The organism is Vulcaniibacterium thermophilum (assembly GCF_007923255.1).
GTDB classification, from domain to species: Bacteria; Pseudomonadota; Gammaproteobacteria; order Xanthomonadales; family Xanthomonadaceae; genus Lysobacter_F; species Lysobacter_F thermophilum.
The window spans coordinates 1-56,600 of record NZ_VOHJ01000011.1; the positions used below are offsets into that span (position 1 = coordinate 1).

Here is a 56,600-nt window from a genome sequence, read left to right on the forward strand (position 1 = left end):
CCGCGAGGCGCTGCAGGACTGGCTGCATCACTACAACTGTCACCGCCCACACAGCGCACTCGGCGGTCAGCCACCCATCACCCGCTTGGCGCTCCGCCGAAACAACCTATTGAAGCTTCACAGCTAGGCCGCATCGCCGCGCAACGCGCGTACCTTTGCTTCCAGCGCCGCCGCCGTGGCCTGCTCGCCCGAAACCGGCGCATCCGCCACCACTTCCACGTGCGCACGGAAGCGTCGCGGCACGCGCATGCGGCCCAGCCGCGAATCGCGCCGGCTCCACATGCTGGCCCACATCCCGCGCAGCGCCATCGGCACCACCGGCACCGGCCGCCGCTCGAGGATGCGCTCCACGCCGTTCTTGAACGGCGCGATCGCGCCGTCCCGGGTCAGCGCGCCCTCGGGGAAGACGCCGACCACCTGGCCGTCGGCGAGCGCCGCATCGATCTCCTCGAACGCGCGCCGCAGCAGTTCCGGGTCCTCCTTCGCGCCGGCGATCGGGATCGCCTTCGCGGTGCGGAAGATCCAGCGCATCACCGGGATGTTGAAGATCCTGTAGTACATGACGAAGCGCACCGGCCGCGGGATGCTCGCCGCGAGGATCAGCGCGTCCATGTAGCTGACGTGATTGCAGACGATCAGCGCCGGGCCCTCGTCCGGCACGTGCTGCTCGATGCCGCGCACGCGCAGGCGGTACAGCGCGCGCACCAGCACCCAGCTCAGGAACCGCATGAAGAACTCGGGCACGATGGTGAAGATCCACAGCGCCACCAGCGTGTTGGCGATGGCGAGCGCGAGGAACAGTTGCGGAATCGTCCAGCCGAGCAGCGACTGCGCGCCGATCCCCACCCCCGCCGCCAGCACGATGAACAGCGCGTTCTGGATGTTCATGCCGGCGATCACGCGCGCCAGCTCGCCCTTCGGCGTGCGGCTCTGGATCAGCGCGAACAGCGGCACCACGAACACGCCCGCGAACAGGCCGATGCCGGCGAGGTCGATCACCACCCGCGCGCTGCCCGGCTGGGCGAGGAAGCCGCCGACCGTCAGCCCCTGCGCCATCGAGGCCACCGGCTGCGCGAAATGCAGATCGAACACGAAGGCGCTGATGCCGAACGCGCCCAGCGGCACCAGGCCGATCTCCACCGTGCGCGCCGACAGCTTCTCGCACAGCAGCGAGCCGATGCCGACGCCGACCGAGAACACCGCCAGCGCGAACACGTACAGCGTCGGCGAGCCGCCCAGGTAGCTCTCCGCGTACACCGGCAGGTTCGACGTCAGCACCGTGCCGACGAACCAGAACCAGGACACCCCGAGCACGCCGTTGCGCACCGCCAGTTGCTTGCGCGTCAGTCTCCAGATGCGGACCGATTCTGGAATCGGATTCCACTGGATGCGCAGCTCCGGCGCGCCGGCGCCGACGGGCGGGATCGCGCGGCTGGTCAGGTTGCCGGCCACGGCCAGCGCGATCACCGCGATGCCCGCCACCCACGGCCCCTGCGCGCCGGCGAGCGCGAAGATCAGACCGCCCGCGATCATCCCGATCAGGATCGAGATCGAAGTGCCCATCTCGACCAGCCCGTTGCCGCCGGTCAGCTCCTCCGGCTTCAGCACCGACGGCAGGATCGAGTACTTCACCGGGCCGAACAGCGTGGACTGCACGCCGGTCAGGAACAGCGCGACCAGCAGCACGATCATGTTCTGCGTCACGAAGCCGGCCGCCGCGATCGTCATGATCGCGATCTCCATCGCGGTGGTGATGCGGATCAGCCGCGCCTTCTCCAGCTTCTCGGCGATCTGGCCCGCGGTCGCCGAGAACAGGAAATACGGCAGGATGAAGATCGCCGGCGCCAGTTGCGTGTACAGCGCCTTGTCGTCGGCGTCGATCGCCATGTAGCCGAGCAGGCCGATGATGGCCTGGCGGAACACGTTGTCGTTGAACGCGCCCAGCAGCTGGACGACGAAGTACGGCAGGAACCGCCGCTGCTTCAGCAGCTCGAACTGGTTGTGCGCCATGGCTATCTCCCCGCGAACCGCGGCAGCCTAGCAGGCTCTGCGCCCGCTGCGCGCTCGCCGCATCACCGCTGCGCGTTCGTCCCGTTGCCGCCCGCCGCCTGCTCCGGCAACGCCTCGCGCCGCCACAGCCGCGTGGTGCGCTGGAAGAACTGGCTGTTCGGCACGTGCAGCACCGTCTCTGCGCCGTCCTCGCGCGTCTCCTGCAGCGTGGTGTAGACGAAGTTGATGTCGACCACGCGGCCTTTGAAGCCCGGCTTCTCGCCGTTGTCGAGCACCTCGATGTGGTCGTACAAGCGGAACGGGCGCGTGGTCAGGATCAGCAGCGCGCAGAACAGATTCGACAGCACGCTCCACGCCGCGAAGAACGCCACCGCCGCCACCGCCGCGAAGCCGGTCAGCGTGGTCCACACCACCGAGCCGGAAATGCCCATGCGATTGAGGAACAGCATCGCCGCGGCGAGGTAGATCACCGTCCCCAGCAGACGCCGCGTGGCGATCACGAACGCCGGCGCCACCTCGTAGCGCGCGCATAGCCGCACCAGCAGCCGCCGCAGCAGCGCGTTCAGCAGCCACGCCCCCGCCAGGATCAGCAGCGCCTCGCCCAGCCGCAGCGCCGCCTGCGTGCCGTGATCCATCCACCCCGGTGCCATCCACGCCATCACTCTTGCGCGCCTCCACCCACAGCGGACGCCAGACTAGACCCGTGCCCCGTCAGGGCCCCGTGCGCGGCGGGCAGTGGTCACGGGCTGGGAGGTGGGGGCGCAGTGGTTCGCTCAGCCGCCAGCATCCGCAAGGTCGAGAGTGTTCGAAGAATGGCCCCATCGGCTCCTATCGGCGACACTACCGTCCGCATACGGACGCGCCTCGAGGGGAAAGGCCATGACCGTACTGACCGACCGCTTTACCCGCGCCGTCGACTACGCGCGCATCGCCCACGCCGGCCAAGTCCGCAAGGGCTCCAGCATTCCGTACCTCTACCACCTGCTGGCCGTCGCCAGCCTCGTTCTTGAGTTCGGCGGCGACGAGGACCAGGCCATCGCCGGCCTATTGCATGACGTGGTGGAGGACTGTGGCGAGACCCATCTCGCGATCGTCCGCGCGCAGTTCGGCGAGCGCGTGGCCGAAATCGTCGCCGCCTGCACCGATGGCACCGCCGAAGGCAAGCAGGCGCACACAGACCCCGACGCCAAACGCCGCGACTGGCTCGCCCGCAAGCAGGCCTATCTGGCGCACCTCGCCGAAGCGCCCGACCACGTCCTGCTCGTCTCCGCCTGCGACAAGCTCCACAACGCGCGGGCGATCGTGCAGGACCTGGAGAACCCCCACGTCGGCACTCGCGTGTTCGAGCGGTTCACCGGCGGCCGGGAGGGCACGCTGTGGTACTACACAGCCTTGAGTGACGGGCTCGGAGATCGCCAGGTGCGTCCAGCTCCGGTATTGCGGCAGGTCGTCGGGCGAATGCATGCGCTGGCCGGCGTACCCTCCCACCCGACTTCCGGGCGCTGAGCCCTACGCACCTCGATGAGCAACAAGCGAGACGAAGAGATGTCGAAAGCTACGGTGTCGGAGATCCGCCAGGCGATCCTCGAGGAACTGCCCGTCGACGGCACTGCCGTCGGAAACATGGCGCTTCGCGACCGGCTGGCCTCGCGTTTGGGCAGGCCCGTGGACGAGGGCGACTACTTCCATGCGCGCGATCAGCTGGTTGCGGAGGGGATGGTCGCCAAGGGCCAGGGGCGGGGCGGGTCGGTGCGCCGGGTCCTGAGCGGGGCGCCGGCACTGACGCTCCAGGCGCCGGCCGTGCCCGAAGGGGCGAACGCGCCGCGCCCCCGGCAGGCCGGCGTGCCGATGCCGCGCAAGCCGGGCGAGCCGACCCGGGCACCGCGCAAGGGCGCCGACGACCCCAAGGTCATCGCCTATCGCCACGACCAGAAGCGCAAGAACAACCCCGATGTTGGTGTGGTCACGCCCGACAACGACCCCGAGCAGCCCAGGACCCGCTGGGCCTACGACCCGCACATCGACCCGGCGCTGCAGTTCGACATCGGCCGCGCGCAGATCGAGAAGCTGATCGACGATGCGCTCGCCAGCGGCGACGAAGCCACCATGCGTGCGGCGCTGGAGGAGCTCAAGCGGCAGGCCGAGCCGTATCTCAACTGGGCCGGCAAGGCCGAGCGCACCAGCTTCGAGGTGGACACCGTCAGCCTGCACGTCCACGAGCGCATCGACCCGGCCACGATCCTCGCCGCCGTGCAGAAGCGCATGAAGCAGGACAAGGGCGAGTACGCCAGCACCGGCGACATGTTCCGCGCCTGGTTCGAGGAACCGCTGCCGCTGCGCGAGGCAGTGGACTTCTACCGGCACGAGCGCGGCTGGGCCAACCGCCTGATCGCCGGCGACAGCCTGCTGGTGATGAACAGCCTGCTGCAGAAAGAGGGCATGGCCGGGCAGGTGCAGATGATCTACATCGACCCGCCCTACGGCATCAAGTACGGCAGCAACTTCCAGCCCTTCGTCAACAAGCGCGACGTCAAGGACCGCAAGGACGAGGACCTGACGCAAGAGCCGGAGATGATCAAGGCGTTCCGGGATACCTGGGAGCTGGGCATCCATTCCTACCTGACCTACCTGCGCGACCGGCTGCTGCTGGCGCGCGAGCTGCTGCACGAGAGCGGCAGCGTGTTTGTGCAGATTTCGGATGAGAACCTGCATCACGTACGGGAGGTCATGGATGAAATCTTCGGTTCGCAAAATTTTCGAGCAATTATCAGCTACCAGACGACGGCCGGGAAAGCGTCCGCGCAGTTGGACAGCACTTTTGATTTTCTGGTTTGGTACACGCGCAGCGATAGTTTCAAATTCCACTCCTTATACCAAGGCCGAACCTTCGAAGACGATGACAATCTACGGTGGATCAGGTGGCCTGATGGCAGAGCGGAGCGCATTGCCGACATAGTCAAGATGCAGTTCGCTATTGAGCACGGAGGAGCCGTGTTCAGGCCTAATCCGATCACAAGTCAATCAGGCTCGGCCACCACTACATTCACCTACGCCCTTCATGGTCAGTCCCTTCGGCCATCGGCAGGGGGTTGGAAAACTAACGAGCAAGGTATGGAGTGCCTCAGGCGCTCGCGCCGCTTGATGACAGTGGGAAGCACGTTGTGCTTCATCCGCTATCTCGACGACTTTCCGGCGAAACCACTTAATAATCTTTGGGTGGATACTAAACAAAGCGGATTTGGCGACCCTAAATCATATGTCGTGCAAACAGCGGCGAAAGTAATTGAGCGTTGTTTGCTGATGACCACCGACCCCGGCGACCTGGTGCTAGACCCGACCTGCGGCTCCGGCACCACCGCTTACGTCGCCGAGAAGTGGGGCCGCCGCTGGATCACGTGCGACACCTCGCGCGTGGCCATCACGCTGGCCAAGCAGCGGCTGATGACCGCCAGCTACGACTACTACGAACTCAAGTACCCGCACGAAGGGCTCAAGGGCGGTTTCATCTACAAGACGGTGCCGCACGTCACCTTGAAGTCCATCGCCAACAACCCGGAGATCGACGAGATCTACGCCCGGATGCACCCGGCGATCGAGCAGGCGCTGCGCGAGTTGAATGCGGCGCTGCGCGGCGCACCGCCCGCCCAGCCGTTCAAGGTGACCGAGGGCGGCCGCAAGGGTTTCGAGGTGGACTTCGCGGCGCCGGAAAGCAGGACGATGACGCTGCCCTCCGGCGAGGTGGCACCGGTGGGTGCGCTGCTGGAGTGGGAAGTGCCGTTCGATTTTCCGGGCGACTGGCCGGCCTCCGCGCGGCGGGCGTTCGATGCCTTCCACGCGGCGCGCCAGGCGATGCAGCGCAAGATGGACGCCTCCATCGCCGCGCACGCCGACCAGGAAGTGCTGTACGACCAGCCGCAGGTGGCGAAGGACAAGCTGCGCATCACTGGCCCGTTCACGGTGGAGGCCGTGCCGTTCCCCACCGTGCTGGCGCTGGACGAGGCGCAGCAGCCGGCCGAGGCCGACCTCGCGATCGCGCGCAGCGGCGAGTCGCGCCGTCAGCACAGTTGGCGCGACGAACTGCTGAAGACCGGCATCCGCGGCAAGGGTGGCCAGATGCTCAGGTTCGCCGAGCTGGAAACCCTGCCCGACACGCGCTACCTGCACTGCACCGGGCACCTGGACTCCGGCGAGCGCGTGGTCGTCAGCTTCGGCCCCGAGCACGCCGCGCTGGAGCAGCGCCAGGTGGAGCTGGCGATGCGTGAGGCCAGCGACCTCTTCCCCCGGCCCAAGATGATCGTGTTCTGTGCGTTTGCCTTCGACCCCGAAGCAGCCAAGGACATCGACGCCACCAAGGGCATCGTGGCCCTCAAGGTGCAGATGAACACCGATCTGCTGACCGAGGACCTCAAGAAGGCGCGCGCCAGCAACCAGAGCTTCTGGCTGATGGGCCAACCGGATGTGGAAGTGCGCCCGCTCAAGGACGGCCGCTACGTCGTCGAGGTCAACGGTTTCGACTACTTCGACACCGTCACCGGCGAACTGCGCTCCGGCGGCAAGAACAAGATCGCCGCCTGGATGCTCGACACCGACTACGACGAGCGCAGCCTGTTCCCGCGCCAGGTCTTCTTCCCGATGGCCGGCGCCAAGGACGGCTGGCACAAGCTGAAGAAGGACATCAAGGCGGAGCTGGACGAGTCGAAGCTGGACAAGTTGCACGGCACCGTCAGCCTGCCGTTCGAGGCGGGCGAGAACCGCAAGATCGCGGTCAAGATCGTGGATGACCGTGGCATCGAGTCCCTCAAAGTGATTCCGTTGGATCCCTTGGAGCGTTGAGCATGGCCAGGAAACCTAAGAGCGGAAAACCTAACCGCAGGGAACCTTACCGCTTGCATGTCAAGCAGTTCGGTCCGATTACGGATGCCCATATGGAATTCGGGGACCTGACGGTGGTTGTCGGCCCACAGGCTAGCGGCAAGAGCATCCTGCTGGCGACGCTCAAGCTCGTGCTCGATCGGGACCATATTCATCACACCTTTGCCCGTCACAACGTGACCTTCAATGGTGGCGGGAACGACATGGCTGCCTTTCTCGGAGGGTACTTCGGAAAAGGGATGGCGGCACTGCGTAAGGATGGGTCCGCGATTGCCTGGAAGGGCAAGGAGGTGCTCCTTGCCAGCCTTGTCCGGTACCGGAAGAGGCCAAAGGCTCCGGAGGAGAAGGTGTTCTTCATCCCTGCTCAGCGTGTTGTGAGTTTGCCGGGGGGCGTTTCGCAGCACTTCAGCAACTTCAACTACGGTGATCCCTATGTGTTGCGTCACTTCAGCGACACCGTGCACAACCTTCTACAGAACGAGTTTGGGGCAAAGGCTGAACTGTTTCCGCAGTCGGGTCGCCTCAACAACACTCTGCGCCAACCTATCTCGGACCATCTTTTTGGGGGTGCCAATCTTGAAATCGATACGCGGGAATTCACCAAGACGCTGGTTATCAGGGTTCCGGGGCACGAGGCCGGTTTGCCGTTCCTCGCCTGGTCGGCAGGTCAGCGTGAATTCACACCGTTGCTGCTCGGCATTTATTGGCTCTGTCCCGCGGGGGCTGTTTCGAGGCGTGAGGGCCTTGAGTGGGTGGTAATCGAAGAACCGGAGATGGGCCTGCACCCGCAGGCGATCGCCACCTTGCTGTTGCTCGTCCTCGAGTTAATGCGGCGTGGCTATCGCGTAGTCATCTCGACTCACTCCCCGGTTGTGCTGGACATGGTCTGGGCGCTGCGGCAGTTTCAAGAGCTCGGCAGCGATGAGTCGCTGGTGCGCGAGTTGTTCGGGCTAAGGGCGACTGCTAATGCCAAGGCGCTCGCGAAGTCCGCCCTGGCGAAGAGCTATAGAGTCTATTTCTTCGACCGGAACCAGGCCGTGCGCGACATCTCCAGGCTGGACCCCGGTGCTGAGTCTGGCGCTGAAGCCGAATGGGGTGGTCTGGTCGGCTTCGCAAGCCGGGCGGGCGAGATGGTCGCCAAGGCAGTCAATCGTCAACGTGCCGAGCAAAGCAGAAGCGCGCGATCTGGCCGCAAGGAGCCAGTCGCATGAATTCAATGCGCGGGCGTTCAAGAACGAAGGCCACCGTCAGCAAAACCAGTTCGACTTCCATGTTCATGGCGGCCGCCTCGGCTGCGGGCTTGAGTCCTGCCGAAGGAAAACAGGCGATCCAGCACCAGTATCGTTCGGGCATTCAAGCTGCCGATGGCAGTCGTTTCTGCGGCAGCGTGGATCTCGATGCGGCCTTCGCGCAGGCAGAGCCGCATGCGTCCCGATGGGATTACGGGTTGGGTATCCAACGGAACGGAGTAGAGCTGGCGTTCTGGGTCGAGCCGCACCCGGCCTCGAGCACGAGTGAAGTGGCCAGAATGATCGCCAAACTCGACTGGCTAAAGGCCAAGCTAAGCCAGCCAGCTTTTTCCCGACTAAATGAGTTGACGCGGAACGCGATGCAACTGGGGCTTGCCTTCCGTTGGCTTGCTGCAAGTGGCGAGATGCGGTTGGTGCCTGGCTCTCGGCAGGCACGACTGCTCGCCGAGCGCGGGATTGCGTTTCCGACCCGCCATCTGAGACTCCCATGAGCGCGCCAAAGTCGTTAATCGTCAACTCTCCCTTCGAGCCGCCGCGCTGGCATTGGGTGAACAACCAGCGGGTGCTGGAACTGCGGGAGGGTCGACGCCCGGCGGGATATGACATCTACGACACACGCGGCAACACGCACCGCACGGAACGCCTGGAACTGGTCGAGCGGATTCGTCCGCGAGTCGAGGAATGGCGGCAGGCCGGCTATCCCGGCGTCACAACCGTGACGCGGAGCCTGCTGGAGCACTGGCATGACGCTTCGGCGCGTCAGTACCCGTTCTACTACTGCCAGCTCGAGGCCATCGAGACGTTGATCTGGTGGGTGGAGGCTCCGGCCGACTACAAGCAGGGCATTGCCATCCCCGGCGACGGCGGGCCCTGGGAGCGGCTGTGCAACAAGATGGCGACGGGCAGTGGCAAGACCACGGTCATGGCCATGTTGATCACATGGCAGGTGCTCAACGCGCTGACCTACCCGAGACGCAATAAGGACTTCTCACGCGCGATTTTCATCGTCGCGCCTGGGCTGACGGTGCGCGAGCGCCTGCAGGTGCTCTATCCGGGGCACCCCGACAACTACTACGACGCCTTTTCGCTTTGCCCTTCGGAGGCCCTGCGCAGCCGGCTCAACCAGGCCGACATTCTGGTCGAGAACTGGCACGCCCTCATGCCGAAGGAAGATCCCAAAAGGGGTGTCGTGCAGAGGGGACGCGAAAGCGACGCAGCGTTCGTCAAGCGTGTCCTCGGCAAGCTGGCAAACCACAAGGACATCGTCGTCATCAACGACGAGGCCCACCACGCCTATCGTCAGTCCGCCGAGGACAAGCGCAGCCGGGAGGTCAAACGGCTTGCCGAGGAAATGGGGCTCGACCAGGAAGAAGCCACTCGCTGGGTTGAGGGGCTGGATCGCATCCACCGCGTATTGCGCATCCAGCGCTGCTTCGACCTGTCGGCGACCCCCTTCGCGCCGACCGGTCGTGCCAACAACGAGACCGGCCTGTTCGGTTGGATCGTTTCCGATTTCGGGCTCAACGACGCCATTGAGGCGGGGCTGGTCAAGACGCCGCGGGTCGTCGTGCGGGACGGCGTTGTGCCCGATACGCAGACGCTCAAGCCCAAGCTCTATCACCTGTACCGCGACCCTGAGGTACACGAGGACCTCAACCGCCGGGGGGCTCAAACGCACGAACCCTTGCCACTGCTCGTGCAGCAGGCGTACACGCTCCTCGGCGCCGACTGGCGCAGGACCGCGCAAGCGTGGGCACAGGAGGGGCACACCTCGCCGCCCGTGATGCTTACGGTCTGCAACCGCACCGAGACGGCGGCGCGCATCGAGCGGTACTTCACCGGTGGAGATGCCCACTGGCCCGAGCTGCGTGATCCGAACCGGACGCTGCGCGTGGACTCCAAGGTACTGGAGAAGGCGGAAGTCGGCGAAACCGCTGCTGCTGACTCGGCCTATCAGAAGAGGCTGGAGGCGATCGTCGAAGCTGCACGGATTCCCCCGGATGCAAAGGAGAGGCTGGCCTCCGCAACGAAGGAGGAGCTGTTGCGGGCGATCGTGGACAACATCGGCAAGCGCGGCACACCAGGCCAGGATCTGCAGAACGTCATCTCGGTGGCCATGCTGTCCGAGGGATGGGATGCGAAGAATGTCACCCACATCATGGGGCTGCGCGCCTTCACCAGTCAGTTGCTGTGCGAGCAGGTGATCGGGCGCGGGCTGCGTCGCGTGGGATACGACACGGAACCGGTCGTCTGCCCCGATGGCGAGGAAAGGCAGCTCTTCAAGCCTGAGTTCGTGAATGTCTTCGGTGTGCCGCTGTCCGTGTTCCAGGACCTGAGCGGCGAGGGAGATCCCCCACCGCCACCGAAGCCGAGTACCCAGATCCAGTCTCTTGTAGAGCGCAACGCTTTCGAGATCCGTTGGCCCAACGTGCTCCGTGTGGACGCCGTCGTGCGCGCAACACTGGCGTTAGACTGGGCAAGGATAGAACCGCTTCGGCTCGATCCGGCCAAAACGCCGCTTGCTGCCGAGATGGCACCGGCGCTTGGTGGCGCGAGCGCATGGGACCAGATCACCACGATTGATCTGGAAAAGCTGCCCGACGAGTTCAGGTTGCAGCGGCTGGTCTTCCAGGCCGCTCGCAGGGCATACGACCAGATGCGGGAGAGGTTTACCGGGACGCCGGAGTATCTGGCTTTCCAGCTCATTCGATTGATCGAGAGCTTTCTCGCATCGGATCGATTGGACGTCCCCTCCCTGTTTCACCAGGAGCCACTGCGCAAGCGGATCCTCGTCAGCTTGAACATGGACCTGATCGTCCAGCACGTGCTCCGCTATCTGATCGAGCAGAACAGCGAGCGTTTCGAGCCTGTCTTCGACGAGTCCTTCCCGCTCGGCTCCACGCGCTACATGCGAACGTGGTTTACGACAAGGACGTGTCAACCCACGAAAAAGTCGCAGATCAGCCATGTCGTCGCCGATGGAGCATGGGAGGCACATGCGGCGAATGTCATGGAGATAAGCGATCTGGTCAGTGCCTATGCAAAGAACGATCACCTCGGGTTCCACATCTATTACATGTGGAACGGTGCCAAGCGTCGCTATGTGCCTGATTTCTTGGTGCGATTGGTGAACGGCAGAACGTTGGTGCTCGAGATCAAGGGCGAGGACGACGACCAGAACCGAGCGAAGCGTGCAGCCCTAGACACATGGGTCAAGGCAGTCAACTCAAGAGGCGGGTTCGGGTCGTGGTGCTGGGACGTCGCGTTCGAGCCCTCTCAGCTCCACGACATCCTGGTCAGATGGGCGCATAGCCACACTCAACCGCCAGGCTGATGAAAGAGGAAGATAAGACGTGGCTTGCCGGGCTGTTGTGTTTGTGCACGCGCTTGGCCCAGCGTGTGGCGGTGCGTCGCTGAGTCACCGTGGAATGCGGTCGATTGCGTCAGCGATAACGTTAAGGGTGATCAGGTTTGCTGAGCCGGGCTTAAGAAGGCTGAAGCTCCAAAGCGTGCGGGGAAGGGCGGAACGGGTAGGTGGTAGGGGCGCCGCCTTGTTGCCCAAGCGGTGAAACGATCGTTGCTCAACGTGTAACCATTCACCGGATGTCCGGCCTTGGTCGGCGCGGCGCAGCCGTCAGGCGGGCGGTACATCTCCGCTTCGCTGCGGTGGTGGGGCCGCCCGTGTCCCACCCCGCCGAGAGGTCGCCGGCCTTCTCACCGCCGGCACCACGCCGCCTGCGCGATACTCGGCGGCTCCGCAACTGCCGGTTCGCGTCCGTGTCGCTGCCGTTCGACGCCCTGTTCCGCCATTCGCCCAATGCCTACATGGTGGTGGATCGGGAGTTCCGCTATCTGGAGGTCAACCACGCCTACGAGCTGCTGACCGGCAAGCGGCGGCAGGAGCTTCTGGGGCGGCGGGTGTTCGACGTGTTTCCGGGCGGCACCAATCCGGACGGCACGTCGCATGCGGATCGGGTGCGCGATTCGATCGCGCGCGCGTTCGCGCGCGGGGAGCGCGACGTGCTGGCGCTGATCCCCTATGCGATCGAAACCATGACCGCCGAGGGGCCGGTGGTGGATACGCGCTACTGGAGCGCCACGCACACGCCGCTGCGCGATGCGGAAGGGCGCGTGTACGCGGTGATGCAGCACACCACCGACGTCACCGAGCTGCACCGGCTGCGCGAGGAGGTGCGGCGCGCGCGCGAGGCGACCGGGCTGACGCCCGAACAGCTCGACGGCGGCGTGCTGTCGCGCGCGGCGGCGGTGCAGCAGGACAACCTGCGGCTGTCGCAGCAGTTGTCGTTCCTGGTCGGGCTGTTCGAGCAGGCGCCGGGATTCATGGCGGTGGTGCGCGGGCCGGAGCACGTGTTCGAGCTGGCCAATGCGGCGTACATGCGGCTGGTGGGCGGCCGCCCCGTGCTCGGCCGCAGCGTGCGCGAGGCCCTGCCCGAGCTGCGGAACCAGGGCTTCTTCGAGCTGCTCGATCAGGTGCGCGAAACCGGCAACCCGTTCGTCGGTCGTGGCGTGCCGGTGATGTTGCGCGAGCCGGACGGCAGCGAGCGCACGATCTTCGTCGACTTCGTGTACCAGCCGATCGTCGGTCCGGACGGGCGCGCGCAGGGCATCTTCGTGCAGGGCGCCGACGTCACCGACCGCGAGACCGCGCTGACCGCGCTGCGCGAAAGCGAATCGCGCTTCCGCACCATCGCCAACCTGCTGCCGCAGATGATCTGGTCGACCACGCCGGACGGCCGGCCGGACTACTTCAACCAGCGCTGGTACGACTTCACCGGCGTGCCCGAAGGCGCGACCCACGGCGACGCCTGGGCCGAGGTGCTGCATCCGGACGATCGCGAACACGCGCGACGGGTGTGGGCGCAGAGCCTGGCGGACGAGGCGCCGTTCGAGGTCGAGTACCGCCTGCGCGACCGCCACGGGCAATACCGCTGGGTGCTGGGCCGCGCGGTGCCGGTGCGCGATGCGGACGGCCGGATCGTGCGCTGGATGGGCAGCAGCACCGACATCCACGAGCACAAGCGCGCGCTGGAGCTGCTGGAGCAGAGCCGCGAGGCGCTGCGCGCGGCCGACCGCCACAAGGACCAGTTCCTGGCCACGCTGGCGCACGAGCTGCGCAACCCGCTGGCGCCGATCGCCAACGCCGCGCAGGTGCTGGCGATGGCGCCGGACCGGCTGGACAACGTGCGCATGGCGGCCGAGGTGATCACCCGTCAGGCCAACCACATGCGCCATCTGGTGGAAGACCTGATGGACGTCTCGCGGGTGACGCGCGGGCTGGTGCGGTTGCGTCGGCAGCGCGCGCGGCTGGGCGATCTGGTGGCGGCGGCGATCGAGCAGACCGGCGCGCTGGTGGACAGCCGCGGGCACCGGCTGGAGCTGGTGACGGACGCGCCCGAGCTGGAACTGCAGGCCGATCCCACCCGCATCACCCAGATTGTCAGCAACCTGCTCAACAACGCCGCCAAGTACACGCCGCCCGGCGGCACGATCGTGGTGGAGGTGACGCGCGAGCGCGGCGAGGCGGTGGTGCGCGTGCGCGACACCGGCATCGGCATGGAGCCTGCGCTGCTGGCGCGCGTGTTCGACCTGTTCGTGCAGGCGGAAACCGCGCCCGAGCGTGGGATGGGCGGGCTCGGCATCGGCCTGGCGCTGGCGCGCAGCCTGGCGCAACTGCACGGCGGCACGCTCACCGCGGCGAGCCCCGGGCTGGGCCAGGGCTCGACGTTCGAACTGCGTCTGCCGCTGGCGGAGGCGGCGGTCGCTCCGGGATGATTCGACCGGTCGCGCGATTGCGTTGCGAGCGTCGCGGGCGCTGCGGTTCAACCGCGGCGGCGCCGTGCGTCGCGCGCGCGCGTCGCGCCAGCGCGCCGGCCGCTCCAGGCGGTGAGCGCCAGCACCCACGCCAGCGACCCCAGCATCAGCGTCAGCGTCCACAGGATGGCGCCGAGCTCGGCGCCGTGCGCGCGCAGGAAGCCCGCAAGACTGGCCGCCAGCGCGACGATCCCGCCCGCACGCAGCGCGCGCGCGCGGGCCGCAGGCAGCGTCCGGCCGAGCGCGTCCTGCTGATGCCGGGGCATCGCCAGGCTCAGCAGCGGCCAGGCAGCGAGGGCGAGCAGCACGGCGAGCGCGGTCATCTCAACCCTCCTGCGGACGCAACGCGACCGCCACCGCGCGCGCGATGCGGCGAGGCACGGCGCGCGAGCGCGAGGAAGCCGATGCCGAAGCCGAGCGCCAGCAGATCCACCGACGCCAGTGCCCATTCGCCCCGCGGCAGCGTCGCGAGCAGGTGGCTCTCGCGCGTGACGAGCAGATTGGCCAGTGGAATCGCGAGCGCGACGAGCGCCGTTGCGGCGAACAGGTCGCGCCACGCCAGACCGCCGCCCACACGCGCTATGCCCCACGCGGCGGCGAGCGCCCAGGTCGCGCAGAACACCGTCACCTCGGCGGCGGCGCGATCGGCAAGGGTGGGCGGCAACAGCCGGTTCGCCAGCAGCATCGCCGCGCACGCCAGCGGCATGCCGGCGACGACGCCGACGTTCAGCCCCTGCACCAGCGTGTAGCCGGAAAGCGCGCCGGCCTGCGCGATCCGCTGCGCGCGCTTGCGCACCCACACCTGCATGCCGCTGGCCAGCATCACGCAGCCCGACAGCCCCATCGCGAAGTACAGCCAGCGCAGCGCGCTGCCGCCGAACTGCGCCATGTGCAGCCCGCCGAGCCAGGAGTAGGCGAGGTAGCCCGGCGTGGGCGGATGCGTCCGGTGCAGGAAGGCGCCGGTGGCCGCGTCGTAGCTCACCTGCTGCATGTCCCAGGCGACGCGGCGGCTGTGGTCGGTGCCGAACGCGATCACCGCGCTGGAGTCGTCCGGGTGCTGCACCGACGCCCAGTCGATCGGCGCGCCCATGCGGCGTTGCGCATCGGCGAGGAGCGCATCGATCGAATGCAGGCGCGCGAGCGGCTTGCCGGTTTCCTCGCGCTCGTAGAAGCCGCCCGCTTCCGCGAAGAAGCGTTCGACGTCGCCGCCGTAGGCCGCGTTCAGCCCGCCGAACACGTAGCTGGCGATGAAGATCGCCACGCCCGTGTACGCGATCATCAGATGGAACGGCAGTCCGAGCACGCCGGTGACGTTGTGGCCGTCGAGCCACGCGCGTTGCCCGCCGGCTTGCGGCCGGAAGGTGAAGAAGTCCCTGAAGATGCGCTTGTGGGTGATGACGCCGGCCACCAGCGCGACCAGCATCAGCATGCCGGTGAACCCGACCAGGTACATGCCGGGCGTGCCGGCGTGCAGGTTCCAGTGCAGCTCGAAGAAGAACTCGCCGCCGGCGGTGTCCGGCACCGGCCGCGCGCTGTGCGCATCGAGCGCGAGCTTGCCTTCGGTGCCGTCGTCGAGCATCCAGTAGGCTTCCATTGCGCGCTCCCGCGGGCCCGCGACGTGGACCCACCACACGTGCGCATCGGGCGCGCGCTCGCGCAGGTGCGCGAAGGCCGCATCGAAGCGCGGCGTGGCGGGCGCGTCGCGGCCGTGCAGGGCGGGGCGCATCCAGTCGTCCAGCTCGCGATCGAAACAGGCGAGCGTGCCGCCGACGAAGATCACGAACAGCAGCCATCCGGCCAGCAGCCCGGACCAGGTGTGCAGCCACGCCATCGATTGCCGCAGGCTGGTCTTCATCGCGTCCTCTCTACGGCCGCGCGGCGTGTTCGGGGAACAGCGCGGCGATGCCGAGCAGCAGCGTGCCGGCCGCCGCGGGCAGCAGGCAGGCGCGCCCTGCCGAACGCGCCGCGAACGCGTACAGCGCGCCCACGCACGCGACGAGGATCGCCATCAGGTTGGCGGCGATCACGCGGTCGGCGCGCGCGAACGGCAGCGCCAGCGTCATGAACGCGGCAAAGCCGTGCGCGAGGAGATAGCCGCCCAGCACCGCCGACGCCGTGCGCGCGGCGATCGCGAGGGCGTGCAGCGCGCGGCTCCATCCGCGGCCGGGGCGCACCGCGGATGCGGCGTCGGTCGGGGCGCGATCGGCGCGACGCATGCCGGTGCGCTCAGAAGCGATAGGCGACGGTGAGCGAGGCGCTGCGCGGGGCGGCGTAGTAGCCCTGCTCCCAGTACAGGCTCGGCACGTACTTCGCGTCGGTCAGGTTGTCGACGTTGAGCGTCGCCTCCCAGCGCCCGGCGAAGCGGTAACCGGCGACCAGGCCCACGACCGTGTACGCCTCCTGGCGCGTGACCACCGGCGAGCCGTCGGCAAGCAGCAGACTCTGCTCGCGGTGGATGTCGTCCTGCCAGCGCGCGGAGACACCGAGCCGCAGGCCCTCGATCTGGGGCACACGCCACATCGCGGCCATGCGGAGCGTGTTGCGCGGCACGTAGGTGCGCGTGGCCGCGCCGTCGTCGTCCTCGATGGCCAGATGGGTGAAGCCGGCCGACAGCGAGACGTGCTCGCCCAGCTCGCCCGCGAGCTCCAGCTCGTAGCCTTGCGACACCGCATCCGACGGCACGTAGACGGTGCGGCCGAGCGCGGGGTCGAAGCCGGCGCTTTCGGCGAGGTTGTCCTGATGCACGCGGAACACCGCGGCACTGGCATGCAGGCGACCGTCGAACCATCCGGCCTTGATGCCGGCCTCGGCGTTGTCGCCTTCGATCGCCGGCAGGACGCGGCCGTCGGCGCCGGTTTCGGTCTGCTGCGCGAAGATCTCGCCGTAGCTGGCGTACAGCGAGTAGGCCGGCGCGAAATCCCAGACGACGCCGGCGAACGGCGTGGTGCGCGCTTCGTCGCTGTCGTGCGGTTCGCCGTAACTCGCGCCCTCCATGCGCACGTGCGCGCGGTTGGCGCCGGTGATGAGCTTGAAGCGCTCGCCCAGGTTCCAGCGCACCGTGGCATAGACCGTGTCGCGCCGGTAATCGAAGTCGGAGCCGGCCGAGAACGCATCGAACGCGGGCTTGGGATAACGCCCGGCCCATTGCTCCAGCGGCGGCAGCGGCGTGCCGATGTCGTTGCCGTACCACGAGGTTTCCCGCATCGCGCCGTCCGCCCGGCTGAGGCCTGCGACGAGATCGTGCGTGCGCCCGCCGAGCGCGAAGCCGCCGACGAGGCGCAGGTCGGCCTGCAGGGCGTCGAACTCGCCTTCGTAGTCGGACGGGTAGGAGAACAGACCGAGTCCGGTGGCGCGATCGGGCGTGCCGTAGACGTAGAACAACTGGGTGTCCTCGAGCAGCCGTTCGTGGTTGACCGCCGCGCGCAGTTCCCAGCCTCCGGCGAGCGCATGCGCCAGTTCGACGAACGCCCGCGTCTCGCGCGTGTCCCAGAACGACCAGTCGGCCGCGGTGCTGGTGCTGCGGTCGTAGTCGGTGGGCGTGCCGTTGGTGTAGTACAGCGGCAGCGCGCCCCACAGCGGACCGTCGGCGTCGTTGCGCTGGTGCAGGATGCCCGCCAGCAGGCGCGTGTCGGTGCCGAGGTCGGCCTCGATCGCGCCGTAGGCGACGGCCTTCTCCAGACGGTGCCGGTCGAGGTAGCTCGCGCCGTCCTCCCAGGCGGCGACCGCGCGCCCGCGCACGCGCGCCTCGGCGTCGAACGGCCCGGCGACGTCGGCCTCCAGCCGCACGCGCTCCCAACTGCCGACCGTGGCGCGCATCTGCCCCTCGAGATCCGCGGTCGGCCGCTTGCGCACGAAGTTGACCGTCGCCGACGGATTGCCGGTGCCCGACATCAGGCCGTTGGCGCCGCGCAGCACTTCGATCCGCTCGTACGGCGCGGTGTCGATGTCGCCGTTCTGCACGCCGTACGGCAGCGGGATGCCGAGGCCGTCGCGCTGGAAATTGGTGATGTCGAAACCGCGCGCGGTGTAGTACGTGCGCGTGTTCTCCACCCGCTCGACATTGACGCCGGTGGCCAGGTCGAGCGCATCGTTGAGGTTGTCGAGGCCGAAGTCGTCGAGCTGCGTTCGCGTGAGCACGCTGATCGACTGCGGAATCTCGCGCCGCGTGAGCGCAAGGCCGGTGGACGCCGGGGTGGGCTCGGCGCTGTAGCCGTCGCGCTGGCCGCTGACGACGATGCGGTCGAGGTCGGTGGCTGCGGGCGCGGGCTCCGCACCTGCGGCGAGGGGCAGCACGGCCAGCAGGAGCGGGACCGCCCGCGTGCGGGGACGTCCGGCCGGGCGGCCGGCGGGGGTGTGGGGGTGTGGGGGCATGGGACGCTCGTCGTGGCGGAGACCACAATGCGAGCGCATCTTATTTGCGAACGATTATCATCTGCAAGAGAGACAGGCATCCCGGCCCACGCCCGGCAGCGCTTCACTCCAGCCGCGCGTCGGCGAGCGAGATGCGGCGGTTCTTCGCGCGGGTGAGCGCCTCGTCGGCGCGTTCGAACACGGTGCGCGGGCTGTCGCCGCGCGCGCCGCTGCTGGCGGCGGCGCAGACGATGTCCTCGCCCAGCGGCGCGAGCAGGCGCTCGGCCACGCCGCGCAGGGTGTTCAGCCGGTGGGCCTCGACCACGCCGGCCAGCGTCAGCACGAACTCGGCGGTGTCCGGCACGCGCTCGATGCGCTCGCCCGCATGCAGCAGCATTTCCAGGCCGCGCAGGGCACGGTCGAGATGAAGTTCCACCGTCTCGCCGCCACGCCTTTCGACCAGATCGGCGTAGCGCTGGACCTGCACGATGACGATGGAGAACGCAGCCGCGCCGGCGTCGTTCGCGGCCGCGACCGCGGCGCGGGCGTCGCGCTCGAGGATCGCCGCACGCTGCGCGTCGAGCAGCCGGCGGCGCGCTTCCAGCAGCTCGACCGTCAGCCGCGCGAGCGCGCCCAGGGCCTCCTGCTGCGCAGCCTCCAGCCGGCGCGGCGTGCGGTCGAGCACGCACAGCGTGCCGAGCGCGGCGCCTTCCGGCGTCACCAGCGGCATGCCGGCATAGAAACGCACGCCGTGCGGGCCGGCGACCAGCGGGTTGTCGCGGAAACGCGGATCGTTGGCGGCGTCGGCCACTTCCAGCAGCCGCCCGGGCGCGCGGATCGCGTGCTCGCGGAAGGCGATCCGGCGTTCGGTCTCGGTGTGCTCGAAGCCGGCCCGCGCCTTGAACCACTGGCGCTCGCGATCGAGCAGGGAAACCAGCGCCACCGGCGCGCCGCACAGGTGCGCGGCGAGCCGGACGATGTCGTCGTAGGCCGCCTGCGGCATCGTGTCGACGATGCGGTAGGCATCCAGCTCGCGCTGGCGTGTGAACTCATCCTGGACGTGCATTGGCATCCCCCCGGGCGGCACTGTCGCGGGGCGGCGACGGCCGGGGCGAGGGTGGAAACCCTCAGGATGCCGCGGCGTGCGTCACGCCGCGCGATGCCTGCGTGCCAAGTGCGCGACATCGGCGCGCATGCGCTGGCGACCCGCGTCAGGCGCGCTCGCGTTCGATCGCGCGCCAGCCGATGTCGTGGCGGTGGAACTCGCCGGTCCAGGAGATGCCGGCGACCGCCTCGTACGCCTTGCGCTGCGCGGCGGCCACGGTGTCGCCGAGCGCGCACACGGTGAGCACGCGGCCGCCGGCGGTGACGACGTGCCCGCCTTCGAGCCGGGTCCCGGCGTGGAAGACCTTGACGTCCTCCGGCAGCGGCGCGTCCCACTCGTTGATGATGTCGCCCGTGCGCGGCGTGCCGGGGTAGCCGGCGGCGGCCATCACCACCCCGAGCGAGGGGCGCGGGTCCCACTGCGCCTGCACGTCGTTGAGGCGGCCGTCGATCGCGGCCTCGACCAGGTCGAGCAGGTCCGACTGCAGGCGCAGCATCACCGGCTGCGTTTCCGGATCGCCGAAGCGCACGTTGAACTCGATCACCTTGGGCGCGCCGCTGCGGTCGATCATCAGTCCGGCGTAGAGGAAGCCGGTGAACGGCACGCCGTCGGCGGCCATGCCGCGCACGGTGGGCTCGACGATCTCGCGCAGGATGCGCGCGTGCACGTCGGGCGTGACCACCGGCGCGGGTGAATACGCGCCCATGCCGCCGGTGTTGGGGCCGGTGTCGCCGTCGCCGACGCGCTTGTGGTCCTGGCTGGTGGCCATCGGCAGCGCGTGGGTGCCGTCGACCATCGAGATGAAGCTGGCCTCCTCGCCGTCGAGGAACTCCTCGATCACCACCCGCGAGCCGGCGGCGCCGAACGCATTGCCGGCCAGCATGTCGCGCACCGCGGCTTCGGCTTCCTCCAGCGTCATCGCCACGATCACGCCCTTGCCGGCGGCGAGGCCGTCGGCCTTGACCACGATCGGCGCGCCTTTCGCGCGCACGTGGGCGAGCGCGGCCTCGACGTCGGTGTGCACCGCGTAGTGCGCGGTGGGGATGCCGTGGCGGGCGAGGAAGTCCTTGGCGAACGCCTTGCTGCCTTCGAGCTGCGCGGCGGCGGCGGTCGGGCCGAAGATGCGCTGGCCGGCGGCGCGGAAGCGGTCGACCACGCCGGCCACCAGCGGCGCCTCCGGGCCGACCACGGTGACCGCCACGCGCTCGCGCTCGACCAGCGCCAGCAGGCCGTCGATGTCGGTGGCGCCGACGGCGACGTTGCGGCATTTGGCCTCGTGCGCGGTGCCGGCATTGCCGGGTGCCACCAGCACCTCGTCCACCCGCGCGGACTGTGCCAGTTTCCACGCGAGCGCATGCTCGCGACCGCCGGATCCGATCACCAGAACCTTCATTGCCCGCTCCTGGCGTAACGCTGCGTTGCGAAGGCCGGAAATGGTACGCGAGCGGCCCTGCGCGGGCGAATCGGTTGCTAGCATCGCCGCCTCTTCGCGAGGACTTCGCCGGTGGACGTGTTGCTGCAGGGCATCGAAGCGGTGCTGGCGCCGGTGATCGGCGCGGTCAACCGCCTGTTGTGGGACTACTTCCTGACCTACGCGCTGCTCGCGGTGGGGCTGTTCTTCAGCCTGCGCCTGCGCTTCGTGCAGGTGCGCCGCTTCCCGCACATGCTGAAGGTGATCGGCCGCGGCACCGCCGGCGACGCCGCCGGCATCTCGCCGTTCCAGGCGCTGTGCACGACGCTGGCCGCGCGCGTGGGCACCGGCAACATCGCCGGGGTGGCGATCGCGATGGCGCTCGGCGGGCCGGGCGCGATCTTCTGGATGTGGTGCACCGCGGTGCTCGGCATGGCCACGGCCTACGCCGAAAGCGCGCTCGCCCAGCTCTACAAGGTGCGCGACGAGGCCGGCCAGTACCGCGGCGGGCCGGCGCACTACATGGCGCGCGGGCTGCGCCGGCGCTGGATGGGCACGCTGTTCGCGGCCTGCCTGCTGTTCTCCTACGGGCTGATCTTCAGCAGCGTGCAGGCGAACGCGATCGCGGGTTCGCTGCAGCACGCGTTCGGGTTCGGGCAGATGGAAATCGCGATCGGGCTGGTGCTGCTCACCGGCGTGGTGATCTTCGGCGGCCTGCGCTCGGTCGCGCGCTTCGCCGAATGGGTGGTGCCGTTCATGGCGCTGGGCTACCTCGGGCTGGCCGGCTGGGTGGTCCTCACCCACCTTGGGCAGGTGCCCGCCGCGTTCGCGCTGATCCTGCGCAGCGCGTTCGGGCTGGAGCCGGCGGTGGGCGGCGTGCTCGGCGGACTGGCCGCGGCCATGCTCAACGGCGTCAAGCGCGGGCTGTATTCGAACGAGGCCGGGCTCGGCAGCGCGCCGAACGTCGCCGCCGCCGCCTCGCCGGTGCCGCACCATCCGGCCAGCCAGGGCTTCGTGCAGTCGCTTGGCGTGTTCATCGACACCCTGCTGATCTGCACCGCGACCGCACTGATCATCCTGCTGTCGGGCACCTACGAGTTCGGCGCCAACGATGGCGTGGTGGTGACGCAGCGCGCGATGACGGTGTTCTTCGGCGACCACGGCAGCGCGTTCGTCGCGATCGCGCTGTTCTTCTTCGCGTTCACCACCATCCTCGGCAACTACTCGTACGCCGAGAGCGGCCTGGTCTACCTCGGCGGCGGCCACCGCGCGCTGCTCGCGCTGCGGCTGGCGGCGCTCGGCGTGATCGTGTGGGGCGTGTATTCGAAGGTGCAGCTGGTGTGGAACGCGGCGGACGCGGCGTTGGCGATCATGGCGACGATCAACCTGGTCGCGCTGGTCGGCCTGTCAGCCGTGGTGGTGAAGCTGACGCGCGACTACGAGGGTCAGCTCGCGCGCGGGCTTTCGCCGGAGTTCCACATCAGCCGCTATCCCGAACTGGGCGAGGGCGTGGACCACGCGATCTGGCGCGAGCGTGGGGAGTGAGAGAAGGCTCTTCTTGCCGCGGATCGACACGGATGAACACAGATAAAGCTTGATTCTTGCAAAGCCTTATCCGCGTTCATCTGCGCGGATCCGTGGCTCAAAGCGTTTCACGCCCGTCAGTGGCGGAAATGGCGGATGCCGGTGAACACCATCGCGATGCCGTGCTCGTCGGCGGCGGCGATCACTTCGGCGTCGCGCATCGAGCCGCCGGGCTGGATGACGGCGCGGATGCCGGCCGCGGCGGCGGCGTCGATGCCGTCGCGGAACGGGAAGAATGCATCGGAGGCCATCACCGAGCCGGGCACCGCGAGGCCGGCTTCCTCGGCCTTGAGCGCGGCGATCTTCGCGCTCACCACGCGGCTCATCTGGCCGGCGCCGACGCCGACGGTGCGGCCGTCCTTCGCGTAGACGATCGCGTTCGACTTGACGAACTTCGCCACCCGCCAAGCGAACAGCAGGTCGGCGAGCTCGGCCTCGGTGGGCGCGCGCTGCGTGACCACCTTCAGCTCCTCGCGCGCGACCTCGCGGATGTCGGCGGTCTGCACCAGCAGGCCGGAGCCGACGCGCTTGATGTCGATGGCGTTGCGGCCCTCGCCGTGCGGAATGCGCAGCACGCGCACGTTGGCCTTCTTCCTCGCGGCGTCGAGCGCGCCGGGCTCGTAATCGGGCGCGATCAGCACCTCGACGAACTGGCGTTCGAGGATCGTGCGCGCGGTCGCCGCATCGAGCGTGCGGTTGAAGGCGATGATGCCGCCGAACGCGGAGGTCGGATCGGTGGCGTAGGCCAGTTCGTAGGCGCTGCCGCAGTCGGGGCCTTGCGCCACGCCGCACGGGTTGGCGTGCTTGACGATCACGCACGCCGGTCGCTCGAACTGGCGCACGCACTCCCACGCGGCGTCGGCGTCGGCGAGGTTGTTGTAGCTGAGTTCCTTGCCCTGCAACTGGGCGAACGTCGCCAGCGTGCCCGGCACCGGCCACAGGTCGCGGTAGAACGCCGCCTGCTGGTGCGGGTTCTCGCCGTAGCGCAGATCCATCACCTTGACGAAGGTGCCGTTCTGCTGGGCCGGGAACAGCGCGCGCGTGCCGTCGTCCTGGATCGAGGAGAGCACGTCGCTGATGCAGGCGTCGTACTGGGCCACGCGGTTGAACGCGGCGACCGCGAGCGCGAAGCGGGTCTTCGCCGACAGCGTGCCGTCGTTGGCCTCGAGCTCGTCGACGAGCGCCGCGTACTGCGCGGGGTCGGTGGCCACCGCGACACGGGCGAAGTTCTTCGCCGCCGCGCGCAGCATGGCGGGGCCGCCGATGTCGATGTTCTCGATCAGCGCATCCAGCGACGCGCCGGGATCCGCCGAGACCTTCTCGAATGGATACAGGTTCAGCACCAGCAGATCGATCGGCGCGATGCCGTGCTCGGCCATCACCGCCTCGTCGATGCCGGGCCGGCCGAGCAGGCCGCCGTGCACCTTCGGATGCAGCGTCTTGACCCGGCCGTCCATGATCTCGGGGAAGCCGGTGACGTCGCTGACGTCGCGCACCGCAAGCCCCGCATCGCGCAGCGCCTTGGCGGTGCCGCCGGTGGAGAGCAGTTCGATGCCGCGAGCGGCCAGCGCCTGCGCGAGCTCGATCAGGCCGGTTTTGTCGGAAACGGACAGCAGGGCCCGGCGCACGGGCAGGCGGTCGGCGGTCATGCGGGGGAGAAGGGTGCGGGGAAGGCGCGGAATTATACCGGCCGCCTGCGCGCGGCCCTGCCGCCGTAGAGCGGTTTCAGCCGCGACCGGATGTCACCGGATGCCCGGCGGGTGCGGTTTCGAGCGATGCGCCATCGATTGCAGTCACAGGCGGATCGGGACTGAAGCCGCTCCTGCGCGACGACGAGCCGCCGCTCAGGCCAGGCCGTAATCGCGCAGTTTCTTGCGCAGGGTGGCGCGGTGGATGCCGAGCATCGCCGCCGCACGGCTCTGGTTGCCGTCGCAATGGCGCAGCACCTCGGCGAACAGCGGGATCTCCAGCTCGCGCAGCGCGATCTCGTAGAGGTTGTCGACGTCGCTGCCGTTCAGGTCGCCGAGGTAGCGGCGGATCGAGGTCGCGACGTGATCGCGCAGCGGCACGCGCGCGCTGGATCGGTCGGAACGGTCGCTGTTCGAGGGCGCCACGGCAGGTCACGCATCGAAGCCGCCGGTGCGGCGACGGCAGGCGAGTCTAGCGCCGCCGCGTCCGACGCGGCAACGCGACGCGGGCGGCAAGCCGGTGCGGCGGCGTGCGGCCATCGCTGCGCCCCCGCTCAGCGGAAGTCGAACACGTAGCCGACGATCTGCGGCGCCGGTTCGACCAGCCGCAGACGCAGCGCCGCGGTCTGGCCGGGCGCGATGAGCGGGCCCGCGTCGCGCGGCCGGTATTCGTCGGGGCGGAACGCGCGCGCGGCGACCGGCCCGTCGACGTTGGAAAGCTCGAGCCAGACCGTGGGCCAAGGCTGCGGCCAGCGCGCGTCGTTGCGGAAGCGGGCCTCGGCGACCAGCGTTCCGGGGGCGGCGGGGTCGGTGCGCACGCTGCGCGCCAGCAGCGCGAACGCCTCCGGTTCGCGCCACGGCGGAAGACTGCAGCCCAGCGCGCCGCACAGCGCTTCCAGCACGGGCCGCCAGCGCGCGTCCGCGGCCAGCGCATGCCGTTGCGCGAGCAGCAGTTGCAGCGCCAGCAGCAACGCCAGGCCCGCGACCGCGGCGATCAGCGGCCAGCGCCGCGGGCGCGCGGGACGCACGGGGACGACGCGCGGCGCCGCGCTCGTGGCCGGCGTCGGGTCGTCCTGCAACGTGGTCGACGTGGATTCGCTCATGGCCGGCCCCCTTCCGGATGCGCGTTCCGATCCGTGCGGCGCATCGTCCCCACCGGGGCGTGATGGCGACGCTCACGAAGGGCTATTCAACCACGGCGGATGCCGGTGACGCGCATCCAGTCGTCCTGCCGGTCGGCGCGCAGGTCGGCGAACGCGGAGGCATAACGCGCGATGACCTCGTCCTCCTGGCCGGCGAGGATGCCCGACAGCGCGATCCGCCCGCCCGGCGCCGTGCGCGCGGCGAGGACGTCGGCGAGCTCGATCAGCGCCGAGGCCAGGATGTTGGCGACCACCACCGGATACGCGTCCTGCGGCGCGGCGTCGGGCGAGAACACCGCGAGCCGGTCGGCCACGCCGTTGCGTTCGGCGTTGTCGCGGGTGGCGGTCAGCGCCTGCGGATCGTTGTCGATGCCGACCGCGCCGGCCGCGCCCAGTTTGAGGGCGGCGAGCGCGAGGATGCCGCTGCCGCAGCCGAAGTCGAGCACGCGCGCGCCATGCAGCGCGCCCTCGTCGGCGAGCGCGTCCAGCCACTGCAGGCACAAGGCCGTGGTGGGATGGGTACCGGAGCCGAACGCAAGGCCGGGATCGAGCCGCACCACCGCCGCATCCGCCGCGTCGGCGCCTTCGGGCAGCGCGTGATTCCACGGCACGATCCAGGTGCGGCGGCCGAACTTCAGCGGCACGTACTGGTCCAGCCAGGCGCGCTCCCAGTCCTGATCGGCGACGTCCTCGAAGCGCGCGCGGCTCCAGTCGAGGCCCGGATCGAACGCTTCGAGCGCGGCCAGCAGCACCAGCGGATCGGCGTCGTGCGGGAACAGCGCCGTCAGCGTCAGCTCCTCCCACAGCGGCGTCTCGCCCACGCCGGGCTCGAAAATGGCCTGCTCGTCCGGCGCATCGGCATGCGCATCGGCGAGCGTCACCGCCAGCGCGCCGACATCCTCGAGCGCGTGCTCGTAGCGGGGCTGCTCGCTGGCGCGGCAGGGCAGGGCGAGTTGCAGGTAGGGCACGGTCAGCCCTCCGTTGCGGCGCTTGGAGCAAGGGCCTGCTCGGCGGCCTGTTCGACGAGCGGCTTCAGTCGCACGGAGTGCAGACCATCGATGTGCTCGTAGAGGTCGTCGGAGATCGCCTGCCCCATCGGATTGAGGATGAAGTCGATGCCCTCGCGCCTTGCGAGCTTTGCCGCCGGCACGAAATCGGCATCGCCCGCGACCAGCACGATCTGGTCGACCAGGCGCTTGTAGGCCAGCGAAGCGATATCCAGTCCGATCTTCATGTCCACGGCCTTCTGCTTCACTCCGAGCTGGAAGTGGGCGTCTTGCAGATCGCCCCAGGCGAGCTCGCCCTTTCGAAGCCGCGTCAGCGTTTCGGATTTCAGAATCCAGTCCACCGGCTCGGCGAGCTTGCCGAGGCGGAGCGCGAGCTTGCGCTGTTGCCTCAGCGCCGAGTGAAGGGCGCGGCGGAAAACCGCTTCTTCGGTCTTGGAGAAATCCACCGAGCGCCCGCTCACCGGCAGGTGCATCTTCTTTTCGATCGGTGGGCAGTCATAGAAGAAGACGCGGTACAGCGCATCCCTGGAGCGTCCCGCGCGCCTGATGTGTTCCAGTGCGAGCGAAAACGCGGTGCGGGCGACGCTGGCCGGGTCGCGATGGTCCCGATCCGGAAATGCGCGCCTGGAACATTTGAGAAAGAAGGCGCCATCGATGAGAACAGCGGTCTTCATGTCCAATCCCTTGAAACACGACGCCCCCGGGCTCGGCTTTCGATGGATGACCGCATAAAGCGGATCGAAAGCGTACTGCCGGGGGCGGGATGGAGGCAGTCTAGGCCGGCTGCGCAACGCGGTCAACGTCGGCGGCCGAGTTCGTTCACCCGATCGCCAGCGACTTTTCCTTCTGCTCCTTCAGCCGCTTCTCGAGGTAGTGGATGTTCATGCCGCCCTGCTGGAAACCGGCGTCGGCCATGATGCGCTGCTGCAGCGGGATGTTGGTCTTGATGCCGTCGACGACCATCTCCGACAGCGCCACGCGCATGCGCGCGATCGCGATCTCGCGCGTCGGGCCGTGCACGATCAGCTTGCCGATCATCGAGTCGTAGTTCGGCGGCACGCGGTAGCCCTCGTAGATGTGGCTGTCCACCCGCACGCCGGGGCCGCCGGGCGCATGGAAGTGCTGGATCAGGCCGGGGCAGGGCATGAACGTGTCCGGATCCTCGGCGTTGATGCGGCACTCGATCGCATGGCCGCGCAGCACGACGTCTTCCTGGCGGATGCGCAGCTTCTCGCCGGCGGCGATGCGCAACTGCTCGGTCACCAGGTCGATGCCGGTCACCATCTCGGTCACCGGATGTTCGACCTGGATACGCGTGTTCATTTCGATGAAGTAGAAGCGGCCGTTCTCGTAGAGGAACTCGAACGTGCCGGCGCCGCGGTAGCCGATGCGGATGCAGGCGTCCACGCAGATGCGGCCGATCTCGGCGCGCTGCTCGGGCGTCAGGCCGGGCGCGGGCGACTCTTCCACGACCTTCTGGTGGCGGCGCTGCATCGAGCAGTCGCGCTCGCCGAGGTGGATGGCGTTGCCCTGGCCGTCGGCGAGCACCTGGATCTCCACGTGGCGCGGATTCTCCAGGAACTTCTCCATGTACACCATGTCGTTGCCGAACGCGGCCTTGGCTTCGGACTTGGTGGTCTGGATCGCGGCGTTGAGGTGCGCCTCGGTGTGCACCACACGCATGCCGCGGCCGCCGCCGCCGCCGGCGGCCTTGATGATCACCGGGTAGCCGATCTCGCGCGCGAGCTTGGCGTTGACCACCGCATCGTCGCCGAGCGGACCGCCGCTGCCTGGCACGCACGGCACGCCGGCCTCCTTCATCGCGCGGATCGCCTCGACCTTGTCGCCCATCAGACGGATCGTGTCCGGGCGCGGGCCGATGAAGATGAAACCCGACTTCTCCACCCGCTCGGCGAAGTCGGCGTTCTCCGACAGGAAGCCGTAGCCGGGGTGGATCGCCTGGGCGTCGGTGACCTCGGCGGCGGCGATGATCGCCGGCATGTTGAGGTAGCTCTCCGCCGACGGCGCCGGGCCGATGCAGACCGACTCGTCGGCCATCGCCACGTGCTTGAGATTGCGGTCGACGGTGGAGTGCACCGCGACCGTGCGGATGCCGAGCGCGTGGCAGGCGCGCAGGATACGCAGCGCGATTTCGCCGCGGTTGGCAATGACGACTTTATCGAGCATGGGAATGCCGGGAATCGGGAATGGGGAATCGGGAATCGTCAGAAGCGGTGCTCGACGGCATCGAGGCGGAAGCGTCCAGCGCATTCATCAACGCCGTGAGCTTGGCAAATACACGGTCGATGGCTTCTTCCAGCGCGGACAGTGGCGGCGCGAGCCCGAGCCGCAGGGCCAACTGGCGCTGCGTGTCCAGCTCCGACAGCGAGCCGCGCGCGTGGGAGAGAAAGCGAACGTACTCGCGCGTCGAGCGACGAGCCGCGCCTTCGGCGATGTTGCTTGGCACGCTCACGGCCGCCCGGCGCAGTTGCGCGGTGAGTCCGAAGCGCTCGGTATCCGGGAATGTGGACGAGAAACGGTAGGCAAGCTCCACCAGCGTCATGGCGTCCTGCCAGACGTCCAGCCGCTCGTGCGGTCGCTTGCGCGATTCCCGATTCCCCATTCCCGATTCCCGCCGCTCAGCCGATCACGAAAAGGGGCTGATCGAACTCGACCGGCTGGCCGTTCTCGACGGCGATCTTCAGCACCGTGCCGGAGACGTCGGCCTCGATCGGGTTGAACATCTTCATCGCCTCGATGATGCCGAGCGTGTCGCCGGCCTTGACCTGCTGGCCGACGGTGACGAACGGCGGCTTGTCCGGCGACGGCGAGGCGTAGAACGTGCCGACCATCGGCGAGCGCACGACGTGGCCGTCGGGGAGGTCGGCACCGGTGCGCGCGGCCCCACCGGTGGCGGCGTCGGTCGGCGAATGCATCGGCATCGGCGTCGGGCGCTCGGCCGCGGCGGCCGCGGCGGCCGGCGCGGCCGGCATGTGGACGACCTGCGGCGCTGCCATGGCGCCGGTCGGCACGCGCGATAGGCGCACCGATTCCTCGCCTTCCTTGATCTCGATCTCGGCGAGGTTCGACTCTTCCAGCAGGTCAATGAGTTTCTTGATCTTGCGCAGGTCCATGGGCGGGTTCCGGTCGATCGTTCGGAGAGCGGGCCAGGCCTTCGAGGAAGGCGTGGAGGATGCGTTCGCCGTGCGGCCATTCGGTCGCTACGGTGGCTTCGGGCGTCTCGAACCAGGCGAGCTGGAGGGTGTCGCCGGCGTCGTCGGCCACGATCAGGTACTGCAGCTTCGTCACGGGCAGGCGCGAATCGTCCAGGAACTGGACCTCGTGCACGGTCATGCCCGCGCGCAGCGTGGCGGTGGCCGTGCGCGCGCCGGCGTGGCGCTTGGCCATCAGGGCGGCGAAGCCGGCCGCGTACTCGCTCGGCGCAATCCCCTGGCGAGCGCGGAAACCGTCGAAGCGGTTGAGCGAGAAGCCGGTGAGAAAGCCGCCCTCGGCGTCGATGTTCTGTTTGGTCACGAACAGCGCCTTGGCACCGTCGGGCGCCTCGGTGCGCACGTGCCAGCCCGGCGGGATCACCACGTGGGCGCCCGTGGTCGGATCCCGATGGGCGCGGTGGGAGGTCGCCGCGGCCGGCGCGGGCTCCGCAACGGCGGAGGGGGTCGCGGAGGCGGTCGCGGTGGCGAAGGCGAGCAGCAGGTTCAGCAGTGTCATGCGGGCTTCCTTGCGAGGTGGGCGAAAGCGGCATCCAGCGCGTAGCGGTAGCTGTCGGCGCCGAACCCGCAGACCACGCCGACCGCCCTGTCGCTGAAGTAGCTGACGTGGCGAAACGGCTCGCGGGCGTGCGGGTTGGACAGGTGGACTTCGATGTAGGGGATCGCCGCCGCCGCCAGCGCGTCGCGCAGGGCGACGCTGGTGTGGGTGAAGGCGGCCGGGTTGATCAGGATGAAGGCGGTGCCGTCCGCGCGCGCCGCCTGCACGCGGTCCACCAGCACGTGCTCGGCGTTGGACTGCAGGCTGGCGTAGCGGTGGCCGGCGGCTTCGGTGCGGGCGCGCAGGTCGGCGTCGATCTCCTCCAGCGTGGCGCGGCCGTAGACCTCCGGCTCGCGCGTGCCGAGCAGGTTGAGGTTGGGGCCGTGCAGGACGAGCAACTGGGCCATGCGGGGCGGCAAAGGGCGAAGGCGCGCAGTGTGCGTGAAGCCTTCGACGGATGTCCAGCAGTTCGCTGCCGTATCGACGAAGATCGGCGGGGATCGCGCGACCTGCGGGGCTCGCGGGTCAACGTGCCGCCCAGCCGGTCACTTCGCCGCGCGCGAACGGGCCGATCTTCTGCCGCACGATGCGCCCCTCGCCGTCCACCAGCACGGTGTACGGCAGCACGCCGCGGACGTTGCCCAGCCGCACGCTGCTGTCGGCGGGGCCGGGGCGGTCGAGCAGGATCGGATAGACCACCGGGACGCGGCCGAGGAAGGCGCGCACGGCATCGGCTTCGTCCAGCGCGATGCCGACCACCTGGACGCCGTTCGGCCCCTGGCTGCGGGCGAAGCGGTCCAATTCCGGCATCTCCTCGACGCACGGCGCGCACCAGCTCGCCCAGAAATTGATCAGCAGCGGCCGGCCGCGGTACGCGGCGGGCAGGGCGATGGGGCTGCCATCGAGGCGGTCGAGGGCCAGCCCCGGCATCGGGTCGCCGCGCCGCGCCACCGGCACCGGTGCGGGGGGCGCGGCGCGCTCGGCGGCCTCGAGCAGCAGGCGTTGGCCGGTTTCGGTGCGCAGCAGCGGGTTGAAGTCCTGACGCCACAGGCCGACCACCGCGCCCAGCAGCCCCGCCGCCAGCGCCACCGCGATCACCGTGCCGGTGCCGCGCTTCATGGCCCGCCGCCTGCGGCCTGCCGCAGCGCGTCCTCCACCAGTCCGGGCGTCAGCACGGTCGGCAGCACGCGGCCTTCGCCGCCGTCGCGCGGGTAGACGACGTACAGCGGCACGCCCACCGCCTTGTGCCGCTGCAGGAAGGCGGTCAGCGCGGGGTCGACGTCGGTCCAGTCGCCGACCATGTAGACCGCGCCGCTGGCCGCGAGCGCGCGGGCGAAGCGGCCATCGCCGAACACCGCGCGTTCGTTGACCTTGCAGGTGATGCACCAGTCGGCGGTGACGTTGACGAACACCACCCGTCCGGCCGCGCGCAGCTCGGCCAGGCGCTGCTCGGAGAACGGCACCGGCGCGAGCGCGCCCGCGGCCGCCTGCGGCTGCGTCGCGCCTTCACGCGGCAGGCGATGGATCGCCGCCAGCGGCGCCAGCGTGGCCAGCAGCGCCAGCGCCGTAAGGCCCAGCGCCCAGCGTCGTCCGGCGCGCGCCCGTGTCCACGCCCACAGCGCCAGCGCCAGCAGCACCGCCGCCACCAGCAGCGCGCCGACCGCATCGGCGCCGCGCTGGCGCGCCAGCACCCAGGCCAGCCAGGCCGCGGTGGCGTACAGCGGGAACGCCAGGAACTGGCGCAGCGTCTCCATCCAGGCGCCCGGTCGCGGCAGCCGGTGGGCCAGCGCCGGTACCAGGCCGACCAGCAGGAACGGCAGCGCCAGTCCGACGCCGAGCGCCAGGAACACCGCCAGCGCGGTGGCGGGCGCCGCGGTGAACGCCCACGCCAGCGCGGCGCCCATGAACGGCGCGGTGCAGGGCGTGGCCACCACCACCGCCAGTACGCCGGTGAAGAAGTCGCCCGCCAGCCCGCCGCGGCTGGCCAGGCCGTGGCCGATGCCGGTCCACGCCCCGCCCAGGTGCCAGACGCCGGACAGGCTCAGGCCCAGCGCCAGCATCACCAGCGCCAGCGCGGCCACCACCAGCGGCTGCTGGAGCTGGAAGCCCCAGCCCAGCGCGACGCCCGCCTCGCGCAGACCGATCGCCAGCGCCCCCAGCGCCGCGAAGCTGACCAGCACGCCGGCGGTGTAGGCGAGCGCCTGGCGTCGCGCGACCGCCGGGCTCTGGCCGTTGCCGGCCAGCGACAGCGCCTTCAGCGACAGCACCGGCAGCACGCACGGCATCAGGTTGAGCACGATTCCGCCGAGCAGCGCCAGCAGCAGCGCCGACCACAGGCCGAGATGGGCGCCGCGCGGGGCGACGCCCGGAGGCGGCGGGGTGCGCGGCACCTCGCCGTTCGCCGCGGCTTCCGTTGCGGGCGGGGGGCTCGTGGCCGCCGTCGCGCCGGCCGCGGGTGCGGGCCCGGCTCCGGACACGGGCGGCGCGGAGGCCGGGGCCGGCGTTGCGGCGGCGCTCTCCTTGCCGCCGACACCCGCGGCCGCCGGCGTGCCGCCCGCCGGCAGCGACAGGCGCACCGTGCGCGTCATCGGCGGGTAGCAGATCCCGTCCGTCTGGCAGCCCTGGAACGTGGCCGTCAGCGTGGCTTCGGCGGCCGCGGTGCGCGTGCGCTGCAGCGGCACGCGCACGTCGATCGGCTCGAAATACACGGCCACCTGGCCGAAATGCTCGTCCTTCCACGGCGTCGCCTGCGGCCAGCGCGGCCGGCCGAGCGCGACCCCGCCGCCGTCGGCGGTCAGCTTCAGCGTGGTGCGGTCGCGGTAGAGGTAGTAGCCCGGCGCGGGCGCGAAGCGCAGCAGCAGGGCGTCCGCGCCGTCGGCGATCGCCTCGAAGCCGAACGCCTGCGCTTCCGGCAGCGGTGCGCTCTGCCCGGCGATCCGCGCCAGCAGCCCGCCGCCCGGCGCCCCGGCGCCGCCGCGGGAGGCGGCCAGCGGCGGCTCCGTGCTCGCGGGCAGCGCCACGGTCAGGGTGCGCGTCTGCGGCGGGTAGCAGATGCCGGCGTCCGCGCAGCCCTGGTACTTCACGGTCAGTTGCGTGCGCGCCGCGCGTGCCTGGCCGGGCAGGCGCGCGACCAGCTCGCCGCGGTAGGTCTCCACGCGGCCGAAGAACTCGTCCTCGTGCGCCTCGCCCTTGGGGAGCTGCAGCGGCTGCGCGGCGAAGCCGGCATCGGTCTTCGCCGAGGTGCGGTGGCGATAGAGGTAGTAGCCGTCCGCGATCGCCCAGCGGATCACGATCGCATCCGGTCCGTCGGCGCGGGCGCTGAGCACGAACGCCTGGTCGACCGGCAGCAGATCGTCCGGTTCGATCGCGTATGCCGGTGCGGCGGACAGCGCGAGCAGGGCGAGCGCGCCGCCCGCCAGGCGGCGCAGAACGGAGGAGAAACGGCTCATGCGGTCTGCTCGGCGATCCACTGCAGGTAAGGCGCCCATCCGCCCTGCGCTTCGACCGCCACCAGCTCGGGCAGTTCGTACGGGTGCAGTGCGCGCAGGCGCTCGGCGAGCGCCTGCAGCCGCGGACGGGTGGTCTTGATCAGGAGTTGCACCTCCTCGGCCTCCTCCACCGCCCCCTGCCAGCGGTAGGTCGAACGCGCGCCCGGCAGCCGGGTCACGCAGGCGGCCAGACCCTCGCCGACCAGCGCGCGGGCGATGGCGTCGGCGCTGGCGGCATCCGGGCAGGTGCTGAAGACGAGCAGGACGGTCGGTGCGGACATGGCGGCCAGTGTACCGGACGCGCTCCGGGCGGCCCCGTGCCATCCGGGAGGCCCGGCGCCGGCGCCCGCTACAGCGGCGGCCGGCGCTGGGCGCGGCTGCGGCCGGTCCGCAGTTCGGCCATCTGCTCGGCGATCTCCACCAGCGGCGCACGGGCGCGGATGGGCAGGTCGCGGAAGGCGACGATCAGGCGCAATTCGAGCGGATCGTCCACCAGCAGCGCCTCCGCCGCCGCCACCGAGGCCATTTCCTCGTCGGGCGAGAGCGTCATCCGGCCGCGGCCGGTCGCCAGCCACTCGAACTGCACGCCGGTGACCAGGGCCACCTGCCGCATGTGCTCGGTGCTGGGGGACTTGCCCTGCGCCGTTTCCCAGTGGCTCACCGCGCTGCGCTGCACGCCCACGGCCGCCGCCAGGGCGGCCTGCGAAAGGCCGGCGTGCCGGCGGGCGAGGCGGATGCGCTGCTGCGGTGACATGGCGGTGCGGCTCGCGGGGGGAACGACGACGGGCTCTCGACGGGCGCCCGGGCACCCTGATGACACCCGGCTGCCTGTAGTAACGCCGATACCGGATTTGTCGTCAAGTCGCTTACTTGGGGTAGCAGTGCCCGCTGCGGGCCTTGCCGTTTGTGGCGGAATGGCCGGGCTTGGCTACCGAAGGTAACTGAGACGTCGCTGGCAATTTGCCCGCCGCCGCGAAACACTGGCCTTGCCGGCAGGGAGCTGGCGCGACAAGCCGTCGGTACGAGGGCAGGGCGCAGGACAGCGCCGCGCTTAGGACGGCCTGCCACGGACCAAAAAGAGCGCGTTCCAGCGGACGCGCTCTTTTCTTTTGCGCGCCCGCCGCGCGCGCCCTGCGGACCTGCGCCGGCCGGTCGCGGTTTGCCGGGATGCGAAAAAAGTTCTGCTCGCCCCCTTGAAAGGCCGCGCGGCCCCCCCATCTCGCACCCGTCCCGGTTCGCCGGGCTTTTTCGCGGCCGCCGGTTGGCACTCGCCTCCGGAGACTGCTAAAGCTTCGCGATTTCCCTCGATACTTCAACCACTTAGAGGTTGCCAATGAACATCAAGCCGCTCTACGACCGCGTGGTCATCAAGCGCATGGAAGAGGAGAAGGTGTCCGCCGGCGGGATCGTCATCCCGGACACGGCCGCCGAGAAGCCGATCAAGGGCGAGGTCGTCGCGGTGGGCGAGGGCAAGGTGCTCGACAACGGCAGCGTGCGCGCCCCGAAGGTCAAGGTCGGCGACAAGGTGCTGTTCGGCAAGTACGCCGGCACCGAGGTGAAGCTGGACGGCACCGAGTACCTCGTGGTCCGCGAGGACGACGTGTTCGCGGTCCTCGGCTGATCGACCGCGCGGGAATCGGGAATGGGGAATCGGGAATCGTTCCAGCGCCCGCGCTGACGTTCCTACGCCTCGCCGGTTCCTGCGCCGATCGCCCTTTTTTCGACGACTCTCCATTCCCGATTCTCGATTACCGGAGTAACACCCATGGCTGCCAAAGAGATCCGTTTCGGTGAGGACGCGCGCACCCGCATGCTGCGCGGCGTCAACATCCTCGCCAATGCCGTCAAGGCCACCCTCGGCCCGAAGGGCCGCAACGTCGTGCTCGAGAAGAGCTTCGGCGCGCCGACGATCACCAAGGACGGCGTGTCCGTCGCCAAGGAGATCGAGCTGGCCGACAAGTTCGAGAACATGGGCGCGCAGATGGTGAAGGAGGTCGCCTCCAAGACCTCCGACAACGCCGGTGACGGCACCACCACCGCCACCGTGCTGGCGCAGGCGATGATCCGCGAGGGCATGAAGGCGGTCGCCGCCGGCTTCAACCCGATGGACCTCAAGCGCGGCATCGACAAGGCGGTGACCGCCGCGGTCGAGGAGCTGAAGAAGATCAGCAAGCCGTGCTCGACCAGCAAGGAGATCGCCCAGGTCGGCGCGATCTCGGCCAACTCCGACCAGAACATCGGCGATCTGATCGCCAAGGCGATGGACAAGGTCGGCAAGGAAGGCGTGATCACCGTCGAGGACGGCTCGGGCCTGGAGAACGAGCTGGACGTGGTCGAGGGCATGCAGTTCGACCGCGGCTACCTGTCGCCGTACTTCATCAACAACCAGCAGTCGATGCAGGCCGAGCTGGAGGATCCGTTCATCCTGCTGCACGACAAGAAGATCAGCTCGGTGCGCGACCTGCTGCCGGTGCTCGAGGGCGTCGCCAAGGCCGGCAAGCCGCTGCTGATCGTCGCCGAGGAAGTCGAGGGCGAGGCGCTGGCCACGCTGGTGGTCAACACCATCCGCGGCATCGTCAAGGTGTGCGCGGTCAAGGCGCCGGGCTTCGGTGACCGCCGCAAGGCGATGCTGGAAGACATGGCCGTCCTCACCGGCGGTACCGTGATCTCCGAGGAAGTCGGCCTGCAGCTCGAGAAGGCCACGTTGAAGGATCTCGGCCGCGCCAAGAAGGTCGTGGTCTCGAAGGAGAACACCACGATCATCGACGGCGCCGGCGATGCCAGCAACATCCAGGCGCGCATCAAGCAGATCAAGGCGCAGATCGAGGAGACCACCTCCGACTACGACCGCGAGAAGCTGCAGGAGCGCGTGGCCAAGCTGGCCGGCGGCGTGGCGGTGATCAAGGTCGGCGCCGCGACCGAGGTCGAGATGAAGGAGAAGAAGGCGCGCGTCGAGGACGCGCTGCACGCGACGCGCGCCGCGGTCGAGGAAGGCATCGTGCCGGGCGGCGGCGTGGCGCTGCTGCGCGCGCGCGCTGCGATCGCCGAGCTCAAGGGCAGCAACGACGACCAGAACCACGGCATCCAGATCGCGCTGCGCGCGATGGAAGCGCCGCTGCGCGAGATCGTCACCAACGCCGGCGAGGAGCCGTCGGTCATCGTCAACCGCGTGAAGGAAGGCAACGGCAGCTTCGGCTACAACGCGGCCACCGGCGAGTTCGGCGACATGCTCGAGATGGGCATCCTCGACCCGACCAAGGTGACCCGCACCGCGCTGCAGAACGCCGCCTCGATCGCCGGCCTGATGATCACCACCGAGGCGATGGTCGGCGAGCTGCCGAAGAAGGACGAGAAGGCCGCCGGCGCCGGCATGGGCGGCATGGGCGACATGGATTTCTGATCCGCTCGCACTCGTTCCTTGGTACCCGAAAGGCCCCGCTTCGGCGGGGCCTTTCTCCATGCGCGGCTGCGCGCCGATGGCACAACGCGTCGATGGCACAAGCGCCGATGGGCCAACGGACTACATCGCCATCGCCCGCCCGCCTCGCCCGGGACCCTCCACCTCCACGGCATGCATCGGAGCCGCCGGCGCCAGCAGCTCGCGTTGCCGCGCCCGCTCCAGATCGTCCACCTGCCGATACCGCTGCTCGGCCGGTTGCGACAGCGCGTCGGCGGTGAACATGTGGGTGCGGTTGGCGGCCGGGTCGGCGCTGGCATGCGGGCCGGTGCGCGCCAGATGCAGGATCTCGCCCGCCGCGTGGGTGTCCGTTGGCCGGTTGAAGGCAAGGACAAGCTCGTCTTCGGCGGTGAACCCCGCCTTCTTCGCCATGAGCAACGCGCTGCCGGCCAGTCGCTCGCTGAACTCGTCCCAACCCTTGCCGGCCTCGCGGTCGAGCGTGCGCACGCGCTCGCGCAGCTTCTCCAGCAAGGCGTGGTCGGGATGACCGGGGTCGGCGGGCGTGCGCGCCCGGGCAGCCGGCGTTTCGTCGCGCAACCGTTCGGCCGTCTCGATGGGCCAGACATGCCGGTGCGTGCCCGCCGTGTGCTGGAACAGGCGCGCGCCGGGCGGCCGGGTGCCGAGGTCGTAGTACGGCAGCGGTTGCGTGTGCCTGCCCAGGTCGATGCCGTTCTCCTCCAGCAGCTTCTCGCTCAACCGCAGCCGTGCCAGGTCCAGCGCCATCTGCGGCGAGGTCGTGCCCGGCCGTGGCGGGTGGAAGTGGCGCTCCATCTGGGCGATGTAGCTCACCGCGCTGCGGGCGTAGTAGTTGACGTAGTCGGAGCGGCCGAGCGGGCCCAGCTTGGCGTCCGAAGCGGCCTTGTCGAAGAAGTTTCGGCCCATCGCCTCCACGTTGGCGGGCGAGGGACTCAGGCTGAGGTCGGCGTTGAGGGTGAGGCCGGGTTTCAGGGTGTAAACCGCGCCATTGCGGTCGATGAAGTCTGCCGTCCTGCCGGGTTGGGCGTCATAGATGTCCTGCAGGCTCGGGTTCGGATTCGTGCTCCTGACCCGGCTGACGAGCGCATTCCAGCCGGCGATCTGCGCGCTGGCCTCGTCGCGGCGGTTCTGCGCCAGACGCGCGGCGAGCGGTGCGGTGTAGTCGCGCGGCGCCAGATCGCGCTCGGCGATCCGGCGCACGGCATTCGCGAAATCGGCGTTGGATTTTTGCGTGGCGGCGCGGTTGAAGCCGTGCTGCAGTTCGTGGCCGAGTACGAAGGTGATTTCACCTGCATTCTCCAGCGCGGTTTGGCTTTGACGTGACCCGGGCGGTGGCGTCGTCAACGGGGCCAGCGGCAGCCGCATGGCGCGGTCGATCGGATCGTACTCGCCGCCGGCGTTGGGGTTGGTCAGCGGCACGATCGTCTTCAGATGGCCCTGGGCGACGGCCGCGTTGATCTGGTCGATCAGGACAGGCGAGGCCTGGATGGCGGCCTGCAGGTTGTTCAGTTGATCCTGGGTGACACCGGGCTGGCGGCCGAACGCGGCGACGATGGTCCGTGCCTGCGGGCTGAGGGTGGACATCCCGTTCCTCCATGAATCAGAAGATGCGGATCATGCTGATGCAGTCGTGCAGCACCTTCTCGGGTGGATCGTTGGCTTCGCCGCGTGGGTACACATCGATCCGCATTTCGAGCAGGCCATCCTGCATCCTGTCGAAGGTGTACTTCATCAAACGGCCTTGCCTCGGCGAGTCGTCATAGGTGCCCGTGTCCGGATCGTAGGCGGGTTGGGGCGGCGAGTCGTAGTACGCCTGTTTCGAGAAGCCCATCGCCTCCAGTTCGGACGAGAACCGGTCTACATCGAGCTGACAGATGTCCGTCATGTCCGGCGAGGTGCCCGGCGGCTGTGGATCGAAGCTGAACATGAACCGGCCGTACTTCGCGCTGTAGTCGAAACCGTGCAGCCACCGGGGCGCGACGCGCTCGTAGTAGCGGTACCCATCCGCCGAGCGGTCCAGCTCGACCCCCATCACCTGACTCACCCGCTCGGGTGTGAAATCGCTCAGGGTTCTGCTCGTGCGAATCAACTCCAGCAGACGGGTCAATGCCTCCTCCGCCGTCAGCTTGGGCCGGATCGGCGTGGCATCGGATTCCGTAGGGGTGGGCGAGGTCATGGCGGGTTCCTCCCTGGAAAGTGAGCCGGCAGGCGGGTGCATGGGCGCATGCGCGCATGCGCCGAGCAGGAGCAAGGCGAGAAACGGGGTGCGATTGCGGCAGGACATGCGGGTCGTCCTTGAGGCATGGCGTTCTGGGTCGGGACTATACAAGCGAGCCGGCAACACGCACCGATGCTCAATCGGCGAGCGCCCGCCTGCGCTCGCGCCACCGGGCGGCCTGCGCCGGGTCGTGGCGGTCGCCGGTGGCGTCTTCGTGCAGTGCGATCAGCAGGTCGATGGCGGCGGCGTCGTCCAGCTCGGCGGCCTCGCGCAGGCGGCGTTCGGCGGCGTGGACGTCGCGCAGGTGCGGGTCGTCGCCGAGGTGCAGTTCGCCCAACCGGCGCAGCACGTCGGCGCGCCAGGCGTAGCCGGTGTCGTCGGCCAGGGGCCGCAGCCACTCGTACGCTTCGCGGCGCAGCGGTGATGCCGTGTCCGGGGCGGCGTGCTGCGCCAGTTCGAGCAGCACCAGCGCCGCACGGTGCGCTCCGGCGGTCTCACCGCGGCGGGCGGCGTCGCAATAGTGGACGAGCGCCGCTTCCGGATCGCGCGGCGTGCCGCGGCCGTGCTCGCAGGCCCAGCCGAGACGGTAGTGCGCGTAGGCGTCGTTCATCAGCGCCGCGCGCCGGTACAGCGCGAGCGCGCCGGGCAGGTCCTGCGGTCCGCCGATGCCTTCGTCGTACAGATCGGCCAGCTCCACATGCGCGTCGCGGTGGTTGCGCGCGCGCTGCAGCAGCAGTTCGAGCCAGGCGCGGCCGGCCGCCGGTTCGGGGTCGCCGCCTTCGCCGTCGAGCAGCAGGCGGGCGAGGCGGTGCATGGCCTCGGGCAGGCCGTCGTCGGCGACTTCGCGCGGGGTCCAGTCGACGCGGCCGCGCAGGCGGCCGAGCAGGCCTGCGGTGCGCGGGGCGAAGCCGGCCGCGCGTGCGCACCATTCGCGCGCGGCGGCGGCATCGCCAGCGTCGAGCGCGAGACAGGCGCGCTGGTAGGCGGCGCGTCGGTCGCCGGCCAGCGCGGCCGCTTCGAGCGCGTTCGCGGGGTGCTCGCGACGGCCGTCGCGGTGCAGTCGCCAGCGCTGGCCGGCGGCGTCGACCGCCACTGCCGGCGCGTCCTCGCGCCAGCGCGCGGCGAGCGCGTCGGCGATGGCGGGCAACGCAGCGTCATTGCGCGCGCGCTGGCCTTCGATCTCGACGAAGTCGATGGGGTGGCGCTCGCGGCCGTCGGCATCCAGCACGCCGAGCAGCCGCATGCGCCCGCCGGCATCGGGCGCGGGCCGCTGGGCAAGAAAGACGATGTCGGCGCCGTCGGCGCTGCGCCCGGCGACGAACGCGCACAGCGCCTCGTGCGTGCACGCAACGACTTCCGCACCGCGCCGCAGATCCCACGCCCCGTAGCGGCGCTTGCGCCCGCGGCCGCGCCCGATGCGCAGCAGGTGCGGGCAGCCGTCGTCGGAGCTGCGCACACGCACGGCGGGGAACGGCTCGATCGAGTCGTACTCGAAGGGCACCTGCACGCGGCCGTCGAGGTCGATCAGCCCGAGCGCGCGTTCGCGCGCGAGCAACCGCAGCGGCTGGCCGGCCGGCGCGAGCGGCTCGAGCGTGCGGTAGCGCGGGGCGATGCGCTCGTGCCCGTCGCGGTCGAGCAGGCCCCAGCGGCCCGTGCGCTGGACGAGGACGCCGGCGCCCTGCGGCAGCACCTGCAGCGCGTCCCACGCGGGCGCGATCCACGGTTGCGTGTCGGCGTGCAGCAGGCCGTGGCGACCGTCGCGGACCACCCGCCATGCGTCGGTGAGAGGATCCCATTCGGCGTCCTCGAACTGCGGCGGAACCCGCCAGCCGTCGGCATCGACGAAGCCGTAGCGGCCGCCGCCGAGCGCGGGCGAGACGGTGGCGTGGAAGCCGGTCATCTCCTCGATCGCGGGCACGTACCGCTCCGGGGCGGTGTGCCATACGCCGTCCGTGCCGAGCAGGCCCCAGTGCCCGCGCCACGCGGCGGGCGCGAGCAGGCGGTCCCCATCGAACGTCCGGAAATCCCACGCGGCATCGAGATCCGGCGCGCGCAGCAGCACGGCGCAGTCGTGCTCCACGCGCAACAGGCCCCAATGGCGGTCGCGTCGCACCCACAGCAGATCGGGCGCGTCGTTGCCGGCGGATTCGATCGCATCCCATTCGGCGGGCATCAGCACTTCGGCGGGCGCGCCGGTGTCGGCCTCGGCACGTCGGCGCAGGCCCCAGCGGCCGTCCTGGCGGAACGCTTCGCAGCCTTCGTGCAGGAACGGATCGACCGCTTCGAACGCGTCGAAGGCGACCTCGCGCGGGGTGTCCGTGTCGAAGTACGGATGCGCGATGCCGCCGAAACCGAATTGCCACCACCAGGCGTCGGGACCGGCGTAGCCGTCGCCGTAGGCGTCGAGTTCGAGCAGCGCATCGAAAGCGGCGTGGTCGTCTTCGCGCATCGCCGTCTGCAGCGCGTCCCAGAGCGCATCGCAGTCGGCGCGCGCCTCGTCGATGAAGTGCGCCGGTTCCCCGGTCAGCCATGACAGTTCGTCGAGATCGGCGGAGAAGTGCAGGCCGGTGCCGTCGGTGGCACCGAGCGTGGTGCAGCGCTCGCGCAGGCAGGCGGTGAGCGCGTCGAAGTGCATCGGCAGCCACGGCAGCCGTGCCGCGCGCGGGTGTCGGCGCACGAATGCCGCGATCGCGTCGATGCGCGCGAACGCGGGCGCGGCCTTCGCGATCAGGCCGGGCGTGCCGGCATCGCCGAACACGCGCTGATCGGTGTTCGCCGCGCCCGGCCCGCCGCCGGCCAGCAGCACGCGCCACAACGTCGGGAACAGGTTGTTCGCTTCGGCGAACAGGCTTCCGCCACCGTGGCGGACGTTCTCCTCGGTGCCCAGATACAGATACGCGCGATTGCCCACGGCCGTCGTCCCTGGCGGAAAGCGCGCAGCCTAGCGGCTGGTCGGGGGTGGTCAAGGCGTGCGCCCCCGGACACCGGCGCCGGTGTCGGATTCGTGGCTTTAGTGAACCGGCGGTTTCTATTTTGCGCTGCAGCGTGCAAACCCTCTAACGATTCCTTCACGATGGCCCCGCATCCCGACGTGGGGGAGGGAGCAGGCCCGCTACCGGTTCGACCGGGGCGGGCTTTTTATTGCCCGCAGGCGACAATCCGCGGATGACGACCGCCGTTGCCAACCCGTCGCGCGACCGCGCCGTCGCGCGACTGCAGGCCCTCGCCGCGCGCGAGGGCATTCCGTGGGATTCCGGCGCCGCCGCGCGCGTCGCGCGGCTGGCGGAGGTCAGCGCGTGGGCGATCGACGTGCTCGAACGCCAGCCCGCGCTGCTGGCCCGGTTGCTGGCGGACGACGGCGCGGGCCCCGCGCAAGCGCCCGCGCTGGCGCCCGAGCAGCGCGCGGAGTGGCCCGCGCTGCTGCGCCGGTATCGCGCCGCCGAATCGGTGCGGCTGATCTGGCGCGATGCGCTCGGCCTGGACGATGTCGACACCACGCTGGCCGGCACCACGCGGCTGGCCGAGCGCTGCCTGCAGACCGCGCTCGCCGCGCTGGAGGCGGACTTCGCGCAGCGGCATGGCGTGGTGCGCGACGGGCACGGGCAAGCGCAGCGGCTGGTGGTGTTCGCGCTCGGCAAGCTCGGCGGCGGCGAGCTGAACTTCAGCTCCGACGTCGACCTGGTCTACGCCTATCCGCACGAGGGCGAATCCGACGGCGCGCGCGCGCTGCACGCCGAGGCCTACTTCGCCCGGCTCGGCCAGCAGCTCGCGCGGCTGCTCGACGAGGTCACCGCGGACGGCTTCTGCCACCGGGTCGATCTGCGCCTGCGCCCGCACGGCAGCGTGGGGCGGCTGGCATGGTCGTTCGCGGCGATGGAGCAGTACTTCCAGCGCGAGGGCCGCGACTGGGAGCGCTACGCCTGGCAGAAGGCGCGCCCGGTGGCGGGCGACATCGAAGCGGGCGAGCGGTTCCTGGAGACGCTGCGGCCGTTCGTCTACCGCCGCTACCTCGATTTCGGCGCGCTCGACGGCCTGCGCGCGATGAAGGCGGCGATCGCCGCCGAGGTGGCGCGCAAGGAGCTGGCCGACGACATCAAGCGCGGCCCCGGCGGGATCCGCGAGATCGAGTTCCTGGTGCAGGCGCTGCAACTGATCCGCGGCGGCCGCGAACCGGCGCTGCGCGGCCGCGCGCTGCTGCCGATGCTGGAGGCGCTGGTGGCGCAGCGGCTGATCGCGCCGCAGGCCGGCGCGGCGCTGGCGGAGGCGTACCGTTTCCTCCGGCGCGTGGAGAATCGCCTGCAGATGTGGGCCGACGCGCAGACGCATCGCCTGCCGGAGCAGGACGAGGCGCGCGAACGCCTGGCGCGCGGACTCGGCTTCGCCGACTGGACCGCGTTCCGCGCCGCGCTGGACGGCCATCGCAGGGCGGTGGGCGCCGAGTTCGAGGCGCTGCTGGCGCCGCGCGATCGCGGTGCGCCGCCGGACGCGCTGGCGCGCTACTGGCAGGCGCTGCCGGACCACGGCGAGCCGCAGGCGCTGGCGGACGCCGGGTTCGAGGATGTCGAAGACGCCGACGGCCTGCTGCGCGATCTGGCGCGTAGCCCCGGCGTGCGCGGGTTGTCGGGCAGCGCGCGGGCGCGTCTGGACCGCGTGGTGCCGGCGCTGCTGCAGGCCGCGGCGGCGTCCGGCCGCCCGATGCTGGCGTTGCGGCGCGTGCTGGCGCTGCTGCAGAACATCCTGCGTCGCAGCGCGTATCTGGCGCTGCTCGACGAACAGCCGGCGGCGCTGGCGCGGCTGGTGGACACGGTCGCGCACAGCGCGCTGCTGGCCGAGCGCGTCGCCGCCTACCCGCTGCTGCTCGACGAGCTGCTGGACGCGCGCGTGGCCGGCGAGGTGCCCGACCGCGCCGCGCTGCACGCCGCGTGCGCGGCGGTCGAGGGGGACGACGCCGAAGCGGTGCTGCAGGCGCTGAACGAGGCGCGCCAGGCGCTGGGGTTCCGCATCGCTCTCGCGTTGCGCGACGGCCGCGCCGACGCGGTGGCCTGCGCGCAGCGGCTGGCATGGCTGGCCGACGCGGTGGTGGCGCGCGTGCTGCGGCTGGCCGAGGCGGAAGTCGCCGCCGCCCACGGGCGTGTGCCGCAGGCGCGGTTCGCGGTGATCGGCTACGGCAGTCTGGGCGGCGAGGAGCTGGGGTTCGGCTCCGACCTCGATCTGGTGTTCCTGTACCACGCGCCGGAGGCGGCGGTGTCCGACGGCGCGCGCGCGCTGGACGCCGCGCGCTGGTTCGTGCGGCTGGCGCAGAAGGTGGTCGCGCTGCTCGGCACGGCGACCGCGGCCGGGCGGCTGTACGACGTCGACGTGCGCCTGCGGCCCGACGGCGCCAAGGGCCTGCTGGTCACCACCCGGGACGCGTTCGCCGACTACCAGCGCGAACGCGCCTGGACCTGGGAACACCAGGCGCTGGTGCGCGCGCGCGGCGTGGCCGGCGATGCGACGCTGCTGGCGGAGTTCGAGGACATCCGCGCGCGCACCGTCGGGCGCACGCGCGAGCCCGCGGCGGTGCGCGCCGACGTGCGCGACATGCGCCGGCGCATGCGCGCCGAGCTCGACCGCAGCGATGCCGCGGCGTTCGATCTCAAGCAGGGCGAAGGCGGGCTGGTGGACCTCGAATTCCTGCTGCAGGCCATCGTGCTTGAGCACGCGCACGCGCACCCGGCGCTGCTCGCGCCGCGCACCACGCCGCGGCTGATCGACGCCGCCGCGCGGGCCGGCGTGCTGGCGCCGGACATCGCCGCGCGCCTGCATGAGGCGCATGCGGTCCTGCTGGCGCGCGGGCTGGCCAGTACCCTCGACCGCCAGCCTCGGCGCGTGCGCTACGACGAGACCATCGAAACCGCGCGCGCGCAGGTGCGGGCGGCGGTGGCGGCGTGCGGGCTGCGGTTCGATCGCGACGAGGAGGGAAAGGGCCCTGCGGCGCCGCCGTAGACCGCCTCATCGCGTTCGCGCGCGCCCTTCGCGGGACGAGCGGGCGCAGTCGCGCGTTCGTGCGTCCCGCGGACGCCAGGTCAACCGGCCAGGTCCAGCCGGCGCCGCACTTCCGCCGCCACCCGCGCCGTCTCGCGCAGCGGCGTCGCCGCGAACGGCGCGAGCGTGCCGTCGAACGCGCGCGCGCGGCGGCGCTCGAGCAGCGCATCGACGAACCGCCGCGGCCGCCCGTCCAACTTCGCGGCGCCGACGACGTACAGCGGCGCGGCGGTCGCCGCCGCTTCCGAGAGCATGTTCACCGAGTCGGCGCTGCAGACGATCGCGTCGGCCCAGGCCAGCAGTCCGGGATAGGGGTTGGCGCCGTCGCGCGGGTCGCTCCAGCGCACTCCGGGCAGACCGTCGGCCGCCGCGCGCACCGCCGCGACGGCGTCCGCCGGGGTGCGGCGCGAGGTGGTGAGCAGCAGGCTGCCGCCCGCGTGCCGGATCGCCGCGGCCACCGCAGCGGTCCAGTGCGCGAAGTCCTCGCGCGCGAAACGCGCATGCGCGCTCGGCCCGCCCACCAGCAGCGCCACGCGCGGCGCGGGCAGGGCGGCGAAGCCGGCGAACGCCTCGCGCGCCGCCGCCAGCCACGCCTCGTCCACCGGATGCAGGCTGCCGAGCAGCGTGATCACGTTGGCGCCGCGCAGGCCGTCGTGCTCGGGAGCGACGACCAGATCCCAGTGCCGGCAGGCGATGCGCGGATCGAGGATCTGCACCGTGCGCGAACCGCGCTCGCGCAACAGCCGGGTCGCCAGCGCGGCTTGCCGGCCGCAGCCGATCGCCAGTCGCGGCGGCGTGCGCAACGCGGTGCGGAACGGCTCGCCCCAGGCGCGCGCGTTCCCCGGCAGTCGGCGCGGGGCGAACCAGCGCCACGGCGCCTGCGTCTGCAACGTCCACGCCCGCGCCTGCACCCCCAGCGCGCTCGCCAGCGCCGACGCCTGCCGCACGTTGCCCGCGTGGCCGTCGCTCAGCACCCAGGCGTCGTGGTCGGCACAGACTCGTTTCACCGCGCGGATCGATCCGTTCTGGCGCCCGGCGGGAGGGCGCGACGATGCAGACTCTACACTTCGTGGCCTTACCGTTCGCTCGCCCGAAGGAGTTGCCGATGAGGCTTGATGATGTCGCCCTCGACACGCTGTTCCGCACCGCCCGTAGCCACAACGAACTGAGCGGGGAGGTAAGCGACGATACCCTGCACCAGCTCTACGAGCTGCTGAAGTGGGGGCCGACCAGCGCCAACTCGTCGCCCGCGCGTTTCGTGTTTGTGAAGTCCAAAGAGGCCAAGGAGAAGCTGCGCCCCGCGCTCGACGAGGGCAATCTCGCCAAGACCATGCGCGCGCCGGTGACGGTGATCGTCGCCTACGACCTGGCATTCTTCGAGAAGATGCCCTACCTGTTCCCGCACACCGACGCCAAGGGCTGGTTCGACACCAAGTCCGAACGCGAGCTGGAAACGATCTGCCTGCGCAACGGCAGCCTGCAGGGCGCCTACCTCATCCTCGCCGCGCGCGCGCTCGGGCTGGATTGCGGTCCGATGTCCGGCTTCGACAACGCCAAGGTCGACGAGGCGTTCTTCGCCGGCACGCGGATCCGGTCCAACTTCCTGGTCAATCTCGGCTACGGCCGTCGCGAGGCCCTGTTCCCCCGTTCGCCCCGGCTTCCGTTCGACGAAGCCGCGCGCATCCTCTGAAGGAGACCGCCATGCTCAAGTCCGTCGCGCTCGCCGTCCTGCTCGCCGCCGTCGCCTCCGCGCACGCCGCGCCGCGCAGCTATCGCATCGACCCGGCCCACACCAGCGTGATCGCGAGCTGGAACCACCTGGGCTTCTCCAATCCGGTCGCGCACTTCGGCGAGGTCGAGGGCACGATCGTGTACGACGCCGAGAAGCCCGAGGCGTCGAGGGTCGAGGTGACGCTGCCGCTGACCGGGCTCGATTCGCACGTGCCCAAGCTGGACGAGCACCTGCGCAGCGCGGATTTCTTCGACGCCGCCCGCCACCCGGCGATCACGTTCCGCAGCACGCGGGTGGAAGCGGCGGGCGCGAACCGCCTGAAAGTCACGGGCGATCTCACCGTGCGCGGCGTCACGCGGCCGGTGGTGCTGGACGTCGTCGTCAACAAGGTCGGCGAGCATCCGATGACGCGCAAGCCGATGGCCGGCTTCGATGCGAGCACCACGCTTAAGCGCAGCGAGTTCGGCCTCGGCCGCGGCGTGCCCAACGTCAGCGACGAGGTCACCATCCGCATCAGCACCGAGGCGGTGGGCGACGCCGGGATGGCGCCGTGATCGTCGAACGTCCCGCTGCCGCGCGCGGCCACGTGCGCGCCGACTGGCTCGACAGCCGGCACACGTTCTCCTTCGGGCATTACTACGACCCGGCGTGGATGGGCTTCGGCGCGCTGCGCGTGATCAACGAGGACCGCGTCGCGCCCGGCGCCGGATTCCCGGAGCACGGCCACGCCAACATGGAAATTCTCAGCTACGTGCTGGAGGGCCGGCTCTCGCATCGCGACAGCAGCGGCGGCGGCGGCGTGATCGCGGCTGGCGAGATGCAGTGGATGAGCGCCGGGCACGGCATCCGGCACAGCGAGTTCAACGCCTCCGACGCCGAACCCGTGCGCTTCCTGCAGATCTGGATCCAGCCGGCGCGCTCCAACATGCGCCCAGCCTATGCGCAGCGCGCGTTCGCCGGGCGCGAGCGTGGCCGCTGGACGCTGCTGGCCGCGCCCGACGGCGCCGAGGACAGCCTGCCGATCCGCCAGGACGCGCGCGTGTGGGCGGTGCGGTTGGGGCAGGGCGACACCGCCGCGCGCGCGCTCGATCCGGCGCGGCGCTACTGGCTGCACGTGGCGCGCGGTGGCATCGCGCTGAGCGATCGCACGCTCGGCGCCGGCGATGCGCTCGGCTTGGTCGACGAAGCGGGCGAGCTCGCGTTGGGCTTCCACGGCGCGGAGGAGGCCGAGGCGCTGCTGTTCGACCTGCCGCGGTGAGGCTTGCGCGGGGATGACGCCCGAAGGCGCGCGGCGGCGTTCCGGGTGCTCGCGCGCCGCCCGGTGCGGCTCCGCCGCCGCCGGGCGGTAAACTTGCGCATCCTCCGACTCCCCGGCCCGCCATGTCCGCCGAAGCGAACCGCCCTACGCAGGATAGGAACGTCCAGTCCAATGCCGAGCGCCGCTACACGGTGCGCCGCGCCGATCTGCCGCTGAGCTGCCCGATGCCGTCGATGGCGCTGTGGAACTCGCACCCGCGCGTGTTCCTGCCGATCGAGGCCGAGCGCGAAAGCAAGTGCCCCTACTGCGGGGCCGTCTACGTCCTCGAGGACTGAGCCGCGCCGGATGCGCCGGCTGACCGTCGTCCAGGTGCTGCCTGCGCTCGAGTCGGGCGGGGTGGAGCGTTCGACGCTGGAGATCGCGCAGGCGCTCGTCGCCGCCGGCCATCGCGCGGTGGTGGTGTCGGCGGGCGGCCGGCTGGTGCCGCGGCTGCAGGCGCTCGGCGCCGAGCACGTGCGCCTGCCGATCGGCCGCAAGACGCCGCTGGTGTTCCGCCACGCGCTCGCGCTGCGCCGTCTGTTCGCCGAGGCCGACGTGGTGCACGCGCGCTCGCGGCTGCCCGCCTGGGTCGCGCTCGCCGCGCTGCGGCTGCTGCCCGCGTCGCGTCGCCCGCGCTTCGTCACCACCGTCCACGGCCTCAACTCGCCCTCGCGCTACAGCCGGGTGATGACGCGCGGCGAGCGGGTGATCTGCGTCTCGCCCAGCGTGCGCGAGTACGTGCTTCGCCACTACCCCGACACCGATGCCGCCCGGCTGTGCGTGATCCCGCGCGGCATCGAGCCCGCGGCGTTCCCGCGCGCGCCGCATCCGGACACCGACGCGCGCGCGTGGGCGGCGCGCCAGCATCCGGCGCTCGCGCCGGATCGCCCGCTGCTGCTGCTGCCCGGACGCGGCACGCGGCTGAAAGGGCACGCCGATGCGCTGCGCCTGCTGGCGGGACTGCACGAGGACGGCATCGACGCCGCGCTGTGGCTGCCCGGCGCGCGCGAGGCCGGGCGCGAGGCCTACATCGCCGAACTGGAGCGCGAAGCGGCCGCGCTCGGCATCGCCGAGGCGGTCGCCTTCACCGCACCGACCGACGCGATCGCGCGCGCCTACGCGGCCGCCGATCTCGTCCTGCAGCTCTCGCGCAAGCCGGAGGCGTTCGGCCGCACCGTGCTGGAGGCGCTGGCGGTCGGCCGTCCGGTGCTCGGCTGGGCGCACGGCGGCGTCGGCGATCTGCTGCGCGAACTGCAGCCGCAGGGCGCGGTGACGCCGTTCGACGCGCAGGCGCTGCGGGCCGCGGCGCACGCGTTGCTGCGCCATCCGCCCGCACCGCCGGCTACGATCCCCTACACCTTGCGCGCCATGCAGGAGGCCACGCTTGCCGTCTACGCCGAACTCGCAGACCGCCGCTGAGCCGCGCACGCCCGACGGCTGGCGCTGGGCGCCGTGGTGGGTGCTCGCGTTCGTCGCCCTGTGGCCGATGCCGGGCATCGCCGAGGGCGTGCTGGTGCTCGGCGCGCTGGCGGCGATCGCGCGCCTGCTCGCGGAGCGCTTCCGCGGCGGCTCGCAGCTGCTCAGCCACGAAGCCTGGGCGCTCACCAGCGTGCTGTTCTTCGCCTACTGGCTGCCGCAACTGGTATCGGCGTTCGATGCGGTGGACCGCTCGCGCGCGTTCCTCGAATCGGCGAAGGACCTGCGCTATCTGCCCTTCCTCTGGCTGGCGGCGGCGGCGGTGGCGAACCCGCACGGCCGGCGCGTCACCTTCGTCGGCCTTGCGACGATCGTCGCGGTGTGGACGGCCGACGCGCTCGCGCAGGCGGTGTCGGGCCACAGCCCGATGTTCTCGCTGCTGGATCAGGCCAAGCAGGCGATCAGCGACCGGCCGCTGTGCCCGCCCGACCAGATCCAGGACGGCGCGCGGCTGGGCGGCGTGCTCGGGCCGTGCAATCTCAAGCTCGGTCAGGTGCTGGCCAGCCTGTCGCCGTTCCTGCTGTACGTGGGCGGACGCCGGCTCGGCGGTCTGGGCTGGGTGCTCGCCGCCGGAGCGGTCGGTCTGGTCGTGCTGCTGACCGGCACGCGCGCGGCGTGGATCACGTTCGCGCTGGCGCTGCTGCTCTCCGGCTGGCGCGTGCTCGGATGGAAGAAGCTGCTGGGCGTGTTCGCGTTCGGCGCGCTGGCGCTGGCGCTGCTGTGCACGGTGTCGGCGCCGGTGCGCGAACGCGTGGGCCGCACGGTGGCGGGGCTCAGCGCCGAGCAGGCCGACGTCGACCGCGCGCTCGCCGGGCGCTCGCGGATCTGGTCGGCGGCGTGGTGCATGGCGCGCGAGCATCCGTTCAACGGTGTCGGCGCGCGCGGCTTCCGCAACGCGTTCGCCGCCTGCGACCCGCAGCCGGGCCAGCCGCCCGCGTGGGGCGAGGGCCCCGCGCTGCATGCGCACCAGATCGTGCTGGAGGTGTTGAGCGAGACCGGCGCGTTCGGGCTGCTGCTGTGGCTGGCCGGCGTCGCGCTGGCCTGGCGCGCCTGGCGTTACGCCACTCCGGCGGCGCGCGACCGCGCGCGTCCGGCGATGCTCGCGCTCGCGGTGACCGTGTTCCCGCTCAACACGCACCTGGCCTTCTACTCGACGTTCTGGGGCGGGCTGACGCTGATGCTGGCCGCGCTGTTCGCCGGCAGCCTGCTGGCGCGGGGCCGGGATTAGCGATCCGGGGTTCGGGGATCGGGTGGGCGGGACCTGCTCCCTATGTCCCTGCTCCCTGCTTCCTGCGGTAAGGCGAGCGCGCCCCGCCGGGGCGCCGCTTGAAGCGGCGGTGGATCCACAGGTACTGGCTCGGCGCCTCGCGCACCATCGCCTCGATCGCGGCGTTCACCCGTGCGCTGTCGGCCGTCGCGTCGTCGGACGGGAAGTCCGGCAGCGGCGGCGCGATCCGCAGCACGTAGCGGCCGCCCTCGCGGCGGTGGAAGAACGGCACCACCGCGCAGCCGGTCAGACGGGCGAACTGGTGGGTGGCGGTGATGGTCGCCGCCGGCACGCCGAAGAACGGCGCGAACACGGTGTCCTTGCCGCGCATGTCCTGGTCCGGCGCGTACCACAGCAGCCCGCCCTGCTTGAGATGGCGCAGCGCGGCGCGCACCTCGTCGTTGCCGAACATCGCCGCCGCATAGCGCAGGCGGCCGCGCTTGACCGCCCACTCCATCACCGGATTGCGGTAGCGGCGGTACATGCCGGCCAGCGGCACGTGGTCGCAGAGCAGGCGGCCGCAGGTCTCCAGCGTCATGAAATGGCCGGAGATCAGCAGCACGCCGCGACCCTGCGCACGCAGCGCGGTCAGATGCTCCAGGCCCTCGATGCGCGCCCGGCGCCGGATCGGCGTGATCGAGCCCCACCACGCCCGCGCGAACTCGAACAGGCCGATGCCGAAATCGCGGAAGCTCGCGCGCAGCAGCGCCTCGCGCTCGGCCTCGGTCATCGCGGGGAAGCACAGCCGCAGGTTGATCCGCGCGGCGCGCCGGCGAAGCGGCACCATCAGGCGCAGCACCCCGCCCAGCACGCCGCCCAGCGCGCGCTGCAACGGCCACGGCAGCCGCGCCGCGAGCGCCATCGCGGCCACCGCGACCCAGGTCGGCCAATGGCGCGGATGCCGCGGCGGTGCGCCGGCGCAAGTGGGGGAGGGCGAGCTCATCGGCGCGATTCTACGGAACCGGCGCGATGGGCCGATTCGTCGCGTTCCGCGCTAGCGGTAAAGCCGCTGGCACACGTCGCACCAGAACGCGCGCCGTTGCGCCCGTCCCAGCGCCCTGCGGTACTGCAGGCGCGCGCCGTCGCGCGGGCAGACGCTGCGCGTGTGCACCTGCCAGTGCTTCTTCAGCACGTAGGCCTTCTTCCAGGCGTAGAAGTCGAAGCTGTACTCGCGCGCCTGCGCGACCAGCTCGCCCAGCTTGCGCGCCGGCAGCGCGCCCACCGTGCTCTCCGGATGCACGCGGATCCGGAACAGCACCTCGTTCTTGATGATGTTGCCGACGCCCGCGAACACGTCCTGGTCCAGCAGCGCGTCGCAGACCAGCGCATCCGGCCGCGCGCGCAGCTTGCGGCGTGCGGCGGCCGGATCCCATTCGTCGGCCATCACGTCCGCGCTCCAGTCGTAGAGCGCGTCGGGGGCGTCGTCCAGGAAGCGCAGCGAGCAGGCGTAGAAGTCGATGCGGCCGTTGCGGAAGCGCAGCGCCAGCCGCGGCGTGGCGCCGCTGGGATCGTCGATCCGGTAGCGGCCCCACAGCATGAAATGCACGCGCAGCGCCTCGCTGCCGAAGTCCATCAGGAAATGCTTGCCCCAACTGCGCACGCCGCGCAGCGTGCGGCCCTTCAGCCGGGCGATGTCGAGCCGGCTGTTGCCCTCGACCTCCAGCACGCGCCGGCCGACGAAGCGCTCGGCCTCCTCGCGGAGAATGACGATCGAGGGGCCCTCCGGCATCGTCAGTCGGCGCGCACGCTCGCGTTCAACGCGGCGGCGAGCGCGGCGTCGCCGTTGACCAGATCCTGCCAGCGCAACTGCACGCCCTTGCGGTGACCCTTCTCGACCAGCTTCAGCCCGTCGGGGTCGATGGTCAGCGTGTAGGCGCGGTCGTCGATCGCGATCTCGCGCCGGATGGGCTTCTCCAGTTTGGTGGTCATGGCGTCCGTGGGTTGGGGGAAAACGGCGGAACGCTAGCCTGCGGCCGGGCCACGGGCCGTGAACGCCGCGTGCGCTGCGTCGCGCCGTGACAGCGCGCCGCGCGGGGCGTAGCGTGGCAGGCCCGCCAGGAGGGCCCACGATGAACGTCCGCTCGCACGCCACAGGCTCGCCGAACTGGTTCGAGCTCGGCACCCGGGACGCAGCCGCCGCAGAAGCGTTCTACACCGCGCTGTTCGGCTGGACGAGGGAGCATTCGCCGATGCCCGACGGCAGCCGCTACACCCTGTTCCGGCTCGACGACCGGGTGGTCGCCGCCTGTTACCCGCTCGGCGCCGAGGCCGCCGCGATGCCCTCGAACTGGGGCGTCTACTTCCGCGTGGAAGACTGCGATTACGCGGCCGGCGAGGTGCGCGCGCTCGGCGGCAGCGTCGTGGTCGAGCCGTTCGACGTCGACCCGCACGCGCGCGTGGCGGTGTGCGCCGACCCCGGCGGCGCGGTGTTCTCGCTCTACCAGCCCTACGACCATCCCGGCGTGGAGGCGGTGCGCGAGCGCAACGCGGTGTGCTGGGTGGAGCTCGCCACGCGCGACATCGAACGCGACGAGGCGTTCTACACCCGGCTGTTCGAATGGAGCATGCACAGCCACGACGCCTCGCCGGTGCCCTACCGCCTGTTCGGCAATGCCGACGGCACGCTCGGCGGCCTGATGCAGATGACGCCCGAGTGGGGCGAGATACCCGCGCACTGGTCGCTCTACGTGCAGGTGGAGGACGTCGACGCCGCGGTGGCGCGCGCGCAGACGCTGGGCGGGACGGTGTGCGTGCCGGCGTTCGACGCGCCGGGCGTGGGCCGCATCGCCCGCATCGACGATCCCGCCGGCGCCGGCTTCTACCTCATCGCGCTGGCGCAGGCCTGCTGAGGACGCGCGCCGAGCGTGGACGCGGCGGGCCCGCATGGGGCCCGCCGCAGATGGCGGTCAGAAGCGCGCGCCGATGCCCACGCCCACCACCACCGGGTCGAGCTCGGCTTCCGCCGCGTCGACGCCGTTCACCCGGACGTCGGTGGCGCCGGTGTGCAGGTAGCGCACGTCGGTGCGGGCGAACCAGGTCGGGGTGATGTTGAAGTCCACGCCGACCGTGGCCATCGGCCCCTTCGCGGTGTCGATGCCGATGCGGTTGCCCGCCAGCGGACCGCCCGCGCTCGCCTCCTCGTCCTTGAAGTTCATCTCGTAATAGCCCAGGCCGACGAACGGCCGCACGGTCCGCGCCGCATCGCCGAAGTGGTACTGCGCGCTCAGCGCGTACGGCTGCGCCTTCACGCTGGCCGCCTTGGCGCCGCCCAGTTCCACCCGATGGCCGAACGCATCGGCGCCCCAGGCTTCGACGGCGAAGTTGTCGTTGATGTGCCAGGTCGCACCGAGCGTAGGCGCGCCGTCGCCGCCGAAATCGGATTCGCTGCCGGCGATGCGGCCGGTGTCGCTTTTCGGCTCGCTCAGCGCGTAGCCGCCGGTCACGGAGAAGCGCTTGGCGGTGGGGGAGGCGGATTCGTCCTGCGCGAAGGCAGGCATGGCGGCCAGGGAAGCGAGCAGGGCCAGGGTCAAGGAACGGTTTCGCATGACAGCTCTCCTCAAATGTCGTTGTGGTCGCCTTGAGGAAGGCGGTGCCGGATGGCGCGACCGACCCTAGCCAAGCGCGCATGAACCGAATCCGGCGCGCACCATGCGCGAGCGCACGTGCGCTCAAAGCGGGTTCATCGACGTCGGCGGAGGGTGAGCGCGCGCCGATCCGGCCAACGCATGTCGCGCGCATACGTTTGCAGCGTTCCACCGGCGATTGGCGCGATCCGTCCCGCACGGACACAATAGGGGCTTCGCGCATCGCACTGCGGAGCCCCCATGGCAGAGCTGAAGGAAGCACGCGTCCCCGATATCGGCGATTTCGAGGGCGTGCCGGTCATCGAGCTGCTGGTCGCCGTCGGCGACACGGTCAAGGCCGATCAGGGCCTGGTCACGCTCGAATCCGACAAGGCGACGATGGAGGTGCCCGCGCCGTTCGACGGCATCGTGCGCGAGCTGCGGGTGAAGGTCGGCGACACCGTGTCCGAAGGGACGGTGGTGGCGCTGATCGAGGCCGCCGCGCCCGCGCCCGCGGCGCGCACGGCCGAACCGGCGCCGGCCGCGGCGAGCGCCGGCAGCGAGCCCGACACCCGGCTGGAGCCGGTCGCTCCGTCCACGCAACCCGACCGCCTCGCGCAGCGCGAGATCGCGCAGAGCCCGATCGCGCAGCTGGCCTCGAGCGCACCGCAGGGCGAGGGCGAGGTGCCGTCGCCGCGCACGCCGCCGGTGGCGTTCGGCGCCGAGGAACTGCTGCCTTCCAACGTGCCTTACGCCAGCCCCGCGGTGCGCCTGTTCGCGCGCGAGCTCGGCGTCGATCTCGCCCGCGTCCAGGGCAGCGCCCGCAACGGCCGCATCACCAAGGAGGACGTGCAGGCGTTCGTGAAGTCGGTGATGCAGGGCGGCGCGCCGGCGCCGCAGGCCGGCACGCCCGCGGGCGGCGGCCTGAATCTGCTGCCGTGGCCGAAGGTCGACTTCGCGAAGTTCGGCGAGATCGAAGTGCGCGAGCTGTCGCGCATCAAGAAGATTTCCGGCGCCAACCTCGCCCGCAACTGGGCGATGATCCCGCACGTCACCCAGCACGACGAGGCGGACATCACCGACCTCGAGGCGCTGCGCGTGCAGCTCAACAAGGAGCACGAGAAGGCCGGCATCAAGCTGACCATGCTCGCGTTCCTGATGAAGGCGTGCGTGGTCGCGCTGAAGAAGTATCCCGAGTTCAACGCCTCGCTCGATGGCAGCGGCGAGCACCTGGTGCTGAAGAAGTACTTCCATATCGGCTTCGCCGCCGACACGCCGAACGGGCTGGTGGTGCCGGTGGTGCGCGACGTCGACCGCAAGGGCGTGCTCGAACTGGCGAAGGAAACCGCGGAGCTCGCCGCCCGCGCCCGCGAGGGCAAGCTGACGCCGGCGGAGATGAGCGGCGGCTGCTTCTCGATCAGCTCGCTCGGCGGCATCGGCGGCACCGCGTTCACCCCGATCGTCAACGCGCCGGAAGTGGCCATCCTGGGCGTCTCGAAGTCGGCGATGAAGCCGGTGTGGGATGGCGCCCAGTTCGTGCCGCGGCTGATGCTGCCGCTGTCGTTGTCCTACGACCACCGCGTGATCGACGGCGCCGCCGCCGCGCGCTTCACCGCCTACCTCGGCCAGTTGCTCGCGGACATGCGCCGCGTGCTGCTGTAGGGCGGGTTCCGACCCGCCGCGCGCAATCCGCCGCGCGCACCCCGCCGCGTGCGCACCCTGCCGCGCGCGGTCGAACATGGCAATGGCGGGCCAAGGCCCGCCCGACAGGAATCCCGCAATGGCGACGATCGAAGTGAAGGTGCCCGACATCGGCGATTTCGAAGGCGTGCCGGTGATCGAATTGCTGGTCGCGCCCGGCGACGCCGTGCGCAAGGACCAGGGCCTGGTCACGCTGGAATCCGACAAGGCGACGATGGAGGTGCCGTCGTCGGTCGACGGCGTGGTCAAGGAGCTGAAGGTGAAGGTCGGCGATACGGTGTCCGAAGGCGCCGTGATCGCGATCGTCGAAGCGGCGGGCGCGGAAGCCGCTTCTTCTCCCTCTCCCTCATCGCGCGGGAAGGACCGGGGCGAGGGGGCGCCG

50 protein-coding genes (1 of these 50 running past the window's edge) are annotated in these 56,600 nt (G+C 70.4%); 20 read left to right on the top strand and 30 right to left on the bottom strand.

Annotated features, from left to right (window positions below):
* Positions 1-127: integrase core domain-containing protein (locus tag FQY64_RS06250; protein WP_146472493.1), on the top strand; the 127-nt coding region annotated here is incomplete at its 5' end.
* Here the strand turns inward: FQY64_RS06250 and FQY64_RS06255 are convergent.
* Positions 124-2,010 (bottom strand): MFS transporter, encoded by a 1,887-nt coding sequence (locus FQY64_RS06255; protein ID WP_146473006.1) that lies wholly within the window; start codon positions 2,008-2,010, stop codon positions 124-126. The two genes, FQY64_RS06250 and FQY64_RS06255, sit on opposite strands and share 4 nt — an antisense overlap.
* Before the next feature lie 62 nt (positions 2,011-2,072).
* Complete coding sequence (locus FQY64_RS06260; protein ID WP_229814881.1) at positions 2,073-2,645, bottom strand: mechanosensitive ion channel family protein; 573 nt, start codon at positions 2,643-2,645, stop codon at positions 2,073-2,075.
* Between the two features lie 244 nt (positions 2,646-2,889).
* Here FQY64_RS06260 and FQY64_RS06265 point away from each other — a divergent pair, with 244 nt between their 5' ends.
* The 6 genes from FQY64_RS06265 (at position 2,890) to FQY64_RS06290 (ending at position 13,925) form a co-directional block, all read left to right on the top strand.
* A complete protein-coding gene (locus tag FQY64_RS06265) occupies positions 2,890-3,516 on the top strand; it encodes an HD domain-containing protein (protein WP_146473010.1) in 627 nt (208 codons plus the stop codon).
* A 15-nt stretch (positions 3,517-3,531) separates the two neighbouring features.
* Positions 3,532-6,843, top strand: coding sequence for a site-specific DNA-methyltransferase (locus FQY64_RS06270; RefSeq protein ID WP_146473012.1), 3,312 nt, complete (start codon positions 3,532-3,534; stop codon positions 6,841-6,843).
* Positions 6,844-6,935: 92 nt separating this feature from the next.
* Positions 6,936-8,093 carry an ATP-binding protein gene (locus FQY64_RS06275; RefSeq protein WP_222431764.1) on the top strand — a complete coding sequence of 386 codons (1,158 nt, stop codon included), beginning with the start codon at positions 6,936-6,938 and terminating at the stop codon, positions 8,091-8,093.
* Positions 8,090-8,623, top strand: a complete 534-nt coding sequence (locus FQY64_RS06280; RefSeq protein ID WP_146473016.1) for a hypothetical protein — start codon at positions 8,090-8,092, stop codon at positions 8,621-8,623. The genes FQY64_RS06275 and FQY64_RS06280 overlap by 4 nt, the downstream gene beginning before the upstream one ends.
* Complete coding sequence (locus FQY64_RS06285) at positions 8,620-11,466, top strand: BPTD_3080 family restriction endonuclease (RefSeq protein ID WP_146473018.1); 2,847 nt, start codon at positions 8,620-8,622, stop codon at positions 11,464-11,466. Before FQY64_RS06280 ends, FQY64_RS06285 begins: the two co-directional genes overlap by 4 nt.
* A gap of 443 nt (positions 11,467-11,909) precedes the next feature.
* Positions 11,910-13,925 (top strand): sensor histidine kinase, encoded by a 2,016-nt coding sequence (locus tag FQY64_RS06290; RefSeq protein ID WP_186760877.1) that lies wholly within the window; start codon positions 11,910-11,912, stop codon positions 13,923-13,925.
* Between the two features lie 47 nt (positions 13,926-13,972).
* On the opposite strand, the gene FQY64_RS06295 is transcribed toward FQY64_RS06290, so the two are convergent.
* From FQY64_RS06295 to purD, 6 genes are all read right to left on the bottom strand, one after another.
* Complete coding sequence (locus FQY64_RS06295; RefSeq protein WP_186760878.1) at positions 13,973-14,287, bottom strand: DUF3325 family protein; 315 nt, start codon at positions 14,285-14,287, stop codon at positions 13,973-13,975.
* Positions 14,284-15,819: a PepSY-associated TM helix domain-containing protein gene (locus tag FQY64_RS06300; protein WP_146473024.1), complete on the bottom strand. Its 1,536-nt coding sequence runs from the start codon at positions 15,817-15,819 to the stop codon at positions 14,284-14,286. Before FQY64_RS06300 ends, FQY64_RS06295 begins: the two co-directional genes overlap by 4 nt.
* Positions 15,820-15,829: 10 nt before the next feature.
* The gene (locus tag FQY64_RS06305) at positions 15,830-16,180 is read right to left on the bottom strand and encodes a DUF3649 domain-containing protein (RefSeq protein ID WP_222431765.1); all 351 of its coding nucleotides are present in this window, start codon (positions 16,178-16,180) and stop codon (positions 15,830-15,832) included.
* A gap of 10 nt (positions 16,181-16,190) precedes the next feature.
* Complete coding sequence (locus FQY64_RS06310) at positions 16,191-18,335, bottom strand: TonB-dependent siderophore receptor (RefSeq protein WP_146473026.1); 2,145 nt, start codon at positions 18,333-18,335, stop codon at positions 16,191-16,193.
* Between the two features lie 103 nt (positions 18,336-18,438).
* Complete coding sequence (locus FQY64_RS06315) at positions 18,439-19,380, bottom strand: GAF domain-containing protein (RefSeq protein WP_186760879.1); 942 nt, start codon at positions 19,378-19,380, stop codon at positions 18,439-18,441.
* A gap of 145 nt (positions 19,381-19,525) precedes the next feature.
* The gene (gene purD / locus FQY64_RS06320) at positions 19,526-20,812 is read right to left on the bottom strand and encodes a phosphoribosylamine--glycine ligase (RefSeq protein WP_146473029.1); all 1,287 of its coding nucleotides are present in this window, start codon (positions 20,810-20,812) and stop codon (positions 19,526-19,528) included.
* A gap of 111 nt (positions 20,813-20,923) precedes the next feature.
* On the opposite strand from purD, the gene FQY64_RS06325 reads away from it, so the two are divergent.
* The gene (locus FQY64_RS06325; RefSeq protein ID WP_222431766.1) at positions 20,924-22,375 is read left to right on the top strand and encodes an alanine/glycine:cation symporter family protein; all 1,452 of its coding nucleotides are present in this window, start codon (positions 20,924-20,926) and stop codon (positions 22,373-22,375) included.
* 116 nt (positions 22,376-22,491) lie between these two features.
* On the opposite strand, the gene purH is transcribed toward FQY64_RS06325, so the two are convergent.
* The 14 genes from purH to FQY64_RS06395 all read right to left on the bottom strand — a co-directional run bounded on the left by purH (position 22,492) and on the right by FQY64_RS06395 (position 34,261).
* On the bottom strand, positions 22,492-24,063 hold the full coding sequence (gene purH / locus FQY64_RS06330; RefSeq protein WP_146473031.1) for a bifunctional phosphoribosylaminoimidazolecarboxamide formyltransferase/IMP cyclohydrolase: 1,572 nt from the start codon (positions 24,061-24,063) through the stop codon (positions 22,492-22,494).
* A gap of 195 nt (positions 24,064-24,258) precedes the next feature.
* Complete coding sequence (gene fis, locus FQY64_RS06335) at positions 24,259-24,528, bottom strand: DNA-binding transcriptional regulator Fis (protein ID WP_146473033.1); 270 nt, start codon at positions 24,526-24,528, stop codon at positions 24,259-24,261.
* Positions 24,529-24,656: 128 nt separating this feature from the next.
* A complete protein-coding gene (locus tag FQY64_RS06340) occupies positions 24,657-25,205 on the bottom strand; it encodes a DUF3426 domain-containing protein (RefSeq protein ID WP_146473035.1) in 549 nt (182 codons plus the stop codon).
* 86 nt (positions 25,206-25,291) lie between these two features.
* Positions 25,292-26,212, bottom strand: coding sequence for a 50S ribosomal protein L11 methyltransferase (prmA, locus tag FQY64_RS06345; protein WP_146473037.1), 921 nt, complete (start codon positions 26,210-26,212; stop codon positions 25,292-25,294).
* Between the two features lie 2 nt (positions 26,213-26,214).
* Positions 26,215-26,925 (bottom strand): NYN domain-containing protein, encoded by a 711-nt coding sequence (locus tag FQY64_RS06350; RefSeq protein WP_146473039.1) that lies wholly within the window; start codon positions 26,923-26,925, stop codon positions 26,215-26,217.
* A 145-nt stretch (positions 26,926-27,070) separates the two neighbouring features.
* Complete coding sequence (gene accC, locus FQY64_RS06355; protein ID WP_146473041.1) at positions 27,071-28,438, bottom strand: acetyl-CoA carboxylase biotin carboxylase subunit; 1,368 nt, start codon at positions 28,436-28,438, stop codon at positions 27,071-27,073.
* A complete protein-coding gene (locus FQY64_RS06360) occupies positions 28,428-28,874 on the bottom strand; it encodes a four helix bundle protein (protein WP_146473043.1) in 447 nt (148 codons plus the stop codon). The genes accC and FQY64_RS06360 overlap by 11 nt, the downstream gene beginning before the upstream one ends.
* A gap of 16 nt (positions 28,875-28,890) precedes the next feature.
* Positions 28,891-29,385 carry an acetyl-CoA carboxylase biotin carboxyl carrier protein gene (accB, locus tag FQY64_RS06365; RefSeq protein ID WP_146473045.1) on the bottom strand — a complete coding sequence of 165 codons (495 nt, stop codon included), beginning with the start codon at positions 29,383-29,385 and terminating at the stop codon, positions 28,891-28,893.
* Positions 29,354-29,980, bottom strand: a complete 627-nt coding sequence (locus FQY64_RS06370) for a hypothetical protein (RefSeq protein WP_146473047.1) — start codon at positions 29,978-29,980, stop codon at positions 29,354-29,356. The genes accB and FQY64_RS06370 overlap by 32 nt, the downstream gene beginning before the upstream one ends.
* Positions 29,977-30,426, bottom strand: coding sequence for a type II 3-dehydroquinate dehydratase (gene aroQ, locus FQY64_RS06375; RefSeq protein ID WP_146473049.1), 450 nt, complete (start codon positions 30,424-30,426; stop codon positions 29,977-29,979). The genes FQY64_RS06370 and aroQ overlap by 4 nt, the downstream gene beginning before the upstream one ends.
* A gap of 118 nt (positions 30,427-30,544) precedes the next feature.
* Positions 30,545-31,138: a TlpA family protein disulfide reductase gene (locus FQY64_RS06380; RefSeq protein ID WP_146473052.1), complete on the bottom strand. Its 594-nt coding sequence runs from the start codon at positions 31,136-31,138 to the stop codon at positions 30,545-30,547.
* Entirely contained in the window at positions 31,135-33,468 is a 2,334-nt protein-coding gene (locus FQY64_RS06385) for a protein-disulfide reductase DsbD family protein (RefSeq protein WP_146473054.1), read from the bottom strand. Before FQY64_RS06385 ends, FQY64_RS06380 begins: the two co-directional genes overlap by 4 nt.
* Positions 33,465-33,788: a divalent-cation tolerance protein CutA gene (gene cutA, locus FQY64_RS06390; protein WP_146473056.1), complete on the bottom strand. Its 324-nt coding sequence runs from the start codon at positions 33,786-33,788 to the stop codon at positions 33,465-33,467. Before cutA ends, FQY64_RS06385 begins: the two co-directional genes overlap by 4 nt.
* Before the next feature lie 68 nt (positions 33,789-33,856).
* The gene (locus FQY64_RS06395) at positions 33,857-34,261 is read right to left on the bottom strand and encodes a helix-turn-helix transcriptional regulator (protein WP_146473058.1); all 405 of its coding nucleotides are present in this window, start codon (positions 34,259-34,261) and stop codon (positions 33,857-33,859) included.
* A 579-nt stretch (positions 34,262-34,840) separates the two neighbouring features.
* On the opposite strand from FQY64_RS06395, the gene groES reads away from it, so the two are divergent.
* On the top strand, positions 34,841-35,128 hold the full coding sequence (gene groES, locus FQY64_RS06400; protein WP_146473060.1) for a co-chaperone GroES: 288 nt from the start codon (positions 34,841-34,843) through the stop codon (positions 35,126-35,128).
* A 144-nt stretch (positions 35,129-35,272) separates the two neighbouring features.
* The gene (groL, locus tag FQY64_RS06405) at positions 35,273-36,907 is read left to right on the top strand and encodes a chaperonin GroEL (protein WP_146473062.1); all 1,635 of its coding nucleotides are present in this window, start codon (positions 35,273-35,275) and stop codon (positions 36,905-36,907) included.
* A gap of 120 nt (positions 36,908-37,027) precedes the next feature.
* Here groL and FQY64_RS06410 read toward each other — a convergent pair whose 3' ends face one another.
* From FQY64_RS06410 to FQY64_RS06420, 3 genes are all read right to left on the bottom strand, one after another.
* Positions 37,028-38,524 (bottom strand): XVIPCD domain-containing protein, encoded by a 1,497-nt coding sequence (locus tag FQY64_RS06410; protein ID WP_146473064.1) that lies wholly within the window; start codon positions 38,522-38,524, stop codon positions 37,028-37,030.
* 16 nt (positions 38,525-38,540) lie between these two features.
* Positions 38,541-39,116 (bottom strand): hypothetical protein, encoded by a 576-nt coding sequence (locus FQY64_RS06415; protein WP_146473066.1) that lies wholly within the window; start codon positions 39,114-39,116, stop codon positions 38,541-38,543.
* A gap of 178 nt (positions 39,117-39,294) precedes the next feature.
* Entirely contained in the window at positions 39,295-42,069 is a 2,775-nt protein-coding gene (locus FQY64_RS06420; RefSeq protein WP_146473068.1) for a tetratricopeptide repeat protein, read from the bottom strand.
* Positions 42,070-42,323: 254 nt separating this feature from the next.
* Between FQY64_RS06420 and glnE the strand changes: the two genes are divergently transcribed.
* The gene (glnE, locus tag FQY64_RS06425) at positions 42,324-45,143 is read left to right on the top strand and encodes a bifunctional [glutamate--ammonia ligase]-adenylyl-L-tyrosine phosphorylase/[glutamate--ammonia-ligase] adenylyltransferase (RefSeq protein WP_146473070.1); all 2,820 of its coding nucleotides are present in this window, start codon (positions 42,324-42,326) and stop codon (positions 45,141-45,143) included.
* Between the two features lie 80 nt (positions 45,144-45,223).
* On the opposite strand, the gene FQY64_RS06430 is transcribed toward glnE, so the two are convergent.
* Positions 45,224-46,189 carry a mitochondrial fission ELM1 family protein gene (locus FQY64_RS06430; protein ID WP_146473072.1) on the bottom strand — a complete coding sequence of 322 codons (966 nt, stop codon included), beginning with the start codon at positions 46,187-46,189 and terminating at the stop codon, positions 45,224-45,226.
* Positions 46,190-46,287: 98 nt separating this feature from the next.
* Here FQY64_RS06430 and FQY64_RS06435 point away from each other — a divergent pair, with 98 nt between their 5' ends.
* The 6 genes from FQY64_RS06435 (at position 46,288) to FQY64_RS06460 (ending at position 50,915) form a co-directional block, all read left to right on the top strand.
* Complete coding sequence (locus FQY64_RS06435) at positions 46,288-46,872, top strand: malonic semialdehyde reductase (protein WP_386112754.1); 585 nt, start codon at positions 46,288-46,290, stop codon at positions 46,870-46,872.
* Between the two features lie 11 nt (positions 46,873-46,883).
* Complete coding sequence (locus FQY64_RS06440) at positions 46,884-47,468, top strand: YceI family protein (protein WP_146473074.1); 585 nt, start codon at positions 46,884-46,886, stop codon at positions 47,466-47,468.
* The gene (locus FQY64_RS06445) at positions 47,465-48,172 is read left to right on the top strand and encodes a pirin family protein (protein WP_146473076.1); all 708 of its coding nucleotides are present in this window, start codon (positions 47,465-47,467) and stop codon (positions 48,170-48,172) included. Before FQY64_RS06440 ends, FQY64_RS06445 begins: the two co-directional genes overlap by 4 nt.
* A gap of 122 nt (positions 48,173-48,294) precedes the next feature.
* Positions 48,295-48,507: a zinc-finger domain-containing protein gene (locus FQY64_RS06450; protein WP_146473078.1), complete on the top strand. Its 213-nt coding sequence runs from the start codon at positions 48,295-48,297 to the stop codon at positions 48,505-48,507.
* Between the two features lie 10 nt (positions 48,508-48,517).
* A complete protein-coding gene (locus tag FQY64_RS06455) occupies positions 48,518-49,630 on the top strand; it encodes a glycosyltransferase (protein WP_146473080.1) in 1,113 nt (370 codons plus the stop codon).
* Positions 49,596-50,915, top strand: coding sequence for an O-antigen ligase family protein (locus FQY64_RS06460; protein WP_229814882.1), 1,320 nt, complete (start codon positions 49,596-49,598; stop codon positions 50,913-50,915). The genes FQY64_RS06455 and FQY64_RS06460 overlap by 35 nt, the downstream gene beginning before the upstream one ends.
* A gap of 40 nt (positions 50,916-50,955) precedes the next feature.
* Here the strand turns inward: FQY64_RS06460 and lpxL are convergent, their stop codons facing one another.
* From lpxL to FQY64_RS06475, 3 genes are read right to left on the bottom strand one after another with little or no spacing between them, the layout of a single operon-like run.
* Complete coding sequence (gene lpxL, locus FQY64_RS06465) at positions 50,956-51,897, bottom strand: LpxL/LpxP family Kdo(2)-lipid IV(A) lauroyl/palmitoleoyl acyltransferase (RefSeq protein WP_146473082.1); 942 nt, start codon at positions 51,895-51,897, stop codon at positions 50,956-50,958.
* Between the two features lie 51 nt (positions 51,898-51,948).
* The gene (locus tag FQY64_RS06470) at positions 51,949-52,683 is read right to left on the bottom strand and encodes a DNA-formamidopyrimidine glycosylase family protein (protein ID WP_146473084.1); all 735 of its coding nucleotides are present in this window, start codon (positions 52,681-52,683) and stop codon (positions 51,949-51,951) included.
* A gap of 2 nt (positions 52,684-52,685) precedes the next feature.
* Positions 52,686-52,883, bottom strand: a complete 198-nt coding sequence (locus FQY64_RS06475) for a hypothetical protein (RefSeq protein ID WP_146473086.1) — start codon at positions 52,881-52,883, stop codon at positions 52,686-52,688.
* 140 nt (positions 52,884-53,023) lie between these two features.
* On the opposite strand from FQY64_RS06475, the gene FQY64_RS06480 reads away from it, so the two are divergent.
* A complete protein-coding gene (locus FQY64_RS06480) occupies positions 53,024-53,803 on the top strand; it encodes a VOC family protein (protein ID WP_146473088.1) in 780 nt (259 codons plus the stop codon).
* A 57-nt stretch (positions 53,804-53,860) separates the two neighbouring features.
* On the opposite strand, the gene FQY64_RS06485 is transcribed toward FQY64_RS06480, so the two are convergent.
* Positions 53,861-54,499: an OmpW/AlkL family protein gene (locus tag FQY64_RS06485; RefSeq protein ID WP_146473090.1), complete on the bottom strand. Its 639-nt coding sequence runs from the start codon at positions 54,497-54,499 to the stop codon at positions 53,861-53,863.
* Positions 54,500-54,778: 279 nt separating this feature from the next.
* On the opposite strand from FQY64_RS06485, the gene FQY64_RS06490 reads away from it, so the two are divergent.
* On the top strand, positions 54,779-56,179 hold the full coding sequence (locus FQY64_RS06490) for a dihydrolipoyllysine-residue acetyltransferase (protein ID WP_146473092.1): 1,401 nt from the start codon (positions 54,779-54,781) through the stop codon (positions 56,177-56,179).
* 118 nt (positions 56,180-56,297) lie between these two features.
* Positions 56,298-56,600, top strand: the 5' portion of a protein-coding gene (gene lpdA / locus FQY64_RS06495; protein WP_146473094.1) for a dihydrolipoyl dehydrogenase. 1,506 nt of this gene lie beyond the right edge of the window; the window shows 303 of its 1,809 coding nt (coding positions 1-303); its start codon is at positions 56,298-56,300; its stop codon lies beyond the right edge, outside the window.

Excerpts from the sequence above, each read along its gene's own strand:
- FQY64_RS06255 (WP_146473006.1), bottom strand. The coding sequence starts at position 2,010 with ATGGCGCACAACCAGTTCGAGCTGCTGAAGCAGCGGCGGTTCCTGCCG.
- FQY64_RS06260 (WP_229814881.1), bottom strand. The coding sequence starts at position 2,645 with ATGGATCACGGCACGCAGGCGGCGCTGCGGCTGGGCGAGGCGCTGCTG.
- FQY64_RS06265 (WP_146473010.1), top strand. The coding sequence starts at position 2,890 with ATGACCGTACTGACCGACCGCTTTACCCGCGCCGTCGACTACGCGCGC.
- FQY64_RS06270 (WP_146473012.1), top strand. The coding sequence starts at position 3,532 with ATGAGCAACAAGCGAGACGAAGAGATGTCGAAAGCTACGGTGTCGGAG.
- FQY64_RS06275 (WP_222431764.1), top strand. The coding sequence starts at position 6,936 with ATGGAATTCGGGGACCTGACGGTGGTTGTCGGCCCACAGGCTAGCGGC.
- FQY64_RS06280 (WP_146473016.1), top strand. The coding sequence starts at position 8,090 with ATGAATTCAATGCGCGGGCGTTCAAGAACGAAGGCCACCGTCAGCAAA.
- FQY64_RS06285 (WP_146473018.1), top strand. The coding sequence starts at position 8,620 with ATGAGCGCGCCAAAGTCGTTAATCGTCAACTCTCCCTTCGAGCCGCCG.
- FQY64_RS06295 (WP_186760878.1), bottom strand. The coding sequence starts at position 14,287 with ATGACCGCGCTCGCCGTGCTGCTCGCCCTCGCTGCCTGGCCGCTGCTG.
- FQY64_RS06300 (WP_146473024.1), bottom strand. The coding sequence starts at position 15,819 with ATGAAGACCAGCCTGCGGCAATCGATGGCGTGGCTGCACACCTGGTCC.
- FQY64_RS06305 (WP_222431765.1), bottom strand. The coding sequence starts at position 16,180 with ATGCGTCGCGCCGATCGCGCCCCGACCGACGCCGCATCCGCGGTGCGC.
- FQY64_RS06310 (WP_146473026.1), bottom strand. The coding sequence starts at position 18,335 with ATGCCCCCACACCCCCACACCCCCGCCGGCCGCCCGGCCGGACGTCCC.
- FQY64_RS06315 (WP_186760879.1), bottom strand. The coding sequence starts at position 19,380 with ATGCACGTCCAGGATGAGTTCACACGCCAGCGCGAGCTGGATGCCTAC.
- purD (WP_146473029.1), bottom strand. The coding sequence starts at position 20,812 with ATGAAGGTTCTGGTGATCGGATCCGGCGGTCGCGAGCATGCGCTCGCG.
- purH (WP_146473031.1), bottom strand. The coding sequence starts at position 24,063 with ATGACCGCCGACCGCCTGCCCGTGCGCCGGGCCCTGCTGTCCGTTTCC.
- FQY64_RS06340 (WP_146473035.1), bottom strand. The coding sequence starts at position 25,205 with ATGAGCGAATCCACGTCGACCACGTTGCAGGACGACCCGACGCCGGCC.
- FQY64_RS06350 (WP_146473039.1), bottom strand. The coding sequence starts at position 26,925 with ATGAAGACCGCTGTTCTCATCGATGGCGCCTTCTTTCTCAAATGTTCC.
- accC (WP_146473041.1), bottom strand. The coding sequence starts at position 28,438 with ATGCTCGATAAAGTCGTCATTGCCAACCGCGGCGAAATCGCGCTGCGT.
- FQY64_RS06360 (WP_146473043.1), bottom strand. The coding sequence starts at position 28,874 with ATGGGGAATCGGGAATCGCGCAAGCGACCGCACGAGCGGCTGGACGTC.
- accB (WP_146473045.1), bottom strand. The coding sequence starts at position 29,385 with ATGGACCTGCGCAAGATCAAGAAACTCATTGACCTGCTGGAAGAGTCG.
- FQY64_RS06370 (WP_146473047.1), bottom strand. The coding sequence starts at position 29,980 with ATGACACTGCTGAACCTGCTGCTCGCCTTCGCCACCGCGACCGCCTCC.
- aroQ (WP_146473049.1), bottom strand. The coding sequence starts at position 30,426 with ATGGCCCAGTTGCTCGTCCTGCACGGCCCCAACCTCAACCTGCTCGGC.
- FQY64_RS06380 (WP_146473052.1), bottom strand. The coding sequence starts at position 31,138 with ATGAAGCGCGGCACCGGCACGGTGATCGCGGTGGCGCTGGCGGCGGGG.
- FQY64_RS06385 (WP_146473054.1), bottom strand. The coding sequence starts at position 33,468 with ATGAGCCGTTTCTCCTCCGTTCTGCGCCGCCTGGCGGGCGGCGCGCTC.
- cutA (WP_146473056.1), bottom strand. The coding sequence starts at position 33,788 with ATGTCCGCACCGACCGTCCTGCTCGTCTTCAGCACCTGCCCGGATGCC.
- FQY64_RS06395 (WP_146473058.1), bottom strand. The coding sequence starts at position 34,261 with ATGTCACCGCAGCAGCGCATCCGCCTCGCCCGCCGGCACGCCGGCCTT.
- groES (WP_146473060.1), top strand. The coding sequence starts at position 34,841 with ATGAACATCAAGCCGCTCTACGACCGCGTGGTCATCAAGCGCATGGAA.
- groL (WP_146473062.1), top strand. The coding sequence starts at position 35,273 with ATGGCTGCCAAAGAGATCCGTTTCGGTGAGGACGCGCGCACCCGCATG.
- FQY64_RS06410 (WP_146473064.1), bottom strand. The coding sequence starts at position 38,524 with ATGTCCACCCTCAGCCCGCAGGCACGGACCATCGTCGCCGCGTTCGGC.
- FQY64_RS06415 (WP_146473066.1), bottom strand. The coding sequence starts at position 39,116 with ATGACCTCGCCCACCCCTACGGAATCCGATGCCACGCCGATCCGGCCC.
- glnE (WP_146473070.1), top strand. The coding sequence starts at position 42,324 with ATGACGACCGCCGTTGCCAACCCGTCGCGCGACCGCGCCGTCGCGCGA.
- FQY64_RS06435 (WP_386112754.1), top strand. The coding sequence starts at position 46,288 with ATGAGGCTTGATGATGTCGCCCTCGACACGCTGTTCCGCACCGCCCGT.
- FQY64_RS06440 (WP_146473074.1), top strand. The coding sequence starts at position 46,884 with ATGCTCAAGTCCGTCGCGCTCGCCGTCCTGCTCGCCGCCGTCGCCTCC.
- FQY64_RS06450 (WP_146473078.1), top strand. The coding sequence starts at position 48,295 with ATGTCCGCCGAAGCGAACCGCCCTACGCAGGATAGGAACGTCCAGTCC.
- FQY64_RS06455 (WP_146473080.1), top strand. The coding sequence starts at position 48,518 with ATGCGCCGGCTGACCGTCGTCCAGGTGCTGCCTGCGCTCGAGTCGGGC.
- lpxL (WP_146473082.1), bottom strand. The coding sequence starts at position 51,897 with ATGAGCTCGCCCTCCCCCACTTGCGCCGGCGCACCGCCGCGGCATCCG.
- FQY64_RS06470 (WP_146473084.1), bottom strand. The coding sequence starts at position 52,683 with ATGCCGGAGGGCCCCTCGATCGTCATTCTCCGCGAGGAGGCCGAGCGC.
- FQY64_RS06475 (WP_146473086.1), bottom strand. The coding sequence starts at position 52,883 with ATGACCACCAAACTGGAGAAGCCCATCCGGCGCGAGATCGCGATCGAC.
- FQY64_RS06480 (WP_146473088.1), top strand. The coding sequence starts at position 53,024 with ATGAACGTCCGCTCGCACGCCACAGGCTCGCCGAACTGGTTCGAGCTC.
- FQY64_RS06485 (WP_146473090.1), bottom strand. The coding sequence starts at position 54,499 with ATGCGAAACCGTTCCTTGACCCTGGCCCTGCTCGCTTCCCTGGCCGCC.
- FQY64_RS06490 (WP_146473092.1), top strand. The coding sequence starts at position 54,779 with ATGGCAGAGCTGAAGGAAGCACGCGTCCCCGATATCGGCGATTTCGAG.